This window comes from Sphingomonas sp. C3-2 (assembly GCF_033025475.1).
Lineage (GTDB): Bacteria > Pseudomonadota > Alphaproteobacteria > Sphingomonadales > Sphingomonadaceae > Sphingobium_A.
The window spans coordinates 287,519-345,189 of record NZ_CP130322.1; the positions used below are offsets into that span (position 1 = coordinate 287,519).

51 protein-coding genes and 2 tRNA genes (2 of these 53 running past the window's edge) are annotated in these 57,671 nt (G+C 62.0%); 24 read left to right on the forward strand and 29 right to left on the reverse strand.

Annotated elements, in window-relative coordinates; translation table 11 throughout:
- The 3 genes from QYC26_RS01310 to leuA all read left to right on the forward strand — a co-directional run.
- A protein-coding gene (locus QYC26_RS01310) for an adenosylmethionine--8-amino-7-oxononanoate transaminase (RefSeq protein WP_317513606.1) crosses the window boundary here: on the forward strand, positions 1–490 show its final stretch. It extends 758 nt beyond the left edge of the window; only the last 490 of its 1,248 coding nucleotides appear in the window; its start codon lies beyond the left edge, outside the window; its stop codon occupies positions 488–490.
- 52 nt (positions 491–542) lie between these two features.
- Entirely contained in the window at positions 543–1,175 is a 633-nt protein-coding gene (locus QYC26_RS01315) for a YceI family protein (RefSeq protein ID WP_317513607.1), read from the forward strand.
- A 259-nt stretch (positions 1,176–1,434) separates the two neighbouring features.
- A complete protein-coding gene (leuA, locus tag QYC26_RS01320; RefSeq protein ID WP_317513608.1) occupies positions 1,435–3,144 on the forward strand; it encodes a 2-isopropylmalate synthase in 1,710 nt (569 codons plus the stop codon).
- A 37-nt stretch (positions 3,145–3,181) separates the two neighbouring features.
- On the opposite strand, the gene QYC26_RS01325 is transcribed toward leuA, so the two are convergent.
- A complete protein-coding gene (locus tag QYC26_RS01325; RefSeq protein ID WP_317513609.1) occupies positions 3,182–3,460 on the reverse strand; it encodes an acylphosphatase in 279 nt (92 codons plus the stop codon).
- A gap of 375 nt (positions 3,461–3,835) precedes the next feature.
- Between QYC26_RS01325 and QYC26_RS01330 the strand changes: the two genes are divergently transcribed.
- Both QYC26_RS01330 and QYC26_RS01335 read left to right on the forward strand, forming a co-directional pair.
- Positions 3,836–4,495: a peroxiredoxin gene (locus QYC26_RS01330; protein WP_317513610.1), complete on the forward strand. Its 660-nt coding sequence runs from the start codon at positions 3,836–3,838 to the stop codon at positions 4,493–4,495.
- Positions 4,496–4,497: 2 nt separating this feature from the next.
- Positions 4,498–5,535 carry an MBL fold metallo-hydrolase gene (locus QYC26_RS01335; protein ID WP_317513611.1) on the forward strand — a complete coding sequence of 346 codons (1,038 nt, stop codon included), beginning with the start codon at positions 4,498–4,500 and terminating at the stop codon, positions 5,533–5,535.
- 49 nt (positions 5,536–5,584) lie between these two features.
- Here QYC26_RS01335 and QYC26_RS01340 read toward each other — a convergent pair whose 3' ends face one another.
- The 5 genes from QYC26_RS01340 to QYC26_RS01360 form a co-directional block, all read right to left on the reverse strand.
- Positions 5,585–6,646, reverse strand: coding sequence for an alkene reductase (locus tag QYC26_RS01340; RefSeq protein ID WP_317513612.1), 1,062 nt, complete (start codon positions 6,644–6,646; stop codon positions 5,585–5,587).
- A gap of 76 nt (positions 6,647–6,722) precedes the next feature.
- Positions 6,723–7,907, reverse strand: coding sequence for a DUF1214 domain-containing protein (locus QYC26_RS01345; RefSeq protein ID WP_317513613.1), 1,185 nt, complete (start codon positions 7,905–7,907; stop codon positions 6,723–6,725).
- A 56-nt stretch (positions 7,908–7,963) separates the two neighbouring features.
- Positions 7,964–8,737, reverse strand: a complete 774-nt coding sequence (locus tag QYC26_RS01350) for an SDR family NAD(P)-dependent oxidoreductase (RefSeq protein WP_317513614.1) — start codon at positions 8,735–8,737, stop codon at positions 7,964–7,966.
- On the reverse strand, positions 8,734–9,558 hold the full coding sequence (locus QYC26_RS01355) for an SDR family NAD(P)-dependent oxidoreductase (protein WP_317513615.1): 825 nt from the start codon (positions 9,556–9,558) through the stop codon (positions 8,734–8,736). Before QYC26_RS01355 ends, QYC26_RS01350 begins: the two co-directional genes overlap by 4 nt.
- Before the next feature lie 4 nt (positions 9,559–9,562).
- Entirely contained in the window at positions 9,563–10,822 is a 1,260-nt protein-coding gene (locus QYC26_RS01360; RefSeq protein ID WP_317513616.1) for a sulfotransferase, read from the reverse strand.
- 167 nt (positions 10,823–10,989) lie between these two features.
- Here QYC26_RS01360 and QYC26_RS01365 point away from each other — a divergent pair, with 167 nt between their 5' ends.
- The 3 genes from QYC26_RS01365 (at position 10,990) to QYC26_RS01375 (ending at position 15,545) form a co-directional block, all read left to right on the forward strand.
- The gene (locus tag QYC26_RS01365; RefSeq protein ID WP_317513617.1) at positions 10,990–12,012 is read left to right on the forward strand and encodes an AraC family transcriptional regulator; all 1,023 of its coding nucleotides are present in this window, start codon (positions 10,990–10,992) and stop codon (positions 12,010–12,012) included.
- Positions 12,013–12,211: 199 nt separating this feature from the next.
- A complete protein-coding gene (locus QYC26_RS01370; protein WP_317513618.1) occupies positions 12,212–14,590 on the forward strand; it encodes a TonB-dependent receptor in 2,379 nt (792 codons plus the stop codon).
- A 115-nt stretch (positions 14,591–14,705) separates the two neighbouring features.
- Complete coding sequence (locus QYC26_RS01375) at positions 14,706–15,545, forward strand: Coq4 family protein (protein ID WP_317513619.1); 840 nt, start codon at positions 14,706–14,708, stop codon at positions 15,543–15,545.
- A gap of 33 nt (positions 15,546–15,578) precedes the next feature.
- On the opposite strand, the gene QYC26_RS01380 is transcribed toward QYC26_RS01375, so the two are convergent.
- Positions 15,579–16,199 carry a TetR/AcrR family transcriptional regulator gene (locus QYC26_RS01380; RefSeq protein WP_317513620.1) on the reverse strand — a complete coding sequence of 207 codons (621 nt, stop codon included), beginning with the start codon at positions 16,197–16,199 and terminating at the stop codon, positions 15,579–15,581.
- 184 nt (positions 16,200–16,383) lie between these two features.
- Here QYC26_RS01380 and QYC26_RS01385 point away from each other — a divergent pair, with 184 nt between their 5' ends.
- The 3 genes from QYC26_RS01385 to QYC26_RS01395 are packed head-to-tail and all read left to right on the forward strand — an operon-like array spanning position 16,384 to position 18,559.
- Positions 16,384–18,069 (forward strand): N-acyl-D-amino-acid deacylase family protein, encoded by a 1,686-nt coding sequence (locus tag QYC26_RS01385; protein ID WP_317513621.1) that lies wholly within the window; start codon positions 16,384–16,386, stop codon positions 18,067–18,069.
- Positions 18,070–18,081: 12 nt separating this feature from the next.
- Positions 18,082–18,315: a hypothetical protein gene (locus tag QYC26_RS01390; RefSeq protein ID WP_317513622.1), complete on the forward strand. Its 234-nt coding sequence runs from the start codon at positions 18,082–18,084 to the stop codon at positions 18,313–18,315.
- 19 nt (positions 18,316–18,334) lie between these two features.
- Positions 18,335–18,559, forward strand: coding sequence for a hypothetical protein (locus QYC26_RS01395; protein ID WP_317513623.1), 225 nt, complete (start codon positions 18,335–18,337; stop codon positions 18,557–18,559).
- Positions 18,560–18,566: 7 nt separating this feature from the next.
- Here QYC26_RS01395 and mutL read toward each other — a convergent pair whose 3' ends face one another.
- A complete protein-coding gene (mutL, locus tag QYC26_RS01400) occupies positions 18,567–20,381 on the reverse strand; it encodes a DNA mismatch repair endonuclease MutL (protein ID WP_317513624.1) in 1,815 nt (604 codons plus the stop codon).
- Positions 20,382–20,531: 150 nt separating this feature from the next.
- Here mutL and QYC26_RS01405 point away from each other — a divergent pair, with 150 nt between their 5' ends.
- The 7 genes from QYC26_RS01405 to QYC26_RS01435 all read left to right on the forward strand — a co-directional run bounded on the left by QYC26_RS01405 (position 20,532) and on the right by QYC26_RS01435 (position 26,394).
- Positions 20,532–21,581, forward strand: coding sequence for a rod shape-determining protein (locus tag QYC26_RS01405; protein WP_317513625.1), 1,050 nt, complete (start codon positions 20,532–20,534; stop codon positions 21,579–21,581).
- Between the two features lie 16 nt (positions 21,582–21,597).
- On the forward strand, positions 21,598–22,479 hold the full coding sequence (gene mreC / locus QYC26_RS01410) for a rod shape-determining protein MreC (RefSeq protein ID WP_317513626.1): 882 nt from the start codon (positions 21,598–21,600) through the stop codon (positions 22,477–22,479).
- On the forward strand, positions 22,476–22,988 hold the full coding sequence (mreD, locus tag QYC26_RS01415; RefSeq protein ID WP_317513627.1) for a rod shape-determining protein MreD: 513 nt from the start codon (positions 22,476–22,478) through the stop codon (positions 22,986–22,988). The genes mreC and mreD overlap by 4 nt, the downstream gene beginning before the upstream one ends.
- 13 nt (positions 22,989–23,001) lie before the next feature.
- Positions 23,002–25,020, forward strand: coding sequence for a penicillin-binding protein 2 (mrdA, locus tag QYC26_RS01420; RefSeq protein WP_317513628.1), 2,019 nt, complete (start codon positions 23,002–23,004; stop codon positions 25,018–25,020).
- Complete coding sequence (gene rodA, locus QYC26_RS01425) at positions 25,017–26,129, forward strand: rod shape-determining protein RodA (protein ID WP_317513629.1); 1,113 nt, start codon at positions 25,017–25,019, stop codon at positions 26,127–26,129. Before mrdA ends, rodA begins: the two co-directional genes overlap by 4 nt.
- Before the next feature lie 90 nt (positions 26,130–26,219).
- Positions 26,220–26,295 (forward strand) — tRNA-Lys (locus tag QYC26_RS01430).
- Between the two features lie 23 nt (positions 26,296–26,318).
- Positions 26,319–26,394: transfer RNA gene (locus tag QYC26_RS01435), tRNA-Lys, on the forward strand.
- Between the two features lie 131 nt (positions 26,395–26,525).
- Here QYC26_RS01435 and mazG read toward each other — a convergent pair.
- The 15 genes from mazG to dapA all read right to left on the reverse strand — a co-directional run bounded on the left by mazG (position 26,526) and on the right by dapA (position 43,809).
- Positions 26,526–27,311 (reverse strand): nucleoside triphosphate pyrophosphohydrolase, encoded by a 786-nt coding sequence (gene mazG / locus QYC26_RS01440; RefSeq protein WP_317513630.1) that lies wholly within the window; start codon positions 27,309–27,311, stop codon positions 26,526–26,528.
- Positions 27,281–27,496: a DUF2093 domain-containing protein gene (locus tag QYC26_RS01445; RefSeq protein WP_317513631.1), complete on the reverse strand. Its 216-nt coding sequence runs from the start codon at positions 27,494–27,496 to the stop codon at positions 27,281–27,283. Before QYC26_RS01445 ends, mazG begins: the two co-directional genes overlap by 31 nt.
- Positions 27,493–28,794, reverse strand: coding sequence for a GTPase HflX (gene hflX, locus QYC26_RS01450; protein WP_317513632.1), 1,302 nt, complete (start codon positions 28,792–28,794; stop codon positions 27,493–27,495). The genes QYC26_RS01445 and hflX overlap by 4 nt, the downstream gene beginning before the upstream one ends.
- An 84-nt stretch (positions 28,795–28,878) precedes the next feature.
- Positions 28,879–29,376 carry an RNA chaperone Hfq gene (gene hfq / locus QYC26_RS01455; RefSeq protein ID WP_317513633.1) on the reverse strand — a complete coding sequence of 166 codons (498 nt, stop codon included), beginning with the start codon at positions 29,374–29,376 and terminating at the stop codon, positions 28,879–28,881.
- A gap of 111 nt (positions 29,377–29,487) precedes the next feature.
- Positions 29,488–30,876, reverse strand: a complete 1,389-nt coding sequence (locus tag QYC26_RS01460) for a sigma-54 dependent transcriptional regulator (protein ID WP_317513634.1) — start codon at positions 30,874–30,876, stop codon at positions 29,488–29,490.
- A 1-nt stretch (position 30,877) separates the two neighbouring features.
- Complete coding sequence (locus QYC26_RS01465; RefSeq protein WP_317513635.1) at positions 30,878–33,061, reverse strand: ATP-binding protein; 2,184 nt, start codon at positions 33,059–33,061, stop codon at positions 30,878–30,880.
- Between the two features lie 215 nt (positions 33,062–33,276).
- Complete coding sequence (ntrC, locus tag QYC26_RS01470) at positions 33,277–34,722, reverse strand: nitrogen regulation protein NR(I) (protein WP_317513636.1); 1,446 nt, start codon at positions 34,720–34,722, stop codon at positions 33,277–33,279.
- Complete coding sequence (locus tag QYC26_RS01475; RefSeq protein WP_317513637.1) at positions 34,719–35,852, reverse strand: two-component system sensor histidine kinase NtrB; 1,134 nt, start codon at positions 35,850–35,852, stop codon at positions 34,719–34,721. Before QYC26_RS01475 ends, ntrC begins: the two co-directional genes overlap by 4 nt.
- Complete coding sequence (gene dusB / locus QYC26_RS01480; RefSeq protein ID WP_317513638.1) at positions 35,828–36,826, reverse strand: tRNA dihydrouridine synthase DusB; 999 nt, start codon at positions 36,824–36,826, stop codon at positions 35,828–35,830. Before dusB ends, QYC26_RS01475 begins: the two co-directional genes overlap by 25 nt.
- 77 nt (positions 36,827–36,903) lie before the next feature.
- The gene (locus tag QYC26_RS01485; RefSeq protein WP_317513639.1) at positions 36,904–37,260 is read right to left on the reverse strand and encodes a response regulator; all 357 of its coding nucleotides are present in this window, start codon (positions 37,258–37,260) and stop codon (positions 36,904–36,906) included.
- 36 nt (positions 37,261–37,296) lie between these two features.
- A complete protein-coding gene (locus QYC26_RS01490; RefSeq protein ID WP_317514973.1) occupies positions 37,297–39,615 on the reverse strand; it encodes a response regulator in 2,319 nt (772 codons plus the stop codon).
- Positions 39,616–39,758: 143 nt separating this feature from the next.
- Positions 39,759–41,798 (reverse strand): M13 family metallopeptidase, encoded by a 2,040-nt coding sequence (locus tag QYC26_RS01495; protein WP_317513640.1) that lies wholly within the window; start codon positions 41,796–41,798, stop codon positions 39,759–39,761.
- A gap of 79 nt (positions 41,799–41,877) precedes the next feature.
- Positions 41,878–42,459 (reverse strand): DUF2062 domain-containing protein, encoded by a 582-nt coding sequence (locus tag QYC26_RS01500; RefSeq protein ID WP_317513641.1) that lies wholly within the window; start codon positions 42,457–42,459, stop codon positions 41,878–41,880.
- Positions 42,452–42,934 carry an SsrA-binding protein SmpB gene (smpB, locus tag QYC26_RS01505; RefSeq protein WP_317513642.1) on the reverse strand — a complete coding sequence of 161 codons (483 nt, stop codon included), beginning with the start codon at positions 42,932–42,934 and terminating at the stop codon, positions 42,452–42,454. The genes QYC26_RS01500 and smpB overlap by 8 nt, the downstream gene beginning before the upstream one ends.
- Positions 42,934–43,809: a 4-hydroxy-tetrahydrodipicolinate synthase gene (dapA, locus tag QYC26_RS01510; RefSeq protein WP_317513643.1), complete on the reverse strand. Its 876-nt coding sequence runs from the start codon at positions 43,807–43,809 to the stop codon at positions 42,934–42,936. The genes smpB and dapA overlap by 1 nt, the downstream gene beginning before the upstream one ends.
- Positions 43,810–43,907: 98 nt before the next feature.
- On the opposite strand from dapA, the gene QYC26_RS01515 reads away from it, so the two are divergent.
- Together QYC26_RS01515 and greB are read left to right on the forward strand one after the other, a co-directional pair.
- Positions 43,908–45,920 carry a lytic transglycosylase domain-containing protein gene (locus tag QYC26_RS01515; protein WP_411197615.1) on the forward strand — a complete coding sequence of 671 codons (2,013 nt, stop codon included), beginning with the start codon at positions 43,908–43,910 and terminating at the stop codon, positions 45,918–45,920.
- Between the two features lie 34 nt (positions 45,921–45,954).
- Positions 45,955–46,440 carry a transcription elongation factor GreB gene (gene greB, locus QYC26_RS01520; RefSeq protein ID WP_317513645.1) on the forward strand — a complete coding sequence of 162 codons (486 nt, stop codon included), beginning with the start codon at positions 45,955–45,957 and terminating at the stop codon, positions 46,438–46,440.
- Between the two features lie 36 nt (positions 46,441–46,476).
- Here greB and QYC26_RS01525 read toward each other — a convergent pair whose 3' ends face one another.
- Both QYC26_RS01525 and aspS read right to left on the reverse strand, forming a co-directional pair.
- Positions 46,477–47,253, reverse strand: coding sequence for a polyphosphate kinase (locus tag QYC26_RS01525; RefSeq protein ID WP_317513646.1), 777 nt, complete (start codon positions 47,251–47,253; stop codon positions 46,477–46,479).
- A gap of 81 nt (positions 47,254–47,334) precedes the next feature.
- Positions 47,335–49,116, reverse strand: coding sequence for an aspartate--tRNA ligase (aspS, locus tag QYC26_RS01530; protein WP_317513647.1), 1,782 nt, complete (start codon positions 49,114–49,116; stop codon positions 47,335–47,337).
- A 105-nt stretch (positions 49,117–49,221) separates the two neighbouring features.
- Here aspS and rnd point away from each other — a divergent pair, with 105 nt between their 5' ends.
- Together rnd and QYC26_RS01540 are read left to right on the forward strand one after the other, a co-directional pair.
- Positions 49,222–50,403 carry a ribonuclease D gene (gene rnd, locus QYC26_RS01535; protein ID WP_317513648.1) on the forward strand — a complete coding sequence of 394 codons (1,182 nt, stop codon included), beginning with the start codon at positions 49,222–49,224 and terminating at the stop codon, positions 50,401–50,403.
- Positions 50,400–50,696: an I78 family peptidase inhibitor gene (locus QYC26_RS01540; protein ID WP_317513649.1), complete on the forward strand. Its 297-nt coding sequence runs from the start codon at positions 50,400–50,402 to the stop codon at positions 50,694–50,696. Before rnd ends, QYC26_RS01540 begins: the two co-directional genes overlap by 4 nt.
- Before the next feature lie 4 nt (positions 50,697–50,700).
- Here QYC26_RS01540 and QYC26_RS01545 read toward each other — a convergent pair whose 3' ends face one another.
- From QYC26_RS01545 to QYC26_RS01560, 4 genes are read right to left on the reverse strand one after another with little or no spacing between them, the layout of a single operon-like run.
- A complete protein-coding gene (locus QYC26_RS01545; RefSeq protein ID WP_317513650.1) occupies positions 50,701–52,212 on the reverse strand; it encodes a Ppx/GppA family phosphatase in 1,512 nt (503 codons plus the stop codon).
- Between the two features lie 36 nt (positions 52,213–52,248).
- Positions 52,249–54,414: an RNA degradosome polyphosphate kinase gene (locus QYC26_RS01550; RefSeq protein WP_317513651.1), complete on the reverse strand. Its 2,166-nt coding sequence runs from the start codon at positions 54,412–54,414 to the stop codon at positions 52,249–52,251.
- 9 nt (positions 54,415–54,423) lie between these two features.
- Complete coding sequence (locus QYC26_RS01555; protein WP_317513652.1) at positions 54,424–55,041, reverse strand: chromosomal replication initiator DnaA; 618 nt, start codon at positions 55,039–55,041, stop codon at positions 54,424–54,426.
- 6 nt (positions 55,042–55,047) lie between these two features.
- On the reverse strand, positions 55,048–56,334 hold the full coding sequence (locus QYC26_RS01560; protein WP_317513653.1) for a heavy-metal-associated domain-containing protein: 1,287 nt from the start codon (positions 56,332–56,334) through the stop codon (positions 55,048–55,050).
- A gap of 59 nt (positions 56,335–56,393) precedes the next feature.
- Between QYC26_RS01560 and purM the strand changes: the two genes are divergently transcribed.
- Entirely contained in the window at positions 56,394–57,500 is a 1,107-nt protein-coding gene (gene purM / locus QYC26_RS01565) for a phosphoribosylformylglycinamidine cyclo-ligase (RefSeq protein ID WP_317513654.1), read from the forward strand.
- Positions 57,493–57,671: the start of a phosphoribosylglycinamide formyltransferase gene (purN, locus tag QYC26_RS01570; RefSeq protein WP_317513655.1), read on the forward strand. The gene runs 760 nt beyond the window's last position; only the first 179 of its 939 coding nucleotides appear in the window; its start codon is at positions 57,493–57,495; the stop codon falls past the right edge of the window. Before purM ends, purN begins: the two co-directional genes overlap by 8 nt.

Genomic DNA, 57,671 nt, shown 5'->3' on the forward strand with positions numbered 1-57,671 from the left:
CATCATGTGTCTGTCCAAGGGGCTGACCGGGGGCGCCATTCCGCTGGCGGTCACGCTCGCCTCCGAAGCGATCTTCGATGCGCATTACAGCACCGATCGCGCGCGCACTTTCTATCACAGCAGTTCCTACACCGCGAACCCGATCGCCTGCGCCGCCGCCAACGCCAATCTCGAAATCTGGCGCGACGAACCCGTGCTGGACCGCGTCGTCGCGCTCGGCGCCGCGCAACAGGCGCGGCTCGATACGCTCGCCGATCACCCACGCCTGCGCAATGTCCGCCGCATGGGCACCATCGCCGCGATGGACGTGCATGTACCCGATGGCGGCTATCTCTCAGGCCTCGCGCCGCGGCTCATGGCCTATTACCGCGAACACGGCGTGCTGCTCCGCCCGCTCGGCAACACCATCTATGTGATGCCGCCCTATTGCACCGACGATGCCGATCTTGATCGCATTTACGGTGCCATCCGGGGATCTCTTGATATTTGACAGCCGGGACAGTCGGTTCCACTTTCCCCGCTCCCCCAATCGGAGTCTCTCAATGCGCCGCAGCATCATCGCCATCGCCCTTGCCGCCACCGCGGCGGTCGCCCTTCCCGTCATCGCGCAGCAGAACGCGCCCATGACCGCGCCGGGCGCCAGGGATGCCTCGCGCATCACCGGCGGCACCTATAAGGTCGATCCCGGCCACACGCTCGTCCAGTGGACGGTCGATCATCTCGGCTTCACCCCCTATTTCGGCATTTTCGGCGACGTCACCGGCACGCTGGTGCTCGATCCGAAGAACCCCGCCGCCGCCAAGGTCGACGTGACGATCCCCGTCGCCAAGGTCACGACCGCCAGCACCGGGCTCACCAAGCATCTGCTGACCAAGGACTTCTTTGGCGATGCCCCCGCCGACGCGCGCTTCGTCTCGACCTCGGTCAGGGTCGATGACGATGGCGACGAAGCCAAGATCGCGGGCAACCTGACGCTCAACGGCGTCACCAAGCCGGTCACGCTCGACGCCGATTTCTACGGCGCCGGCAAGATGCCCGCGCAAATGGGTGGCAAGGAAAATGTCGGCTTCGAAGCCGAGGCAACCATCCGCCGCAGCGACTTCGGCATCAATTACGGGCTACCCATGGTGTCCGACACGGTAAAGCTCAAAATCGTCGCCGCGTTCGAGAAATAATCAGCCACCGATGCCCCCCTGTCGTGAAAGCGACAGGGGTTTTTGCTGGACATTCGACTCATTTCCCGGCATTGGGCTTGCCATGAACGCGCACCGCGCCCTTCTCCTTCTTCGACTTACGCGCCCTTAGGCGCGACGATCCCGTGCGGCCGTTATCCGGCCAGCCGAGGCACCGCCTAAGGGCCAGACGAAATCAGGGAACGAAATAGAGCCGCGGCAGTGCGATCTGCCCGCGCGAATCTGAAGCCGAGAGAAGACAATGCTGCGTGATCCTTCCGTAAAATACCGTGCCTTCCCCCAGATCGACATTGCCGATCGCCAATGGCCCAGCCGCACGATCACCAAGGCGCCGCGCTGGCTGTCGACCGACATGCGCGACGGCAACCAGGCGCTCATCGATCCGATGGACAGCGAAAAGAAGCAGCGCTTCTTCGACCTGCTGGTCAAGGTCGGCTGCAAGGAGATCGAGGTCGGCTTTCCCTCGGCGGGCGCAACCGAATTCGATTTCATCAGCGGGCTGGTCCAGTCGGGCCGCATCCCCGACGACGTCTTCGTCCAGGTGCTCACCCAGTCGCGCCAGGACCTGATCGAAAAGAGCTTCGAAAGCCTGAAGGGCGCGAAGCAGGCGATCGTCCACCTGTACAACGCCGTCTCGCCCGCATGGCGCAAGATCGTGTTCAACATGGACCGCGCCGAGGTGAAGGACATCGCGATCCGCGGTGCCAAGATCCTGCGCGACGAAGCCGCCAAGCAGCCGAACACCGACTGGCATTTCGAATATTCGCCCGAAACCTTCTCGACCGCCGAACTCGATTTCTCGGTAGAGGTGTGCGAGGCGGTGATGGATATCCTGCGCCCGACGCCGGAAAAGCCGCTGATCCTCAACCTGCCCGCCACGGTCGAGGCCGCGACGCCCAATATCTATGCAGACCAGATCGAATGGTTCTGCCGCAACATCCCCAACCGCGATTCGGTGGTTATCTCGCTGCACCCGCATAACGATCGCGGCACCGGCGTGGCGGCGGCCGAACTGGGCCTGATGGCGGGCGGCGACCGCGTCGAAGGCTGCCTGTTCGGCAATGGCGAACGCACCGGCAACTGCGATCTGGTGACCGTCGCACTCAACCTGTACACGCAGGGCGTCGATCCCGAACTGGACTTCTCGGATATCGACGACGTGATCCGCACGGTCGAATATTGCAACAACATCCCCGTCCATCCGCGCCATCCCTATGCCGGCGATCTGGTGTTCACCGCCTTTTCGGGTTCGCACCAGGACGCGATCAAGAAGGGCTTTGCCGCGCAGGAAGCGCGCAACGATGAATATTGGGAAGTCCCCTATCTGCCGATCGACCCCGCCGATCTGGGCCGCAGCTACGAAGCCGTGATCCGCGTCAATTCGCAATCGGGCAAGGGCGGCGTCGCCTGGGTGATCGAACAGGACAAGGGGCTGAAGCTGCCCAAGCGCATGCAGGCCGATTTCAGCCGCCATGTGCAGGCGCTGGCCGATGAAACCAGCCGCGAACTGAACTCGGCGGATATCTGGGAAACCTTCCGCAGCGTCTATGCGCTCGACGGCGAACATCCCTTCGGCCTCGTCGAATATCAGGAATCGCACGCCCCCGGCGCGTCGGGCGGCGCAAACCGCACCTTTATCGGCAAGGTCCGCCTCGACGGCGAAGTCCGCTCGATCAGCGGGCGCGGCAACGGCCTGATTTCGTCGGTGCTCGCCGCGCTGCGCGACGAATGCGGCATCGAACTCGAAGTCGCCGATTACAGCGAACACGCCATCGGTCACGGCACCGATGCGCAGGCTGCGGCCTATGTCGAATGCAAGACGCCCGATGGCCGCACGGTCTACGGTGTCGGCGTCGATGCCGATGTGGCAACCGCCTCGGTCCGCGCGGTGATGAGCGCCGCGAACGGCATCGGCCAGTCCGCCGTCGCCAAGGCTGTGAACGCCGCCTGATCCGCTTCATCCGCCCCGGCCACCGCGCCGGGGCGGATCAGCCCGTCGGCCGGGTCACGAACCCCGCTTCGGGCACCTCCGCCCGGTCCGAAATCGCGATTTCGTCGACCCGGGCCAGCGCCGGCCCGTTATGGCAGGCGTTCAGAAACGCCCGCACCTTCGCCGCGTCGCCGGAAATCACCGCCTCCACGCTGCCATCGGCGCGATTGCGCACCCAGCCGTCCAGCCCCATGTCGCGCGCCGCGTGCGCCGCCCAGGCGCGGTATCCCACGCCCTGTACCCGGCCGGTGATGATTAGGTGACGGGTTGCAATCATCTCCAGCCTTTCGCCGTTCAAGAGGCTGTCAGCATATCGCCTTTTGGTGCGCCGTGCGAAAATTGACGGAAAATTGCATTTCGCGTAAATATTTTGTTAAATTTATACGCTTGTAGAAGTTTATATTCCATATTACCTATTACTTGCAGCTCCTTCGGAGCCTGCGGAGCTAAACTCGACCCCGCTTCGGCGGGGTTTTTTACGTGTGCGCACAAGCGCGACACCCACGCGCACCGCATGTCGCCTTTGATGCGCCCTTCGCCCGCCATCGCGCCGGGCCGATACCCCCTCTGACCACCCCCGCCGCGCATCTGTTCAACCCGCCGCAACGCGGATAGCATCGGCCGCCGGGGATCAGGGAAAGGACGGACGGAGATGTCACTTCGCATCAATTCCGAGGCGCCGAATTTCACCGCCGAAACCACCGAGGGCCCGATCGATTTCCACGACTGGATCGGCAATGGCTGGGCAATCCTCTTTTCCCATCCCAAGGATTTTACGCCGGTCTGCACCACCGAACTCGGCTATATGGCCAGGCTCAAGCCCGAATTCGACAAGCGCAACACCAGGATCATCGGGCTCAGCGTCGATCCCGTCACCAACCATGCGAAATGGGCAGAGGATATCGCCGAGACGCAAGGCACGGCGCCCAATTTCCCGATGATCGGCGATACCGACCTCAAGGTTTCCAAGCTCTACAACATGCTGCCCGAGGAAATTGACGGCGGGTCCGATGGGCGCACCGCGGCGGATAATGCCACCGTCCGCACCGTCTTCATCATCGGGCCGGACAAGCGGATCAAGCTGATGATGAGCTATCCGATGACCACGGGCCGCAATTTCGACGAGATCCTCCGCGTGCTCGATTCGATCCAACTCACCGCCAAACACCGCGTCGCGACGCCGGTGAACTGGCAACGCGGGGAAGATGTGATCATCGCCGGCTCGGTTTCGGACGAAGAAGCAAAGGGCCTTTATCCGGACGGATGGAACGCCCCCCGCCCCTATCTGCGCATCGTGCCGCAGCCGCACTGACCATGTTGTTCGAAAGCTTCACCGCCGGCGGCTGCCGCTCATATCTGCTAGGCTGCGAAAGCTCGTGCGCCGCGGTGCTGATCGATCCGGAGCTTAGCCTGATCGATCATTATCGCGGCCATGTGCTCCAGCACGGGCTGACGGTGCGTTACGTCGTCGATACGCACACCCATGCCGATCATTTCTCCGCCAGCCGCCAGCTTGGCCAGATCTTCGGCGCGCATGTCGTGATGCACCGGCTGAGCGCGGCGCCCTATGCCGATATGCGGCTCGACGACGGCGACATGTTGATCGCGGGCAGCCTCAAGCTCACCGCCATGCATACGCCGGGGCACACGCGCGATTCGATGTGCCTCGTCATGGAAGACCGCGTCTTTACCGGCGATACGCTGCTGATCGGCGGCACCGGACGCACCGATCTTCCCACCGGCGATCCGCACCAATTGCACGAAAGCCTGTTCGACAAGCTCCTCCGGCTTTCCGGTGATCTGCGCGTCTATCCCGCGCACGATTATAAGGGGCGCGATCATTCGACCATCGCCGAGGAAATCGCCGCCAACCCGCGCCTCCAGATGGCCGAACGCGATGCCTTTGTGGCGATGATGCGCGATCTCGATCTCGCCGCCCCCACCCATCTTACCGAGGCGCTGCGCACCAATATGAGCGGCGGCAAGACGGTCGCCCAACTGCTCTCCGAAGCCGCCGCAAAGGTGCCCTTCATGTCTATGGCCGAACTCAGCACGCGGTTGGGCAGTAACAGCGGCGATCTCATCGTCATCGATCTGCGCGAAAAGGACGCCTATGATGCGGGCCATATCGCTACCGCCCGCCATCTGCCGCGCGGTCAGATGGAACTTCGTGTGAACACCGAGCTTCCCGATCCGACGATCCGCATCGTCACCTGCTGCGAACTCGGCAAGATTTCGACGCTCGCCGCCGCCACGTTGCGCGAGCTTGGCTATATGCGCGCCACCGCGCTCGATGGCGGCGTCGCTGCCTGGCGCCAGGCGGGCCATGCGATGGAAGCGACAAAGGGCTAATCAGGAGACGGCCGGCGTCACCCCTTCAAATGATGCCGGCCAGCCCGGTTCAGGCCAGTGCAGGATAATCGGTAAATCCCTCGGCCCCCGGCGTGTAGAGCGTGTTGAAATCGATCGCGTTCAGCGCTGCGCCGCTTTGCAGCCGCTCAACAAAATCGGGATTGGCGATGAAGCGTCGGCCAAAGGAAATGGCCGTCGCCCCGCCGGTTTCCACCAGCTCTTGCGCCACCTCGGCCGGCATCTCGTCGCGGTTCAGGATCAGATTTCCCGTCCAGCGTTCGCGCACCAATGCCAGGCTATCCAGCTGCGGATTGGGCACGTCGATCAGGTGCAGATAGGCCAGCCCCATCGGCGCCACGGCCTCGAGCAGCGCGCCGTAGGTTTCCACCGGATCGGCATCGTGAATATCGTTGAACGGATTGCCGGGGCAGATACGGAAACCCACCCGACCGGGGCCCGCCACCGCCGCCATTGCCGTGAGCGCCTCGACGACGAAGCGGATACGGTTCTGGGCGCTGCCGCCATAAGCGTCGATCCGCTGGTTCGAATTGGACGACAAGAACTGCGCGGGCAGATAGCCGCTGGTGCAGTGCAGTTCCACGCCGTCGCATCCGGCGGCCAGCGCATTGCGCGTCGCTTCGGCAAACTCAGCGATCACGCCCGGAATTTCCGCGATATCGAGCGCGCGGGGCTCATCAAGGTCAACCATCCCCTGCTCGGTGAAGATCTGCCCCGCCGCGCGGATGGCCGACGGCGCGACGCTCTCGGTGCCTTCCGCCTTGTTCAGCTGACTGGCGACACGGCCCACATGCATGATCTGCATCACGATCCGCCCGCCCGCGCCGTGCACGGCGTCGGTCACGCTCTTCCACGCTTCGATCTGGGCTGCGTCATGGATGCCGGGGGTGCGGCAATATCCCTTGCCGTTCGCACTGGGCTGCGTGCCCTCGGTGATGATCAGCCCGGCCGATGCACGCTGGCGATAATAGGCGACATGCAGGTCGGTCGGCACATCGCCTTCCCCCGCCCGGCTGCGCGTCATCGGCGCCATGACGACGCGATTGGACAGCGCGATATTCCCCAGCATGGCGGGGTCGAACAAATTTGGCACGTCTTGCTCCCATAACGGCCATGGGAACGGTTGCCCGTTCCCATGGTAAACTCTCAATCTTGGGCGGTTTGCCCGGTCACCATTTGAAGCGCTGAACAATCCCGCGACGGCGGCGGTCAAGCTGTTCGCGGCGCGCGGGCGCATCGATGCGCTTGATGTCCTGCGGCAGATGATCGAACAGCTCGGCCAGCTTCACCTGCTCGCACTGCGGCACCGGATAATGATCGGCGATCATCCAGCGATAGGTGATATACCCCTCGCTATGCCCCGACGGATCGAGCCAGTTGGGCACGCCCGGATCCTTGTGCGAGACGACAACGATCAGCTCGCCATCATCCTCGATCGCGGCATAATGGCAGTTGGTGTTCGACATGCGGTAGCGATAATCCATCGTCTCCCACCAGTAATTGCCGAACTCAACCGCCCAATATTGTGCCTCGGGCGGGCGGACGCGGATGATCAGCGCCTCGTCCTCGGGCAGCTTCCAATAGGAAATCAGTGGCTCGCCACCCGGCGTCGCGTCGATCTTGTTGTCATCGAGCTGGCGGTAGGACAGGAACTTGTTGGGCTGCACCTTCCACTTGTCGATCATGTCCGCCCAATAGGTGATCGACCATTTCAGCCAGTGCGACGCTGCGGCCAGCCCTTCCACCAGCGTTTCGGGCGCCAGCTGCGGCGGCGTGCCGTCGCCGGTCATCAGGTCGATGCGCGCTTCCATCGGCTTTTCGCCTTCCCAGTCCGCAAAGAACTGGCGGAAGGTGAGGCGGAAAGTGTCGGGCGTCGACCTGATCCAGTTTTTGCCGGGTTGCGGCTCGGGGCTCACCCAAAGCTCGAAATTGCCGTCTGCATCGACGTCGAGATCATCGGCGAACAACACCGAGGGAACCGCGCCGCCCCAGGGCGTCTCACCGCGCTCGACCACGGTGACGCTGAAATAACGGGCGGTGCCGCGATTGCCCGACACACGGTAGGTATCGGTGCCGTTGATCGGCGCGCCGACATAGAGCGCGTCGGTATTGTCGCCGCCCTGTTTCCGCATCGGATCGAAATAGTGCATCAGTTCGGGGTGGAGCGGATCCTTGTTCTCCATCTCGAAGGCCAGCGCGAGCGCGATGTTGCGCGACAGCGCCCGGATCCCGGCGGCGCGGTCCACCGGGTTGCTCGCGGCGGTTTCGCGGAATGCCGCTTCGCCGGCCTGCTTCAGCTCATCGCAAAATGTGTTCCAGGCATTGCGAAGCACGATGTCATGGTCAGCAGTCATGTTTCGTTTCCTTCAGAATATTATGGGGTGCCGCCACGGGGACGGCGCCCGGCATTTCAGTCGATCTTGGCGTCGATGCAGCCGACACGCGCCGAAAGCCCGCCGTCCACCGGCAGCACGGCGCCGTTGACGTAGCTGCTGTCTTCGGAGGCGAGGAAAAGTGCCGCCGCCGCGATCTCATCGGGCGATCCGCACCGCGCATAGCTTTCGATCTTCGCGCGTGTCTCACGGCCATCATCGGTCGCGTCGAACCATGCCAGCAGCGGCTTGGTCGCCGCATTGGGCAGGATCGCGTTGACGCGCACGCCCGCCTTGAAATTCTCGACCGCAGCGGTTTGCGTCAGGCTGATCACCCCCGCCTTGGCGGCGCCGTAAACGCCAAGCCCCGGCGCACCGCCAATGCCCGCCGATGACGAGATATTGATGATCGTCCCTGACTTCTGGGCGCGCATCGGGCGCAGCGCCGCCCGGATGCCGTAAAAAGTGGAGGTCAGGTTGCCCGCGATCACCCGGTGCCAGCTTTCATCGCTCAGTTCGGCGAGCCGCCCCGGCAACGTGAATCCGACATTGTTGACGAGCACATCGATCCGACCGAAGCGGTTGACCGGCTCAGCGATCAGCGCCTCGACCGCCTCGGCGGAGGTCACGTCGCATTGCCAGGCAATCGCGCGGTCGCCCAAGGCGGCTGCAACATTCTCAGCCTTGGCAAGATCGATGTCCGCCACGAAGACGGTTGCGCCCTCGGCCACGAAGCGGGCGGCGATCGCGGCGCCGATGCCGCCCTCGCCACCGCTGCCCGTGACGACGCAGATGCGGTCCGCCAGCCTCACGGCATGTACACGCCGCCGCTGACCGAAATCAGCTGGCCGGTGATATAGCCCGAGCAATCGGATGCCAGGAACATGGCAAGATTGGCGATATCTTCGGGGCGCCCCAGCCGCTTGATCGGCATCGAGCTCATGTTAAACAGCGTGCCGTCCTCCATCGACTGTTGCATCCCCTCGGGCGTGCCCATGTCGAGACGGTGCCAGAAGCTGCCCGACGCGATGTCCTCATTATTGTGCGGAACGATCCAGCCCGGCGCGATCGTGTTCACGCGGATGCCCTTGGGCCCCCATTCATAGGCCAGCGTCTTGGTCAGGCTGTTCACAAAGCCCTTCACCGCGCCGTAATGGACGATGCTCTGCGCCGCCTCGCCCAGCAGCGACGAGTTGGAGGAGATATTGATGACGCTGCCTGTCCCGCGCGACACCATGTCGGGCGCCACCGCCAGAGTCGCGTTCACCACGCCGTCAATATTGAGCGCGATTTCCCAGCGCCGGGTCTCGTCGTCCAGATCCTCGAACGCGTAGTTGCTCTTCACGCCGCCGGCATTGTTGACCAACACGTCGATCAACCCGAAGCGCTCATGCGCAATGGCCACCATCGCATCGACACTGGCACGATCGGTGACGTCGGTCGCCACCGGCAGCACGGTGCCGGCACAGCCCAGTTCCTTCGCACGCGCCGCCAGCTTTTCGCCGGTCGCCAGATCGCGCGATGCGGAGATCACGTTCGCCCCTTCACGGGCGAATTCGATCACCAGCCCATGGCCGATCCCGCCGCTGCCGCCGGTGACGACGACGGTTTTGCCCTTCAGACCCAGATCCATCTGCTTACCCCTCGCTAGTCACGTTAAAATATTCTTGATATCTTTGAAAAATTCGCCGCGTCTGATCGTCTTCGGCCACCGCATATTTGTGTGCGCCGAACTTGCCCTTGGGCTTGTGCGCCAAATAATTCTCGACCGCAGACCGTGCCTGTTCGGTGAACGGAAAGCCGATCCGCGCATACAGGGCCTCAAGTGCCTCGAGCGGAGAATCCACAAGCGCCGCATAATGCGAATGCGTGATCTGGTCCGCCGGGATCACCCCGCCTTCGAGCCAATCGATCATCTGTTCCAGCCGCGCGGCCGTGCCCTCGGGCGTCAGCAATTCCTCGAACGCCTGCGCGTCGAACGCCTTGTCGCTGCGCATGTGGTAGATCGTGCCGAGCAGATTGGTCACCGACCCTTGCGCCTTCACCGGATCACGGTGCGTCACGATTACGCGCGCGTCGGGAAACACCTCGAACAGCGTCGGCAGGAAACTCTGATGCTCGGGTGCCTTTAGCAACCAGTGATCGCGTGGGTTCTTCCACTGCAACAGCTTCAACAGGCGCCGGTAATAGGCATAGGCCGGCTTCTGGTCCGCCGCGAACAGCCAATTGACGTAACTCGGCACCTGAAACGATGCCGCCAGATGCTGCGACCGGAAGCTGAGCGGGAATGCCACGCCGCATTCGTTCGGGATCCAGGCCCCCATTTCATGCATCGCCTGATAGGCGGGGGCGACCCGCCCCATCTGCGTGATCAGTTCGTGCGCGCGCGGCACACGCGGATCGTTGCGATAGGTTGCGGCTTCGGGCGGCGGACAGGGCAGCACGAACTCCCAGTTCGCGGGCGCCAGGAACTGCTTGTCCTGCGCCAGCAGCTCGAACAGGATCGAGGTGCCCGATCGCGGCAGGCCCGTTACGAAAACGGGACGGTCAATCACTTCATCCTCGATCTCGGGATGCTGGCGATAGCATTCCTCGATCCGCAACCGGTTCTCGAGGAACAGCAGCATTTCCTGCCGCGTCCACAGCCGACCGAAGAAATGCAGTTCCGCCTCTTCGTTGATCGAGCGGATCAGGATTTCGAACGGCTCACGCCAGTCATCGTCGCCAAAGTCCGATAGCCCGGTATTGCGCTGCGCGGTGGCGATCAGTTCGGCGGCGTCGAGCGGCGCGACAATATTGTGTTTCCAGGCAGCGGTCTCTTCCAAAAATCGCGCCAGCCATTCCGGTCGCGGCGGCGGCGTCCAGGTGGAAACCGGAGCGGCAGTCCTCTCAGTCATCAAGCATCCCTACCTAAATTGGGCAGCCCATCTTTGCGGGCTATCCTCATGTGCCAGATGCACAAGGTCTAATCACCCGGTGCCACACATAGACATGGTTTCATGTTCAAATAGCCATGCTATCTTATCCATCGGTTCAAGCGAAGGCAGGCGGAAGGGAAAACAATATGCCGCGTATCACCGCCGTATCGCCGGAGGATGTTCTCAACCTGCTGCAGAAGGTCGCGCGCGTTGGCGGCGAGCCTGTCGAGATATTGCGCAAGGCGGGCATTCCCTACAGCCCGAACGACATCGAAACGGGCCGGTTTTCCCAGCTCTCCCGCAGCCAACTGATCGCCCTTTACCGCGAATCCATCGTCACGATCGGCTGGCATTCCAGCCGGCTCGATCGCAAGCCGCAGATGCACCCGGACGAATTCCGGCTGATGTGCCACTGCGTCATCACCAGCCGCACCTTTTGCCATGTGATCGAACGCCAGACGATGTTCTTCGGCACCCGGCATGACCGTATCTCCACCGTGTCGCTGGAGGTGAACGGCACCACCGCGACTGTATTGATCGATACTATGCGCCGCCGGAAGAACTTCAGTTCCTTCCTCTCCGATCTCGCCGGGATGTCGATGTTCTGTCGCCTCTATGGCTGGCTGCTCGGCATTGGCGAGTTCATCTTTCGCGTTGGCCTGGCCTATGACGGCCGCTACGCCGACGAGGCAGTGTCGGATTTTTTCGCAGGCGAACTCAGCTTCGATCATCCGGTCCACCGGATCACCTTCCCCGCCTATCTGCTCGACATGCCGATCGTGCGGACGCCCGACGAACTCGAGGGCCTGCTCGTCGATTTCCCGTTCGATTTCCTGTCCGCCACGCCCGATACGCTGGCGCTGCCCGATCGCGTTCGCTCGCTCTACATCATGTCGCTTTCGCGCGATCGTCGCCTGCCATCGCTCGACGAACTCGCACGCCTCACCGGCTACAGCACGAGCACGCTGCGCCGCCGCCTTGCTGACGAGGCGATCTCGATCCACGCGATCAAGGAAGAAACCCAAAAACAGATCGCGATCGAACTGCTCGGGAACAAGGCGCTCAATATCGATGCGATCGCGCTGCGTTCAGGCTTTCGGGATACCAACAGCTTTCGCAAGGCGTTCCGGCGCTGGACCGGGCAAAGTCCCTCGCAATTCCGGCAATAGCCCTCCCCAATATCGCCCGCCCCACTGCCCGAACGCAGGCCATGCGCCGTGCGCACCAATATTGTTGTCACAGCACAACATATACGATACGCACTGTATTCAATAAAAACGACCCATCTCAAGGACTCGCGCGCAACACGCGTCCGCGATGATCCGCGTGATGAGGATCGCGCAGAATAATCGATGGGAGAGGATAAGAATGGGTATGCGTAGCTATTGTGCGTCTGCGTCTGTTCTGGCCATGCTGGCCACCGCGAGCCCCGCATGGGCGCAAAATCAGGCTGCCGGATCGGGGGTCGGGCTCGAAGACATCATCGTCACCGCGCAGCGCAAGGAAGAAAGCCTGCAAAAGGTTCCGGTCGCCGTCACTGCGCTGTCGAGCGAACTGCTCGACAATGCCCGTATCACCAATGTCGAATCATTGAGCGGCTTCGCACCCAACGTCCAGTTGACGACGCAGGGCGTACAGTCGATCCCCATCATCCAGATCCGCGGCCTGCTTTCGGGCACGTCGGACAACGGCGTCGATCCGAAGATCGGCATCTATCTCGACGGCGTCTATATCGGCCGCTCGGTGGGTTCGGTATTCGATCTCGCCGATCTCGAACGCGTCGAAATCCTGCGCGGTCCGCAGGGCACGCTGTTCGGCCGCAACTCGACGGGGGGTGCGATCAGCCTTGTCAGCGCCGCCCCAACGGGCGAATTCGGCATCAAGCAGCAGGTGTCCTACGGCAATTTCGATGCCTTCCGCGCACGGACGATCCTGAACCTTCCCGCAATGGGTCCGCTCAGCCTCAAGCTCTCCTATCTGCACGACGAGATGGGTGGCTATTCGAAGAACCTGCTCGCCGGCAAAACGCTCGATTTCAGCCTGCGTCAGCCGGATTTTGGCACACTCACCTACGCGCGTGAGCTTGGCGCCAAGAATGTCGACGCGGTCCAGGTCGCCGCGCGGCTCGACATCGCGCCCGAATTTAAGGTCGATTATCATTTCGACTATACCGATTCAAAGACCACAGCGGGGCCGATGCAATTCCTCGGCACGACGCCCGATGCAGTGGGTCAGCTTGCCGGCGCCATCATCGCCTTCCAGCCGATGACCGGCGGGATCACCAATGCAGGCCGATCGCTGCTTCCCGAGGTCGCCGCAGCCACCAGCGTCCAGCCGCTCACCGTCGAGGGGCACAATCTCACCTTCCAATGGGATGTTGCGGACGAACTGACGGTGAAGAGCATCACCGCCTATCGCAAAATGAAGCAGAAACCGAATATCCACGATCTCGGGGCAACCGGCGGCCTTCGCTTCAGCGTCGCGCAACTCGGCGCACTTCTGACCGGGGATGTTACGGGCGTGCTCGATCCGGCCAATCAGCCCGGTCCCAATGACAGCCTGTTCACCCTGCTCACCGCGCGCTCGACCAGTCAGAAACAGTTTACGCAGGAACTTCAGTTCATTTTCGACTGGGACAGCGTCGATCTCACCTCGGGTCTGTTCTATTTCCACGAAAACTCACCGGCGACCAACGTGCTTGGCATTTTCCAGCCGGTGATGAACGGCGTCGTCTTGCCTACCCCGCTCGACGATGCGTTCGGCAGCGGCGTCACCCGCACCCGCGCGATCAACGATTCCATGGCGGCCTATGGCCAGGCCACCTGGCATGCGACCGATCAGCTCGACCTCACCTTGGGTGCGCGCTACACGATCGACGATCGCGAAACGATGCTGATCAGCGCGGCAGGCGCCGGGGGCAGCGGGCTCATTCCGGGGCGCGTCTACAAGACGAGCTACAGCAAGTTCAACTATACCGGCATCGTCACCTGGCGCCCCAATCAGGATGTCACCACCTATGCCAAGATCGCCAGCGGCTATGTCGCGGGCGGCATTTTGGGTGCCATTCCTTATGAGCCGGAAAACCTGACCTCATATGAAGTCGGCCTCAAGTCTCAGTGGTTCGACAATCGCCTGCGCGCCAATATTGCGGCCTTTTATTCGGATTATAAGGATCTGCAGACCGCATCCTTTGTCGGCGGCGTGCAGCGTTTCGACAATGCCGGCAAGGCACGGATCTGGGGGATTGAAGGCGAATTCCAGGCCGCACCGTTCGATGGTTTCACGCTCGATGCAAGCGTCGGCTATACCAACTTCAAATATAAGGAATATCTGGTCTACGACGAAGTGAACGACCAGTTCAATGATGTGGCCGATATCGCGCGTGTCACCTACACGCCGAAATGGAACGCCCGTCTCGCCGGCAATTATGAATTTGCCGAATTGCCGGGCGGCGGCAACGTCTTTGTAAGCGCCGAGGCGCGCTATCGGTCGAGCACGCCGCTCACCGAATTTCCGTCTGGCTCGCCCGCCCTCGATGCACTCGCCACGGCCAAGGCGTTCACGCTGGTCGATGCGCGCGCGGGCATCGCGGCGCTGCCGCTGGCAAATACCGCGATCGACATTTCGGTCTGGGGCAAGAACCTCTTCAACGAACGCTTCGCCACCTTCGGCCCTGTGGCGATCAACCAGGTCATCGCACCCGATCGTGGACGCACATATGGCATCGACTTTGCGTTCAAGTTCTGAACGCTTTCCGGCACGAAAAGGGGCGTGACGGAACCTTGGGGGGCCCTTTGCGGCTCCCCCTTTTCCCCTTCCGCCCCGCCGTACGCCGGGTTTTATATAAGGAGAGGATCAACGGATGGCACAGGATCTCGGGCTCGAGCTTGCCGCGCAGGAAGCAGCCTATCTGAAGGGCGGCAATGAACCGATCGCCGGCAGCCTCCTCATCAGCACGTCGAAATATCTGAACAATCCGCTGTTTCGCGACCTGTTTGCCCAGATGGGCCTCAAGCGCGACGGGCATGATCTGCCGGGCGCCTATCTCGTCCCCGAAATCAACCGCGCCTTTGCCGAGGTGACAGATGGTGCCGCACTTTACGGCGGCATCGCCGACGCCCGCGCGCGCCTTCCCGAATTTCGCGCTTGGCTCGATGCGCGCTTCGTCTCGAACCTTCAGGCCGATGCGGTGAAGGACCATGCCCCCGGCACGCTCGGCGCGCGCGTCCACGCCTTCATCGCCGACAGCGGCATGGATATCGACTTCATGTTCACGGGCGAGCCCAAGGACGATTATGAATATATCAACAAGCGCCGCATTCAGGTGCACGATATCGAGCATATGGTTACCGGGCTCGATCCCAGCCCCGTCGGCGAAAGCGCGCTGATCATGGCGAACACCATGGCGGTCATCAATTATTTCGGCGTCGAACTCGCAGCCGAACTCAACCGCCACGGGCTGTTCCTCGTCACCACCGGGCTAATGCGCGCGGCCTGCCACTACCCAGCACTAACCCCGGCCTATCTTGAAGGTCTCGCGCGCGGCCATGCGCTTGGCCAAAAGCAGAAAAAGCCGCTCTTCATGCTGAAATGGGAAGATTATTTCGACTGGACGATTGCCGATATCCGCGAGGAATTCGGCTTCCAGGACGGTCCGCCCGACGGCCATTGGGACTGGACCTACGCCGCCGCCAAGGGCTGATAATAGGCGGGGGCCGCGGCGAAATGCCCGGCCCTATGCCATGGGCGCGGCACCATGAACGATCAGTTCGGCGATCCGGTCGATCGCCGGCCTGCGATCGGCCCGCGAACTGAACAATGTCCCGTACATGATCGATCCCACCGCGATATCGAACACCGCATCGCTATCGACATCCGCGCGCACCAGCCCCAGCCGTTTGCCCTTTTCGATCGTCGTCTTCAGCGCATCGCGTGCCTCGAGCTCACGCCAGGCGTCCAGCTCGACGAGCAATCCCGGGTTTTTCTGCCAGGATACGATCATCCCGATGGCTGCCGCCGCCACATCCTTGCGGCTGTAACGGTCGTGGATCATGCCGAGCAACGCGCGAATTTCGGCCATCAGCCCTTCGGCCTCGATCACATCGGGAAAGCGGTCATCGCCGCCATTGGCGATCTCGTTGACGAGATGCGCCTTGCTCGGCCAGCGCCGATAGATGGTGACGCGCGAAATCCCCGTCATCTGCGCCACCGCCTCGAAGGTCAGCGCGTCGAAACCGCTGGTCGCCAGAATTTCGCGCGCCGCCTTCAGGATCGCGGCGTCATTCTCCGGATTACGCGGACGGCCACGCCCGCGCACTGCGGTCGCCGCGCCCTGCCCCTCCCCCTTGCTCTTCACTGCCGTCTCCGAAATGCGCTTGGCTCCGCGCATCCTTACGCATCAACCCACATCCGCTCAACACGACATTTTCGATGCACAGTGTTTCGTAAATTATTGCAATATACGTTACACTATGTATTGAATATATAGAACAAGCGGACGGCGCACCTGCGCCGCTTGCACCAGCGAGAGGAAAAGCATCATGGGGTTGGATCTCCTCATTCGGAATGCACGGATATGTGACGGGTCTGGCGGGCCTTCGTTCACCGGCGATGTCGGCGTGCGCGATGGACGCATCGTCGCGGTTGGCGACGTACCGGGCGAAGCCACCGAAACGGTGGACGCCAACGGACTGGTGCTCGCTCCCGGCTTTATCGATCCGCACACGCATTACGACGCACAGCTTGTCTGGGATGGGCTTGCCCAGCCCGCGCTTGAACACGGTGTCACCACGATCGTCCCCGGCAACTGTTCGCTGAGCCTCGCTCCGCTCCGCGCCGAACATCGCGAGTTGCTGGGCGCCACGTTCCGTAAGATCGAGGAAATGCCTCAGAATGCCTTCGACGCCGGGCTCACCTGGGCGTGGGAAAGCTTTGCCGAATATCTCGCCGCCATTCGGGCCCAACTCGGCATCAACGTGGCACCGCTCGTCGGCCACAGCCTGATCCGGCTTTGGGTGATGGGCGAGCAAGCGCGCGAACGCCCGGCCACCGATGCGGAAATCGCGACGATGCAGACCGCGCTGCGTGAATGTCTCGACGCCGGCGCGATCGGGATGAGCGGATCCTGGGTCGATATCGATCATGAAAACCGCCCGGTCCCGGCCCGCATGGCCGAACCGCGCGAGCTTGATGCGCTGTGTGCCGTGCTCGGCGAACGACGCGCGATCCTCCAGATCGTCCCCGAATTCTGGGATGCCAATATCCTGTGCGCGCGCATCGATATCCTCGGCGATCTTTCACGCAAGCATGACCTGACGATTACCTTCTCGCCGCTGTTCGACAGCAATTCGGCGCCGGATCTCATCGACATCGCGCTCGAACGCATCCGCCTCCAGACCGCTTACGGCGCACGCGTCATTCCGCAGATGCAGACGAGGCCGATCGATCTGTCATTCGATCTCACCGCGCCGATGTCGACCTTTGCGACGCTGCCAACCTGGTGGGCGACCACATTGCTGCCGCACGCCGAAAAGCTCGAAAAGCTGCGCGATCCCGAATATCGCGAGCAACTGAAGAAAGAGATTGAGAGCTTCATGATGCCGATCGGCCTCGCGCTCGATTTCGCCGATGCCTTCATCAAGCGGCCGGGCAAGGCCAGCGAAGCGCTGCTGGGGCGCCGCCTCGGCGATATCGCCGCCGAGCGTGGCTGCCATCTGGCGGAAGCGATCATCGACATCGCGCTTGCCGACGATCTGCAGACCTCGTTCGGGCTTGAGGCGCTGGGTCATAATCGGACGGGCAAGATCGCCCATTTTCTCGCCGATCCGCTGATCAGCATCGGTGCGGGCGATGGCGGCGCGCACGTCACCAACTTCTCCACGTACGGCGATACCGGCTTCCTGTTCAGCCATTATGTTCGTGGTCATAAATCCATGTCGGTCGAGACCGCCGTCCACAAGCTGACCCATGATGTCGCGCGGATCTGGGGGATCACCGATCGCGGGCTGATCAAGCCCGGCTATGCCGCCGATATCGTGCTGTTCGATCCAGAAACCATTGATCGCGGCCCCGAAATCGCGGTGCACGATCTGCCCGCCCCCGGCTTCCGCTATATCCGCCGCGCAGAGGGCGTGCGCGAAGTGTTCGTCAACGGCTACCGCGCCTATCATGCCGCCACGGGCTATACCGATGCCCGCACCGGCCATGTCGTGCCGCAGGCGGCCTGAGGGAGAGAGACAATGCTCAAGTCCGAAATCCGCGTCCCCCCCGCCCGCGCCTTCATCCAGCCCGCGCACGGCGACAATTGGGAAAGCATCGCCGCGCGCGTTCTCCCCGAAACCCCGGTGCAGGATGCCGTTCAGCAACTGGTGAGCTGGAACCTGTTTCTTGCTTTCCGCCCGGGCGGCGGCGTGATCACACCGTCCGACATCGTCTTCATCGAAGCGCCCCGGGCGGCATCTGCCGCCGCCTGAGATGCCAGACGCTTCGTCCATGATCGCGACGATCGAAGCCATCGGCCTCACCGCCACCCATGACGGTGAGGCCGCGCTTGTCGTGACGCTTCGCTTTCCGGGTGGCGGGCGCTCGCAGCTTCAAGTGCCCGGCGAACAGGCCGCCGAAATCATGCGCCGCGCCAATGTCCGCGTGGCGGGCGACCTGGTCGGGCAGCCCTGGCATGTCCTCCAGATCGGCCCCATCGGTTTCGCTTCGCCCTGAGTTGGCGTTACTTGCGACCGAACAGCTTCTCGATGTCGGCGTGCGCAAGCTTAATCCATGTTGGGCGGCCATGGTTGCACTGCCCCGAATGCGGCGTAACCTCCATCTCGCGTAGCAGCGCGTTCATCTCGGCGACGGAGAGCACGCGTCCCGCGCGGACCGACCCATGGCAGGCCATGGTCGCCGCGACATGGTCGATCCGCTCCTTGAGCGACAAGGCTTCGTCATACGCCGCTAGTTCATCGGCGAGGTCCGCCACCAGCCCCTTGACGTCACTCTGCCCGAGCAGCGCGGGCGTCGCGCGCACGAGCATCGCCGCCGGACCGAAGCGCTCCAGTTCGAGCCCGAACGCGGCGAGATCCGCCAATCGTGCCTCAAGCCGATCGCAGGCGACCTCTTCCAGTTCGACCACCTCGGGCAGAAGCAGCGCCTGAGACGCAACGCCTCCGCCCTCGACCGCGCGCCGCATCCGTTCGAGCACCAGACGTTCATGCGCCGCATGCTGATCGACGATCACCAGACCATCCTCGGCCTCGGCAACGATATAGGTTTTGGACACCTGACCGCGTGCCACGCCCAACGGATAGCTTACCGTTTCTGGCGGCGGCGCATAGGCCGGCTCGGCGCGCCCCATCACTGGCGGTGGCGTGAAACCCGGCCGTCGGTCCCAGACCGATGCCTGGCGGGGCACCGCCGGAGACGCGAAAGCCGCAGCAAAGCTGTCAGCCGCAGTCGCGCCAATCCCGCCAAATGCCTCGGAGGCAATTGCCGACGCCGCCGCCAGCGGTTCGCTCTGCCAGTTGGCAAGCCCTGCCTCATTCGGGCGCTGGACGCTTTTATGCCCGGCCGCATCAAGCGCACGGCGAAGCCCGCTCACGATCATCCCCCGGATCAGCGCGGGGTCGCGAAAGCGAACCTCGGTCTTTGCCGGATGGACGTTCACATCGACCTGATCGGGCGGCAGATCGAGGAAGAGCGCCACGACCGGGTGGCGGTCGCGCGCGAGGAAGTCGGCATAGGCGCCACGTACCGCGCCGACGAGCAGCCTGTCCTTCACCGGCCTGCCATTGACGAACAGATATTGGTGATCGGCAACGCCGCGATTGAACGTCGGGATGCCGGCCACGCCGCCCAACCGCACCTGCTCGCGCTCGAAATCGAGCGCAACGCTGTTCTCTGCGAGCGCGCGGTCAGTGAGCGCCGCCACGCGGGTCGGCCTGTCATCGCCCGGCTGGACGTTGAGCACGCGCCGCCCCTCATGCTCCATCGAAAAGCCGATATCGGGGCGCGCCATCGCCAGCCGGCGGACCACGTCCACACAGGCGGCGTGCTCGGTGCGGGCCGATCGCAGGAACTTGCGCCGCGCGGGCACCTTCTCGAACAACCGCTCCACCCGGATCCGTGTGCCCGGCGGCAAGGCCGCCGGGCCTTCGGAGTCCAATCGGCCATTATCGACGATCCGTTGCCACCCGTCCTGCCCCCGGACGCGGCTTTCGAGAACGAAGCGCGAGACACTGGCGATCGACGGTAACGCCTCGCCGCGAAAACCGAGTGTGGTTACCAATTCGATAGCATCGTCGGGCAGTTTCGAGGTGGCGTGCCGTTCGAGCGCGACCGCCATTTCGTCGCGGTCCATGCCGCATCCGTCGTCGACGACTTCGATCAGATCGATCCCGCCGCCCGCGATGCGCACGGCGATTCGTGTCGATCCCGCATCGATAGCGTTTTCGACCAGTTCTTTTAGCGCGCTGGCTGGTCTTTCAACCACTTCACCGGCGGCAATACGGTTGACAAGATGCTCGGGGAGACGGCGTATTGACATGAGGCTTTCTCTAGCCCAAGCGACGGCATCCCGCGACCCGGCGTTTAGTAAAAATTGGTGCTTGCAGACATCTGAAAGCGCCGTAGCGGAACCTATTTACTGGCGCGGCTCCGGCTGTTAGCCAAAAGACCAGTCTGGACGGGCACACGCATGTCGTTTTTCTCTCGTTTGAACTTTTTCAAAATGATGTCGCATGACATGGCGATCGACCTGGGGACCGCGAACACCGTGGTCTATCTGCGTGGCCGTGGCGTCGTGCTGAACGAACCTTCGGTGGTGGCCATCGAAACGCTGAACGGCGTGAAAAAGGTGAAGGCCGTCGGCGAAGACGCCAAGCTGATGATGGGCAAGACTCCGGGAAGCATCGAAGCCATCCGTCCGCTCCGCGACGGCGTGATCGCCGACATCGACGTCGCCGAACAGATGATCAAGCACTTCATCCTGAAGGTGCATGGCCAGCGCCGCTTCCCGCGCTTCCCCGAAATCGTGATCTGCGTCCCCTCGGGCTCCACCTCCGTTGAACGCCGCGCGATCCGCGATGCGGCATCGAATGCGGGCGCGAGCCAGGTCTGGCTGATCGAGGAACCGATGGCGGCCGCCATCGGTGCCGAAATGCCCGTCACCGAACCCGTCGGCTCGATGGTCGTCGACATTGGCGGTGGCACCACCGAAGTTGCGGTACTTTCGCTTCGCGGCCTGGCCTATACCACTTCGGTACGCGTCGGCGGTGACAAGATGGACGAAGCGATCGTCTCCTATGTCCGCCGCAACCACAACCTGCTGATCGGCGAAGCAACCGCCGAGCGCATCAAGCAGGAAGTGGGCGTCGCCAAGATGCCGCTCGACGGCGTTGGCAAGACGATCCATATCAAGGGCCGCGATCTTGTGAATGGCGTTCCCAAGGAAATCACGATCAATCAGGGCCAGATCGCCGAAGCGCTTTCCGAACCCGTCGGCACCATCGTCGAGGGCGTGCGCATCGCGCTTGAAAACACCGCGCCCGAACTCGCGGCCGATATCGTCGATCAGGGCATCGTACTGACCGGCGGCGGCGCGCTGCTGCAGGGGATCGACGAAGTGCTGCGCGACGAAACCGGCCTGCCCGTCACCGTTGCCGACGATCCACTCACCTGCGTTGCGCTCGGCACCGGTCGCGCCCTGGAAGACCCCGTCTTCCGCGGCGTTCTCCTGACGGCCTGATCGGAAGGGGCTGCTCATGGCGCCGCCGCAAAACCGGCGCCCAGGATTTTCCCGCAAGGCGCAATATGGCCTGTTTGCAGGCTATGTGGTTGCCGTGGCCGGCGCATTGCTCGGCCTCTTGCTGGTCGTCACCTCCTGGGTGGACCCGGCCGGGCATAACGCGATCCGGGCGCTGCTCAGTGATGTCACTGCCCCCGTGTCCCACGGGATGCGGGCGGTGGTCAACAGCGCCTCAGACGGCGGCGGCTCGGTCTCGGAATATTTCCAGGCAGCCAGCAAGAACGCTGCGCTTCGGGCCGAGCTCGAGGTGGCCCGACGCAAGCTGATCGAAGCGCGTGCCACCGAGCAGGAAAACCAACGCCTCAAGCGGCTTCTGAATGCCGTCGAACAGGGCTCGGTGCCCGTCGCCGTCGCTCCGCTGATCAGTTCTTCCGCCAGCAGTTCGCGGCGTTTCGCTGTGCTGGCAACGGGCGCGTCAAGCGGCGTGCGCAACGGCATGCCCGTGCGCGGTCCAGACGGGCTGATCGGCCGCGTGATCGAAACCGGTATCACTTCGGCGCGTATCGTTTTGGCGAGCGACACGGGGATGGTTATCCCGGTCATCCGGGTCAATGACGGGCTCCCCGCCATTGCGACGGGCACTGGCGACGGCGCGGTTGAAGTCCGCGCGCTGACGGCGGGTTCGAACATATTCAAGGTAGGCGACGTCTTCGTCACGTCGGGCACTGGTGGCGTTTTTCCGCCGCGCATCCCGGTCGCGATCGCTATCCGCGCGCGCGGCGACGCCGCGCTTGCACGTCCGCTCGCCAATCCGGACCGCGCCGATCACGCGATGGTATTGCCGGTCTACCAACCTGTCGTGGCAACCGCCCCCGTTCAGGATTCCCCTTCGGAATGAGCAACGCCATCCGCACGGACCGCGAAGAGGAGATCGCACGCCTGCGCGGACAGGTGCTCCCCATCATTTCGACGATGATTGGGTCAGCCGCCGTTCTCCTGCCCTTCATCGCCGACTGGCCCTTTCTGCCGCCGTTCGGGCTCATGCTTTTCCTCAGCTGGCGCCTGCTGCGCCCCGAACTATGGCCCGCCTGGATGGGCATCCCCCTTGGTCTCGTCGATGATTTTTTCAGCGGCGATCCGATGGGGAGCGCCATCTTCCTGTGGACCGCCATCCTCATCGCCCTCGACATAGTTGATCGTCGCCTCGTCTGGCGCGATTATCTGCAGGATTGGCTGATCGCCGCAGCGGCCATCCTCTTCGCGCTCGGCGGCGGGCTTCTCGCCTCGAACATGACTGGCGGTAACGGAAAACTTGTGCAGATCGCGCCTCAGATAATCCTTTCCATCCTTCTCTATCCCGCCGTTGCGCGCTTCTGCGCCATGCTCGATCGCTGGCGCCTGTCCTGATGGGTCTGGCGCAATGAAGGAAAAGCGCAAAATCGTCCTCACCGAAGGGCAGCAATCGCTGGTCTTTACGCGGCGCTCGGTCTTTCTGGGCGCAGCGCAGGCGGGCGTGGGGGTCATCCTTGCCAGCCGGTTAGGTTGGTTGTCGGTCGCGCAGAACGAGCGTTACTCGCTCATGTCCGAAAGCAACCGCGTCAACCTGCAGCTCATTCCTCCACGGCGCGGCTGGATCGTCGACCGTTTCGGGCGGTCGATCGCGATGAACCGTACCGATTTTCGTGTCGACCTCATTCCTGATCGCATCCTCGACGCGGACCATGCCGTCACCGCGCTTGGCGATCTGCTGGGACTTGAGGATGACGCACGCGCGCGCATTCTGGAGGACCTGGAAAAGGCTGCCGGCTATCAGCCCGTTCCCGTCGCCGAACGGCTGACGTACGAGCAATATGCCGCGATCAGCGTCCAGCTTGCGGACATTCCCGGCATCAGCCCGGCGCGCGGCTATTCACGCTTCTATCCGGATGGTGCCGCGGTTGGGCATTTGGTCGGCTATGTCGGCCCGGCCTCGTCCAAGGATTACGAAAAGTCGCGCGATCCGCTGCTCGTCACGCCTGGGTTCAAGGTCGGCAAGGACGGCATCGAAAAAATGCTCGACCTCGATATGCGCGGCAAGCCCGGCGCCAAGCGCACCGAGGTTACCGCGCGCGGCAAGCTCGTCCGCGAACTGACGACACGGCCGGACACGCCGGGCAATCAGGTAAAGCTCACCATCGACGCCGGGCTCCAGGCATACGCCGCACGGCGCCTTGGCACACAATCCGGCTCCTGCGTCGTGATCGATTGCCATAATGGCGATATTCTCGCCATGGCATCGATGCCTTGTTACGATCCCAACAGCTTTTCCGATGGCATCAGCCATGACGAATGGAACATGTTGTCCGAGGACGAGCGCGTTCCGCTGATGAACAAATCTCTTCAGGGGCTTTATCCGCCAGGATCGACCTTCAAGCCAATGACAGCGCTGGCGCTGCTCAGCGCTGGCGTGGACCCCGAAGAAACCGTTTTTTGCAACGGCGGTTATCAGCTCGGCAACCGGCGCTTCGGTTGCCTCGGACGCCATGGCGCGATGAACCTGCACCGCGCCATCGCAAAGAGCTGCAACACCTATTTCTACGCCATGGGACGGCGCGCCTCGATCGAACGGATCGCAGAGGCGGCGCGCAAAATGGGACTGGGCGCCGATCACCCCCTACCCGTTCCGTCGCAACGCTATGGCACCGTCCCCGATCCCGAGTGGAAAAAGCGGCGCTTCAAGCAGGAATGGAGCGTGTCGGACACGCTCAACACCTCGATCGGTCAGGGTTACCTGCTCGTCAGCCCATTGCAGCTTGCGCTGATGTCCGCGCGCATTGCATCCGGGCGTGCGCTCGCCCCACATCTTCAGGCCCACCCGCCACAACAGGCGCCCTTTATCGAAGGCATTCCGCAGGAGCATTTCGCGCTCGTTCGCTCTGGGATGGACGAAGTCGTCAACGGTGCCGGCACGGCCGGGCGCAGCCGCCTGCCTCTCGCCGATGTGCGCATGGGCGGCAAGACCGGCACGGCACAGGTGCGCCGCATCGCCGGCGGCGCACGCGGCGGCTATAACGTGCCATGGAAATATCGCGACCACGGCCTTTTCGTATGCTTCGCGCCGGTGGAAAATCCGCGTTACGCCGCAGCCGTCGTCATCGAACACGGCATGTCGGGTTCAGGCGCCGCCGCCCCCGTCGCAAGCGACACGCTTCTCTATCTGTTCGATCCGGCCAAGGCGATGGAAAAGCTCAACGCCTTTGAAAAGCAGTGGGGCGGTGACATCGGTACGCGCATGGCCACAGAAGCCACACGCTACAAGGCCGCAAAAAGGGCAGCGGCCGATCCCGAAGCTGCGGCCGAACAGGCGGCGGCAGCAGCCGCCAATACTTCCGGTGCCTCCGCGAATACCACCAGCAATACCGCGCATGGAACGGCGCATAACGCCCAGGATCCCGAATGACCGGCCCCTCCTTCGTTCCCGCCCCGCTCGCACGCCTTCCCTGGAAAATGCTGCTGCTCGTGGTTGGCATCACCACCTTCGGTCTGGTCGTGCTTTATTCGGCGGCGGGCGGACATCTTCGCCCATGGGCAATGTCGCAAGGCCTGCGCTTCTGCGTCTTCTTCGTCATGGCAATCGTCCTGTCGCGCGTGCCCGAGGGGTTCTGGAAAACGGCTGCCATCCCAATCTACGTCATCGTTCTGGTCCTGCTTATTCTCGTCGAACTGCTCGGTTTTGTCGGCGGTGGCAGCCAGCGTTGGCTCGATCTGGGCTTTATCCGCATCCAACCATCGGAAATGATGAAGCTCGCCATCGTCCTGACCGTGGCACGATTCTACGATCTGCTGCCTGCCAGCCATATCCGCAGTTGGACAGCGATCTGGCCGCCCGCCGTTGCCATTGGCCTGCCCGCTATCCTCGTTCTGCTCCAGCCCGATCTCGGCACCGCGCTCATGATCATCGCGGGCGGCCTGACGGTCATGTTCCTGGCGGGCCTTCCGCTATACCTTTTTGTCGGTGGCGGGCTCGCCCTCGCGGCCGCAGTGCCAATCGTCTTCTCGATGCTGCACGAATATCAGCAGAAGCGCGTCTTCACCTTTCTTGACCCCGAAAGCGATCCGCTGGGCGCGGGCTATCATATCAGCCAGTCCAAGATCGCGATCGGATCGGGCGGAATCTTTGGTAAAGGCTTCCTGAACGGTAGCCAAAGCCATCTCGATTATCTGCCCGAAGGCCATACCGACTTCGTATTCGCCACCATGGTGGAAGAATGGGGGCTGATTGGCGGCCTAGCAGTGATCATCGGCTTCATCATGCTCGTCCGCTGGGGCGTGCGTGTGGGTCAACGCGCCGATTCGCGCTTCTCGCGGCTGACAGCAGCAGGTCTCGCCACCACGATCTTCTTTTATGTGGCGATCAACCTTGCAATGGTCATGGGCATGGCACCGGTGGTTGGGATCCCTCTCCCGCTCTTTAGTTTCGGGGGTTCGGCGATGATGACCGTGATGATCTGCATAGGCATCATGATGTCGATCGACCGAGCGTCGAAAGGAAAATCGTCGCTGAATTGAATTTAGGGTTTGCAAGTTGGAAATCCCCCGGTAAAGGGCTCCCATCTTGATCGCGCCGCCGACCAAAACGGCCGATTATCTGGAAAAAGTGGACGCATAGCTCAGTTGGTAGAGCAGCTGACTCTTAATCAGCGGGTCCTAGGTTCGAGCCCTAGTGCGTCCACCACTTCCCAGAAAGATGCCCAGAGTGGACGCATAGCTCAGTTGGTAGAGCAGCTGACTCTTAATCAGCGGGTCCTAGGTTCGAGCCCTAGTGCGTCCACCACTCTCTTCTCCAAGCACCTAAAGCTACGGCGACGAGCGTCGCCATTTTGAGCAACATTGCTTGACTGAGTGACTAGGCATAGAGCCCGAACGGGATTGGCTACGGCCATTTGGCCACCAACAACCTGAACCCTATAGCCGCGCCTTGGCAGCGCGCCAGAGCGCTTCCTTCTCGTCCATGGACAGCGCATCGAAACCCTCGCCGACCATATCCTCCATCGCCCGAAAACGCGTCTCGAATTTGCGGCTGGCGCGCCTCAGGGCCGCTTCGGGATCGATGCTCAGATGCCGCGCCCAGTTGACGCAGGAAAAGAGCAGATCGCCCATTTCTTCCTCCATCGCGTCGATGTCAGGCGCGCTTTCCACCTCGGCCAGTTCTTCATCGATCTTGGCACGGGGGCCGGCCGCGTCATCCCAGTCAAACCCGGCGCGCGATGCGCGTTTCTGGAGCTTTTCGGCACGCATCAGCGCAGGGAGCCCAAGCGCCACGCCCGCAAGCGCGCTCTTATCCTCTTTCTCCGCGCGTTCCTGCGCCTTGATGGCTTCCCATCCCGGGCGTCCGCCAGTCAGGCTCTGCCCTGCAGTGTCGAAAATATGCGGGTGGCGGCGCGTCATCTTGTTGCAGATCGCCTGAACCACGTCCCCCAGCGCGAAATGCCCGGCCTCTTCGGCCATGCGCGCGTGAAAGACGACCTGAAGCAGCAAGTCTCCAAGCTCGTCCTTCAGATCGGCCATGTCGCCGCGCGCGATCGCATCGGCAACCTCATGCGCTTCCTCGATCGTGTAGGGTGCAATCGACGCAAAATCTTGTGCGACATCCCAGCTACACCCCGTGTCGGGATCGCGCAGTCGTGCCATGATGGCAACGAGCGGCTCGACGACAGAGGTCATTTTTTCGGGGGGTGGCGCTTCAGCCATGCCTGCACTGCCTCTTCCGCGCCGATATAGGCCTCTTGCGCCTCGACGCTCCAATATACCAGCGCCTCAAGCGCGATGGGCTGCCCGGTTACTGCGCAGGAGACGAACTCGCCCGGTTCAACAATGTCATATTCGGGCGTGTCATAATGAATGACCGCGCGGCGCGGCGTCGGAATGCTTGTCATATACGGGCCTCGAAACGTCCCCAGTCCATATCGGACATGCGAACTTCAAATCGGATGAAGGCCCCCTCCTCCACCCGCTCAACAATATCGCCGTGCGCGTGCAGCCATGCAATGGCCGCACCGTCGCTGGGCGACAGACGGATTGTGCGGACCTGGTTCCGACGCGTCAGATGCGCGGCCACCATGGCGCGCAAGGCCTCGACGCCCTCGCCGCTGATCGCCGATAGCACGGCAACATCATCGCGGCGAGCCGCTTCACCGACGATCTCGGTACGCAGCTCGTCGGAAACCAGATCGATCTTGTTCCACGCCTCCAGCACGGGAACGCTGCCTTCAGCGGAAATATCGATCCCTATTTCGCGGAGCACCTCCTCGACATCCGTCTTCTGCATCTCGCTATCGGGATGCGCTATGTCACGGACGTGCAGGATCAGATCGGCCGCTGTCACCTCTTCCAACGTCGCACGAAACGCCGCGACCAACTGGGTCGGCAGATCGGAGACGAAGCCCACCGTATCGGACAGGATGACCTTTTCGACACCGGGCAGGCTGATCTGGCGCATCGTCGGATCGAGTGTCGCGAACAGCAGATCTTCCGCCATGACGTCGGCACCGGTCAACCGGTTGAACAGCGTCGACTTGCCGGCATTAGTGTAACCGACCAAGCCAACGACCGGCCAGGGCGCACGCTTGCGCCGATCACGGTGCAGACCGCGCGTACGGCTCACCTCAGCCAGTTCGCGGCGCAGCTTTGCCATCCGGTCGCGGATCATGCGCCGGTCGGCCTCGATCTGGGTTTCGCCAGGGCCGCCGAGAAAGCCGAAGCCGCCGCGCTGACGCTCAAGGTGGGTCCAACTGCGGACGAGCCGCCCGGCCTGATAGTCGAGATGCGCGAGTTCAACCTGGAGTCGTCCCTCGGCAGTCGCCGCGCGTTCGCCAAAAATTTCGAGGATAAGCCCGGTCCGATCGATCACCTTGGCCTTCAGGCGATCTTCGAGATTGCGCTGCTGTACCGGGGTCACTGCGGAATCGACGATCACCAGTTCCGCTTCGTCCTGCTGAACCGCCGTCGCAAGCTGCTCCACCTGCCCGCTACCAAAAAGCGTGGCGGGCTTGGGCTGACGCACACGAAAGGGCAATTTTTCAACCACCTCGATGCCAATCGCTTCGGCCAAGCCGGCAGCTTCTTCCAGCCGCGCATCGACATCGCGCCGGGAACGGCCAGTATCGGGCAGCGCAACGATCGCGCGCGCGCCTCTTGCCAGGCCATCATCGTCACTGCGCTGAAAAACGCTCATCCGGTACGCAATTCCACTTCTTCATAAATGCGAAAGCCGGGAGCGAACGGTTTCGCACCGCCCGCCCCCGGCTTTACCATATGATCAATCCTGATCTTCGGTTTCTTCGGCGAGATTCAGCGGATTGGCCGGCTGAACGGTCGAGATCGCGTGCTTGTAGACAAGCTGCGACAGACCATCGCGCTGGAGCAGCATGCAGAACAGATCGAATGCAACGATCTCTCCCTGCAGCATCACGCCGTTCACGAGGAACATCGTCACAGGATCTTCCGACTTGTGCACCGCGCTCAGGAACACTTCCTGCAGCGAACGGGATTTGCCACGCCCAGCATCGAATGCCGCTTCGATCGGCGAAAGGTCGATTGGGGTCGACGGCATGACCGTGGAGATCGCATGCTTGTATACGAGCTGCGACTGGCCGTCGCGGCGGAGAAGCACGGAGAAATTGTCGAACCAGGTGATGATGCCCTGGAGCTTGACGCCCTTGACCAGAAACATGGTGACCGGGGTCTTGTTCTTGCGGAGCGTGTTGAGAAAGATATCCTGCAAGTTATTGGTTTTATTATTGCTCTTATCTGGCATTTCATACCATCCTTTTCTTGGCGGATCGTGGCCCGCAGGCATTTGCTTGATGCAAAGCTGATTAGCGCTGAATGTCTATCTGTTCCGAGAAGATTAGTCCACCGAAGACAGTCATTCGTCCCCCTCAGCCTTGACGTCTGCCATGCCCAGCAATTTCAGCTTCCGGTGAAGCGCCGACCGCTCCATGCCGATAAACGACGCGGTCCGCGAAATGTTGCCAGAGAAACGCCGGATCTGAATACGGAGATATTCGCGCTCGAATGTCTCGCGCGCTTCGCGCAGCGGTGCGCCCATGATTGCCGACGTTGCCGTACCCACACCGCCCTCGCTGTGCCCACCCAGCACCTCGGGAGGCAACATGTCGAGATCGATCCTGCCGATCCGGTCCCCGGGTGCCAGAATAATCGTCCGCTCAACCACATTGCGCAGCTGGCGCACATTGCCCGGCCAGTCATAGGCTTGGAGCGCGGCAACCGCATCCATTGAGACATCAGGCGCCCGGACGCGTCGTTCACTGGCATAGCGCGCGACAAAATGCTCAACGAGCGGCGGAATATCCTCGCGCCGCTCAGAGAGCGACGGAATATGCACAGGCACCACGTTCAGGCGGTAATACAGATCTTCGCGAAAACGCCCAGCCAAGATCTCATCGGGCAGATCGCGCGAGGTTGCGGAAACGACGCGCACCTCCACCTTCACCATCCGCTGCCCGCCGACACGCGTAAAGCTTTGATCGGTCAACACCCGCAGGATCTTGGCTTGGGTCGTCAGCGGCATGTCCGCGATCTCATCGAGGAACAATGTGCCGCCATGCGCCTGTTCGAGCAGCCCGGGGCGGACAAGTTCGCCCCCCTCTTCCACGCCGAACAATTCCTCCTCGACACGTTCGGGGCTCATCATCGCAGCGCCGACTACAACAATCGGCCCGCTCGCCCGGTTGCTCCACATGTGCAGCAGCCGGGCGGCAACCTCCTTGCCCACGCCGGCAGGCCCAGTGATGAGCACGCGGCTTCCTGTCGCCGCCACGCGCTTCAGCGTTGCGCGAACGGTGTTGATCGCGGCGGAATTGCCGGTCAACTCCTCTTCGCGGCCGACCTGCGCGCGCAGCGAGGCATTTTCCTGACGCAGACGCTCAGTCTCGGTCGCACGAGAGACGAGGTGCAGCAACCGTGCGGCCTCGAACGGCTTTTCAATGAAATCCACCGCGCCACGGCGAATGGCGGCAACGGCCGTATCCAGATTGCCATGACCCGACATCACCAGAACCGGCAGAGACGGGTCACGGCGCTTGATCTCGTCAAGCAATTCCAGGCCGTCCAGTTTCGATCCCTGCAGCCATACGTCGAGAAGGACGAGTGAAGGTCTGCGATCAGCAATCGCCTCGAGCGCAGCGTCGCTGTGCCCCGCGCTACGGGCGCTGTAGCCCTCATCCTCGAGAACGCCCGATACGAGATCGCGGATATCCTGTTCGTCGTCGACTATCAGAATTTCAAGCGCCATCTCAGCTGCTCCTTTTATGCGTCAATTTGGTAAGCGGGGCGTCATCACTCGATGCGACAAGCCCTGCATTCTCATCGGAAATCACGCGCGAAAGGATTTCCGTATCAAAGGTCATTTCAATCACGGTGCCGCCACCTGGATTGTCGGCGAAGCTCATCTTCCCGAAATGCTCCTCGACGATCTTCTTCACGATCGCGAGACCAAGCCCGGTTCCTCGGCTGCGCGTGGTGACATAGGGCTCGACAAGCCGGTCCCGCTCCTGCGGCAGACCGATGCCGTTATCGGCAATGCAGATGGTCAACTGACGTCCCTCATTCTGCGTAGCGATCGATAAGACGATCTTCCCATCGGAAAATTCAGGATCATTTTCCTTTTTTTGTTCAATTGCTTCGACAGCATTTTTTACAATGTTTGTTAGCGCTTGCCCGATTTGACGGCGATCACAGACCATGTGCATCTGATCCGCGTCCTGTTCGAGCGAGAAGCGCGTGTCGGGATGCGCCACCTCATGCAGGAACAGGGCCTGACGCGCGATGTCGGTAATCGATTCAGAGCGAAAAACAGGCTTGGGCATGCGCGCGAACGAGGAAAATTCGTCGACCATCCTCCGCAGATCGGACACCTGGCGGATGATCGTCTCGGTCAGGCGCGCGAACGTGGACGGATCATCCTCCACCTGCTTCCCATAGCGCCGCTGAAGCCGCTCCGCCGCAAGCTGGATCGGCGTCAACGGGTTCTTGATTTCATGCGCGATCCGGCGGGCGACATCGGCCCAGGCCGCGCGTCGCTGATCGAGCACTTGCTGCGTGATATCGTCGAAAGTCAGCACATGCCCCGCTTCATCGCGGACAACCTTCACCGCCAACGTCCGCGGATCGCCACCCGCATTGATCTGAACGATCTCGTTCCGATCCTCGTCCGCAGCAAGCGCATCGAGTTCGGGCGCCAGTTCCTCAAGCGCCTGGCCGGTTGCTCCCGCAACACTCGATTTCAGCAGTGCCGCCGCCGAGCTGTTGATCAGACGCACCTTGTGTGCATGATCGATCGAAATCACGCCTGCCGTCACACTGGAAAGCACGGCTTCGATGAACGCGCGCCGGCTGTCTAGCGCGCTTGTCTGTTCATCAATGGTATGCGCCATGCGATTGAAGGCATTGGCAAGCCTGCCAATTTCATCCTCACTCACCGGTTGCGGCACGCGGGCAGAAAGATCACCTTCGGCAATACGCTGTGCGGCGTCGACAAGATCGCCTACCGGACGCACCAGCCTGTCGGCCACCGCAAGCGCGATCCATACCGCCGCGCCCACGATCAACAGCGAGATGGCAAGTAGGGCGATATTGAACTGTAACTGGAGCGCACGAGACCGTTCGAGCAAGCGACGATAATCGGTAGAAACCGTCTGGGCTCGCTCGGATTGGGCCAGCATTTTTGGATCGACGACGCGCGCGGCCCAGAGATAGGCCTCTTCCTTCACGCCAAGGCGCGTAACTGCCTCGATCCGATCCCCCGAATCCGTGACAATGCTGCTTTCGCCCTTGCGCAGGCGCACCAGCAATTCGGGTTTGATGCGTAGCGTATCGCCACGGTCATAAGGATCGACCATGGCAAGCGTCTGCTCGCCCACGCCCTTGGTGACGACGATGATCGCCGCTTCGGAAAGCTCGCGCTGATAAACCTGCCCGGCAAATCCCTGTTGAAACAAGGGCGTATCGATCGGCGCTTCGTCAAGATAATTGACGATATCCGAACCCATCGCGACGGTATTGTTCAACACGCGCGTTCGGTATTCGTCATTATATTCCTGCGCGACGATGGCTGCGTTTTCGAGCATCCCGCGCGCGCGATCCGAAAACCAGAATTCGACGCCATATTGGAACAAGAGCGACGCGAAAATCACGACCAGCAACATCGGCACCGCTGCGATCAGCGAGAAGGTCGCCACCAGACGGACGTGCAACCGCCCACCACCGCCCACCACCGATCGCTGCGCGCGCTTCTTTGCAACACGCCGCCCGATCAGGACCAGCAGCGCGATGCCCGGAACCAGATTGCCGACCAGCAAAAGCGCAACCAGCGGCGGTGAGAGCAAGCGCTGCGTCGTCGGTGCGCCGGAAACAATGAAATAGCTTGCCAGGGCAACGCCCAACGCCAGGATGAATGTGCCAAATTCAATCCATGGCATGATGTTGGCGCGGCGGGAGGCGACCCTCAGAACCCGCTGCCACCGTGAAGCCTTCACGGCAATATCGTTATAGCCCACATTCACCGTTGCTGACTTACAACATTCCCGTTGCAAGACAAACACAGTTTGGCGCAGCGCACGCTCAAATCACCACATTTTCACTCGCCTACGAACGCCTGCCGGTCTCAACGCAAGTCACGGACACAAAGGGGGTTTCAGCCCCCTTTGCGCGATTTGCCGGGATCAATCCGATGATCGGTCATTTTCTTGCGCAAAGTGTTGCGATTTATCCCCAACAGCTCCGCTGCGCGTAGCTGATTGCCGTGCACGGCGGCGAGTGCGAGACGAATCAAAGGTGCCTCCACCTCCGCCAGAATGCGGTCGTAAAGCCCATCGGGCGGCAAGCCCTCACCAAAGCTCGCAAAATATTGCGAAAGATGCGCCTCGACTGCCCCCTCAAGCCCATGGCCACCAGCAACAACCGGCGTCAGCACAGGCTCCGCTACGCCCTGCGCAAGCGCCAGATCGATCTGACGCCCCGAGATCACCTCCTCCCGGCTGAGCGCGGCCAGGCGACGCATCAAATTCTCCAGTTCGCGCACATTGCCCGGCCAGCCATGTGCCGTCAGCCGCGCCAGCGCGTCGGAGCCCAATTGTTTGCGGGAAAGCCCCTCTTGCGCGGCCTTGCGCAAAAAATGGTCCGCCAGTTCACCGATATCGCCCGGCCGCTCGCGCAAGGCGGGCAGCGTAACGGGAACGACATTCAGCCGGTAGAATAAATCCTCGCGAAAGCTGTTCGCTGCGATCATTGCGGGTAGGTCTTTATGCGTCGCCGCAATGATGCGCACGTCCGCCTTGATCGAACGCGCTCCACCTACGGTCGTGAACTCTCCTTGCTGCAGCACGCGCAACAGTCTCGTCTGCGCCTCCATCGGCATGTCCCCGATTTCATCGAGAAAAAGCGTGCCCCCCTGCGCCTGCTCGAATTTGCCGGCGCTTCGCACCTGCGCGCCCGTAAAGGCGCCGCGTTCATGGCCGAACAACTCCGATTCGATCAGTTCGCGCGGAATGGCCGCCATGTTGATCGCGATGAACGGCTTGCTACGGCGGGGGCCCAGATCATGGATCGCCTTGGCAACCAATTCCTTGCCCGTGCCCGACTCGCCGAACACGAGAACGGTCAGTTCGTTGGAAACCACGCGCGCGATGGTGCGGTAGACATCCTGCATCGCCTGCGATCGACCGATCAGCGGCAATTCTTCCTTGAGCGTCTCTGGCTTTGCCCGGGGCGCAGAACGGCTTCGCAGACCATCGGCAACGGCCGTGCACAGTTCATCCAGATCGAACGGCTTGGGCAGATATTCGAATGCCCCCTGCTCGGTCGCGCGAACCGCGGTCGACAGCGTGTTTTGGGCGGAGAGGACGATAACGGGCAATTCCGGGTGCCGCGCGATCACCGAGGATATCTGATCCAAACCATTGCCATCGGGCAGGATCACATCGGTGATCAGAATTTCAGGCGCGAAACGTTCGAGCTGCCGGTCCATTTCCGCAATGCTCGCGGCAAAGGCGACATCATGCCCTTCCCCCTTCAGCGCCTCCGCCAATACCGTCCGGATCGCGGCATCATCATCAACGACAAGAACTCGCCCCCCGTTCATTCAATCTCCTTTCCGGCACGCTGAAGCAGGAGGCGGAACACCGTCCGCTCCGGATCGCCTTCGCGCGAAAACTGGATAATCCCCCCCATGTCTCGCACCAGCTTGTCGACAAGCGCCAGACCGAGCCCCCCGCCCGAATGCTTGGAACTGACAAAGGGTTCGAACAAATGATCGACAATCTCGGGCGGCGGCCCCAGCCCATTGTCGATCACGCAAATCTCGATCGGTAACGCCGTCCGCTCCTGCCCATCACGCGCAGCAAGCGACACGCCGTGTCGATAGGCCGTGGTGAGGCTGATGATTGGATGCTCTACACCAGAAACAGCCTCGGACGCGTTCTTCAGCAGGTTGATGATGACCTGCGTGAGCGCCCCCTGATGCACCTGCGCCATGGGAAGCGACGGATCATATTCTGTGCGCACGGTGATATCCTGCGCAAAGCCATGAACGGCAAGCTGACGCGCATGATCGAGCGTGGGATATATATTCTCAGGCGACAGATCGAGTGGACGCGGATCGGTGAAGCTTTCCATCCGGTCGATCAGGCCGGCTATCCGTTCCACCTCGGTGCGGATGAGACGCGTCATGCCGCGCGCTTCGGTATCCACCTTGCGCTCCAGCAACTGCGCGGCGCCACTGATGCCCGATAACGGGTTCTTGATTTCATGCGCTAGCATTGCCGCCGCCCCCATGGCCGCGCGCGCACCGCTCCCCTGTTCACGGCGATGCCCCATCGGATGCGCAGCAGCACCGGCATGGATCGACAATATGTGCCAACCCGGGCGATCAGGAACCGGGGAAAAGACAATATCGGCCGGAATCTTCAAACCACGATCATTTGAAATCGTTATATCAAAAGCGCTTACCTGAATTTCCTGTCGCGCCTTTTCAATAACGGAGGTTTGCCCGGGAAAATTCAGATGCGCTTCCAGCGGCTTGCCGATGATGGCGGTTCGGCTGGCATTGAGAAGCATTTCGGCAGCCGCATTGGCGTCCGCGACAATGGCCTCCGGATCGACAAGCAAGGTCGGAACGGGGAGTGCTGCAAAAAGCTCTGATGCGGTGGGCGCGTCTCCGCGGACCACCGCTTTGCGGGTCAGTCGGATCAGGCGGCTGCCCGGGAGAGCCATGGAGAATAAAACTGCTCGAGCATTTCAAGCACCACGCTCGCCTTGGGCTCCTGGTTCACCGCATTGCGGAACTCGGCCGATCCGGTCAGCCCCTTGGTGTACCAACCGATATGCTTGCGCGCCATGTTGACGCCGGTGAACTCGCCATAATGCTCAAGCATCATATGATAATGCCGAACGATCAGGTGATATTGTTCTTCGATGCTGGGATCGGCAAGACGTTCGCCCGTCCGGAACCAGTGCATCACCTGGCCCAGCAACCAGGGCTTGCCATAGGCACCCCGGCCGATCATCACGCCATCTGCGCCCGACAGCTCAAGCGCCTTTTCGGCGTCCTCGATCGAGCAGATATCGCCATTGGCGATCACGGGCAGCTTTACAGCGTCCTTCACCTTGCGGATGAAGCCCCAGTCCGCCGATCCCTTGTACATCTGGTTGCGGGTGCGGCCATGAACGGTGATCAGTTGGACGCCCAGATCCTCAGCGATCCGCGCCAGTTCTGGCGCGTTCAGGTTGTCATGGCACCAGCCCATGCGCATCTTCAGCGTCACGGGCACCGAAACCGCCTTGACGGTTTCCTTGATGATGGCGCCGGCGAGATCGAGGTCGCGCATCAGCGCCGAACCGGCATCGCCGTTCACCACTTTCTTGACCGGACAGCCCATATTGATGTCGATAATCGCGGCGCCGCGATCCTCGTTCAGCTTGGCAGCTTCGGCCATTTCCACGGGCGAACAGCCGGCAAGCTGCATCGAGATCGGCTCTTCCACCGTGTCCCACGCCGCCTTTTGCAACGATTGGCGCGTTTCCCGGATCATCGCCTGACTTGCGATCATCTCGGTCACGTTGAGGCCCGAACCGTACTGACGCACGATCTTGCGGAACGGCAAATCCGTGACACCGGTCATCGGCGCCAGAACAACCGGCATTTCGATCCGCACGGGACCGACGCTAATGGGAGCGAGTTTCGTCATAATCTGCCTGAAAATCAGGCAGCCCCATAACCGCAATCACGCTTTCAGGCAAGGGAGCGCGAAAAACGCGCACCAGCTCAACTGGAAAGCGAATCGAGGGCAATGCGTACGCCGTCCATCGTGAACGGCTTTGCCAATATAGGCGCGTCGAGATGGCGTCCGGGTCGCGCTTCGGTCTGCCCTCCACTCGCCAGCAGATATCGTTTCCCGGCATCGGCCAGCTTGTCCGCGACAGGCCAGCACTGCTCGCCGCCCCGCAAATTCACGTCAAGGATAGCGGCGTCAAAGCTTTGCTGATCGCTCAGCGCAATCGCACCCGCCACGGTATCGGCTGTTCCCACACAGCTGTGCCCCAGCGTCTCGACAAAATCCTCAAGCATCATCGCGATGAGCGGCTCATCCTCGACGATAAGGATACGTAGCGGCGAATTCATGCATTCACCCATAGCAGGCCCTGTATTTCCGCAAAGTCATTTTGCACCCAGCGCCTGCCGCGCAGCCTCGGCCAATTGCTGGACCGAGAAGGGTTTGGGCAGGAAGGCAACCCGATCGAGATCGATCGACTTGCGCAACTGCTCCTCGGCATAGCCCGACATGAACAATATCGGCATATCCGGCCATGTCAGACGTGCCTGCTTCACCATCGTCGGCCCGTCCATGGTCGGCATCACTACGTCGGACACGAGCAGATCGATGCTTGCGCCGCCATGCAGCACCTCGAGCGCCTCTTCGCCATTGGCGGCAGTGAGGACGGTATATCCATGGCGAGTGAGTGCGCGCTCGGCGACGGCCCGAACCATATCCTCATCTTCGACCAGAAGGATGGTGCCGCTGCCCCAAAGCTCCCCCTGCTGCGTCTTGGGCGCCTCACGCGGCGCCACGGCCGGCGCGCTGTGATGCACGGGCATATAGATGGTGAAACTGGTCCCCTCACCCATCCGGGAATCGGCAAAGATGAAACCGCCCGATTGCTTGACGATGCCATAGACGGTCGACAGGCCAAGCCCGGTGCCTTTGCCCACTTCCTTCGTGGTGAAGAAGGGCTCGAAAATCTTGGGCAGCACGTCAGCTGGGATACCGGTGCCCGTATCCGAGATACGCAGCGCGGTGAAATCGACAACGGGCATGATGTCTATGCCAAGCGCCGGCACCTCCTCTGCGGGGAGCGCGAAAGTCTGGATCGCGACGCTGCCGCCATCGGGCATGGCATCGCGCGCATTCACCACGAGATTGACGATCACCTGCTCAAGCTGGCCGGGATCGGCGCGCACCGCGCCAAGATTGCGGCCATGCGACACATTTAGGTTCACCGTCTCGCCCAAAAGCCGCCTTAGAAGGTTGGACACCTCGGAGATGACGTCGGGAAGCTGCAGGTTCTGCGGGCGCAGCGTCTGCTGCCGCGAAAAAGCGAGCAATTGGCGGGTCAGACCGGCCGCGCGATTGGAATTGCTCCGGATCTGCTGGATATCGTCATAATCGCTATCGCCGGGCGCGTGTCGCATCAGCATCAGGTCGCAATGCCCGATCACCGCGGTCAGGATATTGTTGAAGTCATGCGCCACGCCGCCAGCCAGTTGCCCCACCGCCTGCATCTTGGTCGCCTGCTCCGCCTGGCGCTTCAGGCGTGCTTCCTCGCGGCTGTCCTTCAGGGACAGCAGCACTGCGGCGTCACCTAACCCACGCGCACCGGCAATCGTAAGGGCCACCGTCTCCTCGGGATTGTTGAGAAGCCGCACAGCAATGTCACCCGACAAGATCTGCTGGCCATTGCCGAATCGCCGGATCGTGTCGGCGACCGCAGCCTTGTCTTCGCGCACCACCAAGTCGCCGGGATAGATCGGCATTTCACCGTCATCCACGCCGGCCATGCGCGCAAAAATCTTGTTCATGAACAGGAAGCGACCATCCCGGTCGGTCAGCGCCAGCCCCAGCGGCAGCATCGAGAGCAGCGCCTGCAGATGTTGCGGCGTGCCGCCTTCGATCAGGCCACTACCACGCGCCTCATCATCGATGATGAAAAGCAACGTCGCGCCATCCACGCCGGTCGACCCAAGCGGCATCTGGAGCAGGCGAAGCGCCGTTGCGCTGGCGCCTTCCTGTCGAAAGCGGCGAACGCCTGCTGCATCGACGTTGAAGAGGCTGACAAAATCCAGCCCTTCGGCACGATTATCCCCTGAGGAACGCGCACGAAATGCCCGGTTGGCGACATGGATGCGCCCATCCGCACCGACAAGTGCGGTCATGATGCCGACCTCGCCCAGCCGGTCGCCGCCCTCACCCTCGATCAAGCGCTGCGCCTCAATCCGCAGGTCGAGCGACCGGTGACGACTGAAACGCCAGATCAGGTGATCTTCGAGACGGCCCGAGCGCATGACGCGAAGCGACAGGCGCAGGCCCTTGAATTCCAGCAGATCGACCACGCTCTGCCCGTCGCGCCAGGCGTCGCGCGCCGCATCGGCGAGTTGCTCCACACAGGTCTGCGACACTGGCAGGCCCGGCGGCGTGGGATAATCGCGAAACCACTCACCATAGAGGTCATTGGCGGAAACGAGTCGCCCGGTGCGATCGGTTATCGCGGTGGCGACGAGATCACTTTGAGCCACGTCGCGCATCAGCGACCAGTCGGCCGGAAGCGCGGAAGGAGCCGCCCGCAACACCCGATTGCGGTACAGCAGCAAGGTGGCGGCAAGCACCAGCATCGTCGCCGCAAAGGCGGCGGCAATGATCGGATTACCCACCGCCCAGAGTACGATGCCCGCAGACGCAAGGATCGACAGACCGATGAGCATCAGGATCAGCCAGTCGCGGGAACGCTGCCCCCTATCGCGCGGCGGCTCGAATGTGCGTGCAAGGCTTTGAAGCGGCGGCATGTTCATGGGCAGAACCCGTCATCGCCGCCGCTCCATCTTCCGTCAAGCGTTGCGGTGTACGCTTACCAGATACGCACCCGCTTTTCCGGGCTCAGGAAAAGCTTTACCGAGGCATCCGGCTTGTAGGCACCGTACCAGGGATCAAGGTTGCGGACGATCCATGCGCGCTGGATCGACGGCGCGTGCGGATCGGTGAGCAGGCGCTGACGCAGATTGGCTTCGCGGTAGCTGCGTCGCCATACCTGCGCCCAGCCGAGATAGAAGCGCTGATCGCCAGTGAACCCGTCGATCACGGGCGCCTCCTTGCCGCCGAGCGAAAGCTTATAGGCTTCATAGGCAGCCGTGAGGCCCGCGAGATCGGCAATATTCTCGCCAAGCGTCAGCTCGCCCTTCACATGCTCGCCGGGCAGCGGCTCGTACAGGTCATATTGGTCGACGAGCTGCTTGGTGAGCGCGCCGAACTTCTCGACATCTTCCTTGGTCCACCAATCGGTGAGCGTACCGCTGGCATCATATTTGCTGCCTTGATCGTCGAAATGATGGCTGATTTCATGGCCGATCACGGCGCCGATGCCACCATAGTTCACGGCCGGATCGGCATGCGGATCGAAGAAGGGCGGCTGCAAGATCGCGGCCGGGAAGACGATCTCGTTCATCGAGAAATTGGCATAGGCATTCACCTCCATCGGTGTCATGCCCCATTCCCAGCGATAGATGGGCTTGCCGAGCTTGCCGATGTTGAAATCATGCTCGAAATTGGCCGACCGGATCGCATTGCCCAGCAGGTCGTCACGCTTCACCTGCAGACCCGAGAAATCGCGCCACTGCGACGGATAGCCGATCTTGGGCGTGAACGCCGCCAGCTTTGCGCGCGCCTTTTCCTTGGTTTCGGGCGCCATCCAGCTGAGGCCCTGGATACGGCGATCCATCGCCGCGATCACATTCTTCACCAGCGCGTCGGCAGCCGCTTTGGTTTCCGCCGGGAAATAGCGGTCGACATAGATCTTGCTGACCTCGTCGCTCAGGCTCTGGGTGACGAAGGTGACGCCTCGCTTCCACCGCGGTTCGTTTTGCGGCGTACCCGACAGCGTCGTGCCGTAGAATGCGAAATTCTCGTCGACAAAGGCCTTGGGCAGATAATCTGAATAGCCGTCGAGCGAGCGAACCAGCATCGCATCCTTAAGCACCGCGATATCGGTCTCGCCAACCAGCTTGGCGATCCCCTGAACCGCAGTGGGCTGGGCGACGATCAGCGCATCGACATTGGCACCGACCTTCGCAAAGTACTTCGTAAAATCAAATCCCTGCGCATCCTTTACAAGATCCGCCAGCATCCGCTTGTTGTACGTCTTGGTCGCATCCCGGCTGTCGATCTTGCTCCAGTGCACCTTGGCAATCGCGGTTTCGAAAGCCAGCAGCGCCTGCGCGCGTGGCCCCGCATTCTTCTCACCGGCAAGCGTCAGCATCTTTTCGAGATGCGCCAGATAGGCCGCGCGCGTTTCCGCAAGCTTTTTGTCGTCGCTCAGATAATAGTCGCGGTCGGGCATGCCGAGGCCCGATTGAAACAGCGTCAGCGCATAGGTTTCGGGGTGCTTATCATCCTGGCCGACATAAACGCCGAACAGCGTGCTCAGACCATTGCGATCCGCTTCGCCCGAAAGCGCTGCAAAATCGGCCTTGGTGCGCACCGCCTTGATCTTGGCAATCCAGGGTTTGAGCGGGGCAAGCCCCTTTGCCTCGACCGCGCCTTCATCAAGGAAACTGGCATAGGCATTGCCGATCCTGTTCGACGTATCGCCCTTCACCTCTTCAAGGATGTCGCGGGTGCGCTCGCGCGACAGATCGTCGAGACGCGTGAACATACCATAATTGGAACGATCCTCAGGGATCGGCGTGCGCTTGGTCCATTCGCCATTGGCATATTCATAGAAATCATCGCCCGGCTTCACCGCGCGGTCCATGCCCGCCTCGTCGAAGCCGAAGGTGCCGAATTCGGCCTTTGCCGAGACAGCCTGCGCAGCGGGCGTGCCTTCGGCGGTTGCCGCAGCCGACGCGCCGGCCAGCGCCGTGGACGCCAGCAGGATGTAGAAAACGGATTTCATGTGCGAGTCCCTATGGTTGCATTTGCAACGGAGATAGACCCGCGAAGCGCCGGTGCAAAACGCTGTTTATCGAAAGCTGTCAGTCTTTCGTCGACATCTCGATCGGCCGATGGCCACGACGACGCCATTTGGAACCCACCCACAGCCGCCAGACGAAAATTGACAGAACATAGCCGATCAGGGCGGCAATCACTGAAATGATGAACAGCCCTGCCAAAAGGGCTGGAGCGGCATCAGAGAAAAACCAGGCTACCCATTGATTAACGCCGGCGCCCTCGCCCCACAGCAGCGAGAAAGTGGCGACGTCCGCATGAAGGCCGAATATCCGGTTGCCCACCACGATCGAACTGCCGAGCAGAAATGGGGTGGTCGCAGGATTGCTGAGAAAGGTCATCGCCGCGCCGATCGGAATATTCGCGCGGAACGGCAGCGCCAGCAGCGCCACGCCGATGATCTGAACGCCGGGGATCAACAGAAAAATGCCTACCAGCAGCCCCAGCGCCACGCCCCGGGGCACCGATCTGCGCGTGAAACGCCACAATTCGCTATGCGCAATCCGACTGCCAAAAGGGCGGAGCCACCGGCTCTGCATCAGCTCTTCACGGTTGGGACTGTTTCGCCGTATCCAACCCTGAATGCCATCGGGCTGGTGCTTAGCCATGCTGCCTCAGCAACCGGCCCTGCTCGCGCTTCCAGTCGCGCTCCTTCTCCGATTCGCGCTTGTCATGCGCCTTCTTGCCCTTGGCTAGCGCCAGTTCCACCTTCGCCCGGCCGCGGCCGTTGAAGAAGATCGACAGCGGCACCAGCGTCATCCCCAGCCGCGCAACCGCGCCGTGCAGCTTGGAGATTTCACGTTCCTTCAACAACAGTTTGCGCAGCCGCTTGGGTTCGTGGTTGTAGCGATTGCCATGGCTGAATTCGGGGATGTTGGAATTGACCAGCCACACCTCGCCGTCGACGATTTCGGCATAGCTTTCCGCAATTGAGCCTTCGCCGAAGCGAAGCGATTTCACCTCTGTACCGGTCAACTGGATGCCGGCTTCGTACACATCCTCGATATGGTAATCGAACCGCGCGCGCCGGTTTTCGGCAACGGTCTTAACCTTTTCGAATTCGGCGGGGCGCGGTCGTGCCATCAGATCAGTCCAGCAATCTCCAGAGCCTTGTCGACCGCCTCGCGGCTGGCCGCCGAAGGCAGCGTCATCGGCAAACGGACATCGGGAGAGAAATTCGCATGAAGCCGATTAATCGCATATTTTACCGGTCCGGGTGACGCATCGCTGAACAGCGCGGCGTGCAACGGGAACAGCTTGTCCTGAAGTTCAAGCGCAACGTCCCAATCGCCCGCGCGGCAGGCGGCCTGAAACTCCGCGCACAGGCGCGGCGCGACATTGGCGGTCACCGAAATGCAGCCCACGCCGCCCATCGCCATGAAACCGAGCGCCATGTCGTCGTTGCCGGAAAGCTGGCAGAAATCCGCGCCGCAGGCGAGGCGCTGCGCGGTTACGCGCGCGACATTCCCGCTCGCGTCCTTCAGCCCGACGACCGTGGGGAGTTCGGACAGCCGGCCAATGGTTTCCACATCCAGATCGGTGATCGTGCGCGAGGGCACGTTGTACAGCACGATCGGCAGGTCGCAACGTTCGGCGAGATAGGCGAAATGGGCATAAACCCCTTCGCGGTTGGGCTTGTTGTAATAGGGTGCGACAACCAGTGCGGCCGTTGCCCCGGCGGCCTTGGCCGCGCGCATATGCTCGAGCGCAACCTGGGTATCGTTCGATCCGCACCCGGCGATGACGGGAACGCGGCCAGCGGCATGTTCGATGCAGACTTCGATGACGCGGTTATGCTCTTCGATCGTCATCGTCGCGGATTCGCCAGTCGTTCCGCACGGGACAAGCCCCTTGCTTCCCTCGGAAATCTGCCAATCGATGAAATCTCTGAATGCCCCCTCATCGAACGCCCCGTCGCGAAACGGCGTCGCCAGAGCCGGAATCGACCCGGAAAACATGCCTTTACTCCTTCAATTCGATGGCATTCCGCGCCATAACACGAATTATGTCACGAACGGTCCCCTGTTCCGCGCCTGATAAGGACGCGACCGCCCGAATGTCCAGCTTGGTTGTGCGATTGTTTGCCGTCGGATTGATGTTTTCTTCGACGACGGCAATGGCACAGTCCCTCACCGCAGATCAGCGGGCCTATTATCGGGCCCAATTGAGCGGTGCGATCGGAGGCGTTTCACCGCCTTCGCGTACCGATCCGACCGGCGAGGGCCTGATCAGCTGGCGCCGCCTCCGCCAGAGCGACAATTACAGCTTTTCCGAATATGCCCGCTTCCTGATGGCCTATCCCGGCTGGCCGGGTGAAACAGCAATGCGCAAGACCGCCGAACGGCGGATCGACCCTATCGCCAGCTCTCCACAGGAAGTCATCCGTTATTTCGAGAAGATGCCCGCGCTCACGACCACGGGCGAAGCACGCAACGCCGTCGCGCTGGCCGCGCTTGGCCGCTCGGATGCTGCGCGCGCGGCGGCGCGCCGCGCATGGACGGGCGGATCGCTTTCACCCGACGATGAGGGACGCCTGCTCAGCCTGTTTTCAAGCGCCTTGACGCCCGCAGACCATGATCAGCGTATGGAAAAGCTGCTCTGGGACGGCGCAACGAACAGCGTCGTGCGCCAGTTGCCCCTTACCTCGCCTGCCAAGCGCAGCTTTTACGAGGCACGCGTGGCCATGCAGACGCGTGCGCCCGATGCGGCGGCCAAGGCGGCCATCGTCGATAGCCAGTATCGCAACGATCCCGGCTATATCGTCGAACGTGCCGGGTGGCTGCGCAACACATCGCAGGCGCAGGCTGCGCGCGCGCTTCTGGCCGCCCCCCGCAACCTCACCAAAACCCCGCTCGATGCGGAAGAATGGTTCGAAACGCTGCTCACCAATGCGCGCGGTGCTGCCAATGACCGGCAATGGTCACTCGCCTATCAGATCGCGTCACGCGTAGACGATGCCTATGCACCCGGAACCGATGTGCGCGACCGCTCGCTTGGCGAACGCGACGATTATACCAGCCTTGTCTGGCTGGCCGGCACGATCGCGTTTGAACAACTCGGTCGCCCGGCTGACGCGATCGAGATGTTCCGCCGTTATGCAACGGCCGCACGTTCACCGCAGACCCAGTCCAAGGGCTATTACTGGGCCGGGCGCGCCGCGCAGGCCGCAGGACGCAGCGCCGATGCCACCCGCTATTTCACCGAGGCCGGTGGTTTTGCCGATCAGTTCTATGGCCAGTTGGCACGCGAACGGCTCAACCTGCCCATCCCCGCGCCCGACGGCAAACTTCAGACCGCCCCCAGCACCGCCGATCGCAGCACGTTCTTCAATCGCGGCGCGGTGCGGGCAGCCCGTTTCCTTGGCCAGATCGACAATTGGCAGGATCAGACGCAATTCCTCCGCACCATCGCCAATGATGCAAAGTCCGATGTCGATCATCATTTCGCAATGGAACTCGCCACCGAACTGCGCCGTCCCGACCTCGCCGTCATGGTCGGCCGTAGCGCACGGCTGAACGGCCATAATGATTATGTCCGTGCCGGCTTCCCGGTAATCAGCGTTCCCAGCGGACATGAAGACAATTTCACCATGATCCACGCGATCACCCGCCAGGAAAGCCAGTTCGATCGGCAGGCAGTAAGCCATGCCGGTGCCCGTGGGCTGATGCAATTGATGCCCGGCACCGCGCGTGAAACCGCAGGCAAGCTGGGCATGAGTTACGACGTGACGGCACTGACGGCGGACCCGATGTACAATGTCCGCCTTGGCTCCACCTATTTCCGACGAATGCTCAGCTATTATGGCGGCAGCTATCCACTTGCGGTAGCCGCCTATAATGCAGGGCCGGGCAATGTGAACAAATGGCTTGCTGCCAATGGGGACCCCCGCACCGCCGGCGTCGATGTGGTTTCCTGGGTTGAAAAGATCCCGTTCTTCGAGACCAAAAACTATGTGCACCGTGTGCTGGAAAACGCCGTGGTCTACGATGCCATGAACCCGGATCGTGCCCGTTCCCGCGGCGCGCGGACGCCGATTTCCTGGTATCTCGGCAAGAATACGCCGGGTTGACAGTGAAGACCGCGCAACCCAGTCGGACACAGCCATGAAAGACCGCCCGAATTATATCACCCCTGCCGGTTTTGCCCGGCTGCGCGCCGAATATGAAGAACTGTTCGCCGTCGAACGCCCCAAGCTGGTCGAAACGATCAGTTGGGCGGCCGGCAATGGCGACCGGTCGGAAAATGGCGACTATATCTATGGCCGCAAACGCCTGCGTGAAATCGATCGGACGCTGAACCGGCTCTCACGCAAGATGAAGGCGGCGAAGGTGATCGATCCGGCCGCGCAAGCCGACCGGGGCAAGGTGTTTTTCGGCGCCACAGTCACCATCGCCGACGAGGACGATAACGAGCGCAGGCTGACGCTAGTGGGCGATGACGAGGCTGATGCCGGCAAGGGGTTGGTCGGCTGGAATGCCCCCCTCGCCCGTGCCCTGCGCGGCGCGGCGATCGGGGATCTTCGTCGCGTGGAGCTTCCCGCTGGACCGCGCGAATATGAGATCATGTCGATCAGCTATCCGGCTGGCTGATGCATCCGGGCGGGCCCCGCCTGCCCGCCTCAGCCCTCAGCGATAACCGATCTGCTTCGCGGCCACCTTCAGCAATTCCGCATCGATTTCCGGCGGTGTCATGTCGACACCCGCTTCCAGGCGATCCGCCACATAGGTGAGGATCGCGATCCGCGCGGCCTTTTTGTTGTTGGCGTCGAATATCTTCCACCGCGCCCAGCGCGTGTCTGTATGCTCGAACATGTCTTGTAGCGCGCCCAGATAATCCTCGCGCCGGGCACGATTGCGGAAGTCCTCAAGCCCCGTTTTCCAGCGCTTCCACGGATGATCCAGCCGCGCCTTCAGGCGATTGTCCTGCTCCTGCTGGCTGACATGCAGGAAAGCCTTGATGATCGTCGTTCCGCAATCGCGCTGCTGCGCCTCGAACTCGTTGATCTCGTCATAGGCGCGGCGCCATTCGGCCTCGCTCGCAAAGCCCTCGACACGCTCGACGAGCACGCGGCCATACCAGCTACGATCAAAAATATTGATGTCGGATGCGCCCGGCAGGCGGGTCCAGAAGCGCCAGAGGAAATGGCGCTCCTTTTCTTCGGTGGTCGGCGCCGAAATCGGCCAGACTTCGAAATAGCGGGGATCGAGCTCCGCCGTCATCCGGCTGATCGCACCGCCCTTCCCGGCCGCATCCCAGCCTTCAAAGACGATCAGCGCCCGCGCGCCGTGGCAGATATAGGCAGCCTGGATCCGGGACAGCCGCTCCTGAATTTTCTTCAGCGCGGCATCATAGTCGCCGTCGAACTTTTCCCCCTTCTCATAATCCGAAAAGTCGATCGACATGCCCTGCTCCCGAAAAACAGCGCGCCCGGGGCGCGTCCGGCCAGATCATGGCCATGACGCACGCCGGGCGCAATCGGGCAATCAGCCCTTGGGGGCGGGTTCGACCAGACGGATATGCAGCTCACGAAGCTGCTTCGGCGTGACCTCGCTGGGTGCGCCCATCATCAGGTCTTCCGCCTTCTGGTTCATCGGGAAGACGATGACTTCGCGAATATTCGGCTCATCGGCGAGCAACATGACCATGCGGTCGATGCCCGGTGCCGAGCCGCCGTGCGGCGGCGCGCCAAACTTAAACGCGTTGATCATGCCCGCGAAGTTCGTATCCACGTCTTCCTTGGTGTAGCCGGCGATTTCGAACGCCTTGTACATGATCTCGAGCTTGTGGTTCCGGATCGCGCCCGACGACAGTTCGACGCCGTTGCAGACGATGTCGTACTGATAGGCGAGGATGTCGAGCGGGTCCTTGGTTTCCAGCGCTTCCAGCTCGCCCTGCGGCATCGAGAAGGGGTTGTGGCTAAAATCGACCTTTTTGTTGTCCTCGTCATACTCGAACATCGGGAAGTCGACGATCCAGCAGAATTCGAACTTGCCGGCATCGATCAGTTCCAGCTGCTCACCGACGCGGGTACGCGCAAGGCCTGCCAGCTTCGCGGCATCGGCTTCCTTGCCGGCGGCGAAGAACACGCCGTCATCGGGGCCAAGGCCGAGCGCCTCGATCAGTTTTGCGGTTGCCTCGGGCCCGTGGTTCTTGGCGATCGGGCCGCCCGGCTCACCCGCCTTGATGTTGATGTAACCAAGGCCCGAAAAGCCTTCCGAACGCGACCAGTCGTTCATCTCATCGAAGAACTTGCGGCTGCGCTCGCCCGCCTTCGGTGCGGGGATGGCGCGGATTACGCCGCCGCCTTCGACGATGTTCGCGAAGATGCCGAAGCCCGATCTAACGAAGTGATCGGTGACGTCGACGATCTCGATCGGGTTGCGCAGATCGGGCTTGTCGTTGCCGTATTTGAGCATCGATTCGCGGTACGGAATGCGCGGGAACGGATAAGGCGTTACCGAGCGGCCATTGGCAAATTCCTCGAAAATGCCGTGCAGCACGGGTTCGATCGCGTTGAACACGTCGTCCTGCGTGACAAAGCTCATTTCGAAATCGAGCTGGTAGAATTCGCCCGGCGAACGATCAGCGCGCGCGTCTTCGTCGCGGAAGCAGGGTGCGATCTGGAAATAACGATCAAAACCGGCAACCATCAACAGCTGCTTGAACATCTGCGGCGCCTGCGGCAGCGCGTAGAACTTGCCCGGATGCACCCGGCTGGGCACCAGATAGTCGCGCGCGCCTTCGGGGCTCGACGCGGTCAGGATCGGCGTCTGGAATTCGGTGAAGCCCTGATCGATCATCCGGCGACGAACCGACGAAATGACCTTGGAACGCAGCACGATATTGTTGTGCAGGCGCTCGCGACGCAGGTCGAGATAGCGGTAACGCAGGCGAATATCCTCAGGGTATTCGGAATCGCCGAACACGGGGAGCGGCAGTTCGGCCGCCGCCGACTGCACCGTCACCTGGCGGGCGCGCAGTTCGATGTCGCCGGTGGGCAGGTTGGCGTTGGTCGTCTCGCCGGAGCGGGCGACGACGTCACCGGTAACCGTGATCACGGATTCGGCGCGGGCACCGTCGATCGCCTTGAACGCTTCCGAGTCGATATCGGTAACGATCTGGGTGATGCCGAAATGATCGCGCAGATCGACGAACAACAGGCCGCCATGATCGCGCTTCCGATGAATCCAGCCGGAGAGGCGAACGGTTTCTCCGACGTTCGAAGCGCGCAGTTCCGCGCAATTGTGCGTGCGATAGGCGTGCATGAGGCTCTTCTTTTCTGCTCTGCTTGGCAAGCAAGCTTATGATGGGGCGGTAACACAGGGGCAAAGCCACTTTGTCAAGCCGAGAGACACGTATATGGGGATCGGATGCATATCCATCCGTTGATTACCGACTCCAAGACGCTGGCCGAGCTTTGTGAACGACTATCCGAATCCCCCTATGTGGCGGTCGATACCGAGTTCATGCGGGAAAACAGCTATTGGCCCGACCTGTGCCTGATCCAGATCGCCGACGACAAGGAAGCCGCCGCGATCGATCCAAAGGCAGAAGGCCTGGATCTGAAACCGCTGCTCGACCTGCTGGTCGATAATGAGGATGTGTTGAAGGTCTTCCATGCCGGTGGGCAGGATATCGAGATCATTCACAACATGACGGGCAAGACGCCCCATCCGATGTTCGACACGCAGATCGCGGCCATGGCGCTGGGCCAGGGCGATCAGGTCGGCTATTCGAACCTCGTCGACAGCTGGCTCGGCATCGCCCTCGACAAGGGCGCGCGCTTTACCGATTGGAGCCGTCGCCCGCTCGACAAACGCCAGATCGAATATGCGATCGGGGACGTCACCCATCTGTCCAAGATCTTCCCCAAGATGCTTGAAAAGCTCCGCAAGACCGGTCGTGGCCAATGGCTCGATCAGGAAATGGAGCGCATCGCCGATCCGTCAAACTACGTAACCCTGCCCGATTCGGCATGGGAACGCGTCAAGATCCCCAGCCGCAAGGCCGAGGTGCTCGGCCGCCTCAAGGCGCTTGCCGCATGGCGCGAGCGCGAGGCGCAGAACAAGAATTTGCCGCGCGGCCGCATCGTGAAGGACGAGACGCTTGCCGATCTCGCCGCGCATCCCCCACGCCAGCAGGCCGATCTGTCGCGCGTGCGCGGGCTTTCGGCGAGTTGGGCCGGCAATGATATCGGTTCGCGCCTGATGACGGCGCTTGCCGCTGCAACGCCCCTGCCCGCCAGCGAAATGCCCACGCGCGATGATCGCAAACCCGGGCTCGGCCGCGAAGGTTCGCTCGTCGCCGATCTGCTCAAACTGCTGCTCAAGATCCGCGCACGCGAAGTCAGCGTCGCCCCGCGTCTGCTTGCGCGTTCCGACGAACTGGAACTGCTGGCCGCCGGCCAGCGTGATGGCCTAGCGATCCTGGAAGGATGGCGGTTCGATCAGTTTGGCAGCGACGCGCTGGCGCTTGTGGAAGGCCGCCTTGCCTTTGCTGTTCGCCACGGAAAACTCGTCATGACCCGCGCCGAAAACGAGGAAAATCAATGAAAACTCTAACTTTTGCAGCTGCTCCGCTGCTTCTCGCCGCCTGCGCCACCACCCCCGGCAGCGAACCCGCGAGCCCGTCAGCCCCTGCGCAGATGTGCAAGAACGAGGCGGTTCAGCAGTTCAAGGGACAGGCCGTTTCGGCAGAACTCGGCGCCGCCGCGCTCAAGGCCAGCGGCGCACAAACGCTGCGCTGGGGACCGCCGCGTTCGGCAATGACGATGGACTATCGCGCCGATCGCTTGACAATCTCCTATGACGACGATCTGAAGGTAACGATGATCGGCTGCGGCTGATCCGCTAGACCAGATCCATCCGGTGGGGTGCACCAAAGGCTGTGGCAAGCTGCTTCAGCCTGCGCTCCACCGCTTCACCATATAGATCCGCATCACCGGTCTCAAGCGTCAGCGTTACCGCTCCCCCCTGATTTTGGAGCTGGCTCGCGCGCAGCGGAGCCGCCACACCACCGCTCAGCCTCTGCCCCAACCGCATGGCGAGCCCCCAGCGCACTGCAATCTGGAGCGCCTCAACACCGGCAAGCGGCACCAACTGACGGAGCGGCATGCTGCCCGCGCCAAAGCTGGTGGCAAGCGCCTGTGCCATCATGGCGCGGCCAAAAGCGTCAACGCCCACCCAATTGCCATGCAGCGAAACTTCAAGTGCCCGGTCCGCGCGATATTCGGGATTGGCACGCCAGGCGATGTCCGCGAGCAGACACGCAGCGTGACGGATACGCACCCATGGCGCAGGATCTTGCGAAAATAGCGGTGCGATCCAGTGGTTGAGCAAATCGCCATGCTCGGGGAAGCGCCCTTCGCGCACGCCCTCCGCACGCGCAGCGGCGATCAGCGGATCTTCCAGCCGCTGCGCATCATCAAGCATGCCGAACAACAGCCCCTCGCGCAGCCCCGAGGCCGACACGACCAGTTCGCTACTGCCAAGATGCTCGACAAGATCGGCCAGCAAGGTGCCCGCGTCCCCCAGTGTCGGGATGCGGGAGGACGACACAATGGAAAGCGCCTGCAGCTTTTTCCGGTCGATCTGGTCAGCCATCAAGGCCAGCGGCCTGATCCTTTCGGTCGGCAGGCCATATTGATGGATGATCGGCAGCGGATATTTGCTGAGATGCATGTCATAGCGCGCCAAGGCGCGCCACGATCCACCAACCATGTAGAAGGGCAGGCCCCGCCCCTCCTTCACCCATTTTTCGCCGCGCAGCATCTTTTCAAGCGCAGCGCGCAGCGCCCCTTCGCCCTGTTCGCGAATGGCACCGATGCGCAGCACGCCAAGCGGCAGCGACACCCAACCGGCCGTCTTGCCCTTGCGGACCCGGATCAGTTCAAGGCTGCCACCGCCCAAATCACCGACGATCCCGTCCGCCTCGGGGATCGCGGATATCACCCCAAGGCCCGCAGCTTCGGCCTCCTGCTGCCCCGAAAGCAATTCGGCCGCAATGCCAAGTCGCTGAACGCGCGCCAACATCGCCGGGCCATCTTCCGCCTCGCGCACAGCGGCGGTTGCGACCGTACGGAGCGAGGCCACCCCCATCGCCTCGGCGAGCAAGCGGAAGCGTTTTAGCGCGCGCAATGTCTTCTGAACCGCCGCCTCGTCCAGCAACCCATCTTCCGAGAGACTGCGCCCGAGACCAGCCATCACCTTTTCGTTGAACAACACGGTCGGCGAGCGATCCGGACCATCAAACACCACGAGACGGATCGAGTTCGACCCGATGTCGATGATCGCGCGACGCCCGCCCGTCGCCGGACAGAGCCGGACGGCCTTCTCCTCAGCGGTCAGCAAGTCAGAATTCATGCCATATTCCTAAAAGACCGATGATGCAGCGCGACGTCAGCGCCGACGCCTGAGACGCAGCTTCGGCACCGAATCGCTGTTCCTGAGCGACGCACCGCGCCCGGAGAGCGACGGATTGGTCATGAAATAGCGGTGCAGGTTGAACGGCCGGTCGCCCGGTTCGATCCGGTGATATTCGCCGCTCGGTTCAAGCTCCCAGCTCTGCTCATTATCAAGCAGATTGGCCAGCATCACCTGGTCGAGCACCTGATCGTGCACCGTCTTGTTCTCGATCGGCAGCATATATTCGACACGCCGATCGAAATTGCGCGGCATCCAATCGGCCGAGGATATGTAGACCTTGGCGTGATCGTTCGGCAGTGTCTTGCCGTTGCCGAACGCCCAGATCCGGCTGTGCTCGAGGAAACGGCCCACGACCGACTTCACCCGGATATTGGTCGACATGCCAGGCACGCCCGGCCGCAAGCAGCAGATGCCACGGATGATCAGATCGATCTCCACGCCCGCATTGCTCGCTTCGTAGAGCTTTTCGATGATTTCAGGGTCGACGAGCGAGTTCATCTTCGCCCAGAGCGCGCCGGGTTTGCCAGCGTGCACATTGGCGATTTCCGCATCGATCAGTTCGCACAGCCGCTTGCGCAAATTCTTCGGCGACATCGCCATCAACTCAAGCTGTGTCGGATCGACATAGCCGGTGATGTAATTGAATATCTGCGCCGCATCGCGCCCGATACGCGGATCAGCGGTGAAAAAGCTGAGATCGGTATAAATGCGCGCGGTCACGGGATGATAATTGCCCGTGCCGAAATGGCAGTAGGTGCGATAGCTGCCGCTTTCGCGGCGCACGACCATCGAAATCTTGGCGTGGGTCTTCCAGTCGATGAAACCGTACACCACCTGAACGCCCGCGCGTTCGAGCGCGGATGCCCAGAGCAGGTTCTGCTCTTCATCGAATCGCGCCTTGAGTTCGACCACCGCGGTGACGGACTTTCCAGCCTCCGCCGCATCGATCAGCGCGCGGATAACGGCAGATTGCTTGCCAGCGCGGTAGAGCGTCTGCTTGATCGCCACCACATCGGGGTCTGCAGCGGCCTGTTTCAGGAAGGCCAGGACCACGTCAAAGGTTTCGTAAGGGTGATGGACGATGATGTCCTTCGCACGGATCGCTGCGAAACAGTCCCCACCATGCTCACGGATGCGCTCGGGAAAGCGCGGTGCATAGGGCACGAACTTCAGGTCGGGCCGATCCTCATCGACCAGCTGCTCAAGTTCGCCGACGCCTAGAAACCCTGCAGTTTCGGTGATCAGTGCGTCTTCGCCCCCCAGTTCCTCCTTGATCAGGTTCTCAACCTCGGGCGTCATGCCGCGTTCCAGCTTCAAGCGGATGACGCGGCCACGCCGCCGCCGCTTGATGGCGCTACGGAAATAGCGGACGAGGTCTTCTGCCTCTTCCTCTATTTCGATATCGCTGTCGCGAATGATCCGGAACGCGCCCGATCCGATGACCTCATAGCCGGGGAACAGCAGTTCGGAAAAACGGCGCAGGATCGTTTCAAGCGCGACATAGCAAGCCACATCGCCCGGAATGCGCACGAAACGCGAAACCGCGCCAGGCACCATCACCAGTTCGCGAATGGGTTCACCGTCAATCTTTCGCTTCAGATCGAAGATGACGCTCAGCCCCTTGTTCGGGATGAACGGAAAGGGGTGCGCAGGGTCCAGCGCCTGCGGCGTCAGGATCGGGAAAATCTGTTCGCGGAAATGGGTTTCCAGCCAGCTTGCGGTTTCGTCCGCGATATCCTCGACGCCCAGCACATGAATGCCGGCATCGCGCAGATCGTCGCGCATGGCGAGCCAGATGCGCTGCTGATCCGCCATCAGGCTGTCTGCTTCCTGCGCAATCGCCGCAAGCTGCTGCGAAACCGTAAGCCCGTCGGCCGAGCGTTGCTCGACATCCTGCAACTGCTGCCCCTTCAACCCCGCCACGCGGACCATGAAGAATTCGTCGAGGTTGTTTCCGGAAATCGACAGAAAGCGCAGCCGCTCAAGCAGCGGATGCGCGCAGTTGCTCGCCTCCTCTAGCACCCGGCGGTTGAATGCCAACCAGCTCAACTCGCGGTTGAAATATCGGCCGGCGCCATTGGCGGCGATATCGGCCTGAAGCTCTTCGAGAAACTCGGCGGAAACAGGATTGCTCGTCATGGGCAGACCTTAGCCCAGTGTTTGCTCGTCGAACATGCCCATTTCCGAAAGCGCGCGCTTTGCCAGCGGGATACCGATCTTCGTGCCGCGCCGTTCCAGCGCGAAATTGTCCACCAGATCGACAAAACGCAGCACCGCGACATAACTGCGCAACTGCGATGCGGCAAAGGCGCGGAATTCGGGCTTGGTCAGAATGCCTCGCCCCACCAGCAACCGTTCCATCAGCGAATCGATCAACTGGGTATCGGGCGTGCCGATCCGCACAACCGGCGTTGCAAGCAGCCGCGATCGCAGGTCGGGCAATTGCGGCGTCCATTCGGGCGGCTCGCGATCGGCGATCATCAGCAGCGGACGACGCCGTTCCTGCGCGGCATTCCATGCGTGGAAAATCCGTTCCTCGTCGCACGTCTCGGCATTGTCGATCAGCGCCCCACCCGATTTGAGCGTAAAGATCCGCCCCAACAGGCTGCGCCCCGATTTGCGCGGCCCCACAAGCAATGTCGCCCAGACCGGCCATGTGCCGACATGTTCCAGATGACGGATCGCCGCCGCGTTCGAATCGCTGACGATGAAATCAGCGTCGGTTTCGTCTGCCGGCCAATCGAGCGGCAAGGCGATCTGGCTCATCCGCGCTCAGCCGCCCGAGACGTTGGAGCCGGCGGGTGTGGTCGGGACCGCGGGCGTGGGCGCGGCGGGCGCAGCACTGCGCCGAATGCGCAGCACGCCCGCACCTTCCTGCACCTGCCAGCCGCGCGCAGCGAGCGCCGAACGCAACGCGGCCATATCACCCGCAAAATTGACGCGCATCACCGATATACCGCCCAGCGCCAGGCTGTTGGTGATCGCCGACCGAACACCGGGGACCCCGCGGAGCGCCGATTCGGCGCGGGTGACGGAGCCCACATCCGGCGTATCGAACTGAACATTGACACTGACCGTGCCCGCCATCGCCGCATCGGTGACAGCCGTCGGGGCCACTTCCTGTGCAGCCTCCTCAATGCCTTCAAGCTCTTCGGGTGCCACCGGCTCCTCGACGATCAGCGAATCGTCGGGGCGTAGACGCCCCGACGCCTGTGCCTGCGAATAGAGGATGTCCATGCGACGCACGCCTTCGTCCAGCATGCGCGGGAGCTGGGCGGAGCTGGCAACGCGCAGCGTGAATTGCGTCAGCACCTTGCTGTCGGGCCCATAGGCCGCCGTAAAGCGCCCGGTCACCGGACCACCCGGCCATTGGCGGATGATCTCGACCTTGGGCACCAGCAGGTCTGCCGCGCCGAACTGATCAAGGATGACGCGCCACCAGGCGCGATTGCGCCGCTCCGCCTGTGCCGCGTTGAGCAGCAACGGATCGGACCCGGTTCCGCTTGGACGCACATAATCGATCGAGCCCTGCCCCGCCCGGAAGCGTGCCCAGGCCTGCTGCCATTCGGTCCGATGCTCGAAGCTTTCCGGGCGACCGCCCGACCATTGCACCGGAATGACGAGCAATGGCAGCGAGCGCGCGACACCCCCGCTCACCCCAAGGATCTGCCCGGCCCGCGCCCGATCGAACAGAACGCCGAGCCGCGCGATATAACGATTGGGGCCGATCTGCTCTTCCTCGACAACAATGCCGCCGACGATCGAATCGAGCGTGCTGTCGGAAAGTGCCGGCGCCTTGCTGCCGTGATATTTCGTCCACAGCATCTGCCAGCCCTTGCGCTGCGCCTGACGCCAGCCGCCATAGCGCGCAGCCTCTGCGGTCTTCCCGTACGAATCGACGCTGACCCCCGTCACTTCAAGGCTTCCCGAAGTGTCGATCGGCGCTACACCGCGGTCGCTTCCTTCGATTTGCGCCATAACGGCAGCACCCAGCCCGCCAAGCGAAGCCAGCGCGATCAGGGCGGGAAACGGACGAAAAAGGCGTTTGGCGATGGTCACGGCGTTCTTTTGGCGAGTTGGGCGTGGAAATCCAAGCCCGATATGAGTAGGCGCGTCATATGAGCGCGAAAGACAGTCAAAACGAATCCTACAGCTACGCGAAAGCGGGCGTATCGATCGAAGCCGGCAATGCCCTTGTGCGTGCCATCGCCCCCCTTGCAAAGGCCACGCGCCGCCCCGGCGCGGATGCCGATCTTGGCGGCTTTGGCGGCTTTTTCGATCTGAAGGCGGCCGGTTACTCCGATCCGCTGCTGGTAGCCGCCAATGACGGCGTGGGCACCAAGCTCAAGCTTGCGATCGAGCATGACCATCATGACGGCGTTGGCATCGACCTTGTCGCCATGTGCGCCAACGATCTTATCGTGCAGGGCGCCGAGCCCCTGTTTTTCCTCGACTATTACGCCACCGGAAAGCTCGAATCGGGTGTCGCCGAACGCGTGATCGCTTCGATCGCGGAAGGTTGCCGTCAGGCCGGCTGCGCGCTGATCGGTGGCGAAACCGCTGAAATGCCCGGCATGTATGCCCCGGGCGACTATGACCTTGCAGGCTTCTGCGTCGGCGCGGTCGAACGCGAACAGGCGCTGACCGGCAACCGCGTCGCCGCTGGCCAGGTGATTCTTGGCCTTGCCTCGTCGGGCGTGCATTCGAACGGCTTCTCGCTCGTTCGCCGCCTCGCCGCCGACAAGGGTTGGAAGCTCGACCGCCCCGCCCTGTTCGATCAGGACGTAAAGCTGATCGACGCGCTGATGGCGCCGACCAAGATCTATGTGAAGTCGCTGCTCCCCGAAATCCGCAGCGGCCGCATCAAGGCGCTGGCGCACATCACCGGCGGCGGACTGCTCGAAAATATTCCGCGCGTCCTGCCCGAAGGCCTGCACGCGCATGTCGATGCCGGCCAGTGGCCTCAGCCGCGGCTGATGGCCTTCCTGCAGGCACAGGGCAATATCGAGCCCGAAGAAATGGCCCGCACCTTCAACTGCGGTATCGGCATGGCGTTGGTCGTCGATGAAGCCGATGTGGAAGCCGTCACCGCAGCACTGGAAGCTGCCGGAGAAACGGTAATGCGCATCGGCCATATCGAAGCCGGCCAAAAGGGCTGCACCGTTTCGGGCAACGCCGATTGCTGGAGCGCACGGGACGCCTGGTCGGCCACGCATAATGGCTGACAAGGTGAAGATCGGCGTCCTGATTTCGGGACGCGGATCGAACATGGCGGCGCTGGTTTACGCCGCCAAATACCCTGATTGCCCCTTCGAAGTGGTTCTGGTGGCGTCCAACGATCCGGACGCCGCCGGCTTGGCCTTTGCCGAGGCAGAAGGAATTGCGACCTTCAGCCG

Excerpts from the sequence above, each read along its gene's own strand:
- rnd (WP_317513648.1), top strand. The coding sequence starts at position 49,222 with ATGCATATCCATCCGTTGATTACCGACTCCAAGACGCTGGCCGAGCTT.
- QYC26_RS01370 (WP_317513618.1), top strand. The coding sequence starts at position 12,212 with ATGGGTATGCGTAGCTATTGTGCGTCTGCGTCTGTTCTGGCCATGCTG.
- QYC26_RS01485 (WP_317513639.1), bottom strand. The coding sequence starts at position 37,260 with ATGAATTCGCCGCTACGTATCCTTATCGTCGAGGATGAGCCGCTCATC.
- QYC26_RS01355 (WP_317513615.1), bottom strand. The coding sequence starts at position 9,558 with ATGGATCTGGGTCTGAAGGGCAAAACCGTCGTCGTCACCGGCGGCAGC.
- QYC26_RS01345 (WP_317513613.1), bottom strand. The coding sequence starts at position 7,907 with ATGACTGCTGACCATGACATCGTGCTTCGCAATGCCTGGAACACATTT.
- QYC26_RS01515 (WP_411197615.1), top strand. The coding sequence starts at position 43,908 with ATGTCCAGCTTGGTTGTGCGATTGTTTGCCGTCGGATTGATGTTTTCT.
- hfq (WP_317513633.1), bottom strand. The coding sequence starts at position 29,376 with ATGCCAGATAAGAGCAATAATAAAACCAATAACTTGCAGGATATCTTT.
- mrdA (WP_317513628.1), top strand. The coding sequence starts at position 23,002 with ATGAAGGAAAAGCGCAAAATCGTCCTCACCGAAGGGCAGCAATCGCTG.
- QYC26_RS01325 (WP_317513609.1), bottom strand. The coding sequence starts at position 3,460 with ATGATTGCAACCCGTCACCTAATCATCACCGGCCGGGTACAGGGCGTG.
- mreC (WP_317513626.1), top strand. The coding sequence starts at position 21,598 with ATGGCGCCGCCGCAAAACCGGCGCCCAGGATTTTCCCGCAAGGCGCAA.
- QYC26_RS01365 (WP_317513617.1), top strand. The coding sequence starts at position 10,990 with ATGCCGCGTATCACCGCCGTATCGCCGGAGGATGTTCTCAACCTGCTG.
- mreD (WP_317513627.1), top strand. The coding sequence starts at position 22,476 with ATGAGCAACGCCATCCGCACGGACCGCGAAGAGGAGATCGCACGCCTG.
- ntrC (WP_317513636.1), bottom strand. The coding sequence starts at position 34,722 with ATGAACGGGGGGCGAGTTCTTGTCGTTGATGATGATGCCGCGATCCGG.
- QYC26_RS01490 (WP_317514973.1), bottom strand. The coding sequence starts at position 39,615 with ATGCTCATCGGTCTGTCGATCCTTGCGTCTGCGGGCATCGTACTCTGG.
- hflX (WP_317513632.1), bottom strand. The coding sequence starts at position 28,794 with ATGAGCGTTTTTCAGCGCAGTGACGATGATGGCCTGGCAAGAGGCGCG.
- QYC26_RS01390 (WP_317513622.1), top strand. The coding sequence starts at position 18,082 with ATGCTCAAGTCCGAAATCCGCGTCCCCCCCGCCCGCGCCTTCATCCAG.
- dapA (WP_317513643.1), bottom strand. The coding sequence starts at position 43,809 with ATGTTTTCCGGGTCGATTCCGGCTCTGGCGACGCCGTTTCGCGACGGG.
- QYC26_RS01375 (WP_317513619.1), top strand. The coding sequence starts at position 14,706 with ATGGCACAGGATCTCGGGCTCGAGCTTGCCGCGCAGGAAGCAGCCTAT.
- QYC26_RS01385 (WP_317513621.1), top strand. The coding sequence starts at position 16,384 with ATGGGGTTGGATCTCCTCATTCGGAATGCACGGATATGTGACGGGTCT.
- greB (WP_317513645.1), top strand. The coding sequence starts at position 45,955 with ATGAAAGACCGCCCGAATTATATCACCCCTGCCGGTTTTGCCCGGCTG.
- QYC26_RS01460 (WP_317513634.1), bottom strand. The coding sequence starts at position 30,876 with ATGGCGCTTGAAATTCTGATAGTCGACGACGAACAGGATATCCGCGAT.
- dusB (WP_317513638.1), bottom strand. The coding sequence starts at position 36,826 with ATGACGAAACTCGCTCCCATTAGCGTCGGTCCCGTGCGGATCGAAATG.
- leuA (WP_317513608.1), top strand. The coding sequence starts at position 1,435 with ATGCTGCGTGATCCTTCCGTAAAATACCGTGCCTTCCCCCAGATCGAC.
- QYC26_RS01395 (WP_317513623.1), top strand. The coding sequence starts at position 18,335 with ATGATCGCGACGATCGAAGCCATCGGCCTCACCGCCACCCATGACGGT.
- QYC26_RS01405 (WP_317513625.1), top strand. The coding sequence starts at position 20,532 with ATGTCGTTTTTCTCTCGTTTGAACTTTTTCAAAATGATGTCGCATGAC.
- QYC26_RS01465 (WP_317513635.1), bottom strand. The coding sequence starts at position 33,061 with ATGCCATGGATTGAATTTGGCACATTCATCCTGGCGTTGGGCGTTGCC.
- aspS (WP_317513647.1), bottom strand. The coding sequence starts at position 49,116 with ATGCACGCCTATCGCACGCACAATTGCGCGGAACTGCGCGCTTCGAAC.
- QYC26_RS01360 (WP_317513616.1), bottom strand. The coding sequence starts at position 10,822 with ATGACTGAGAGGACTGCCGCTCCGGTTTCCACCTGGACGCCGCCGCCG.
- QYC26_RS01500 (WP_317513641.1), bottom strand. The coding sequence starts at position 42,459 with ATGGCTAAGCACCAGCCCGATGGCATTCAGGGTTGGATACGGCGAAAC.
- QYC26_RS01540 (WP_317513649.1), top strand. The coding sequence starts at position 50,400 with ATGAAAACTCTAACTTTTGCAGCTGCTCCGCTGCTTCTCGCCGCCTGC.
- QYC26_RS01315 (WP_317513607.1), top strand. The coding sequence starts at position 543 with ATGCGCCGCAGCATCATCGCCATCGCCCTTGCCGCCACCGCGGCGGTC.
- QYC26_RS01445 (WP_317513631.1), bottom strand. The coding sequence starts at position 27,496 with ATGACAAGCATTCCGACGCCGCGCCGCGCGGTCATTCATTATGACACG.
- rodA (WP_317513629.1), top strand. The coding sequence starts at position 25,017 with ATGACCGGCCCCTCCTTCGTTCCCGCCCCGCTCGCACGCCTTCCCTGG.
- mazG (WP_317513630.1), bottom strand. The coding sequence starts at position 27,311 with ATGGCTGAAGCGCCACCCCCCGAAAAAATGACCTCTGTCGTCGAGCCG.
- QYC26_RS01550 (WP_317513651.1), bottom strand. The coding sequence starts at position 54,414 with ATGACGAGCAATCCTGTTTCCGCCGAGTTTCTCGAAGAGCTTCAGGCC.
- QYC26_RS01330 (WP_317513610.1), top strand. The coding sequence starts at position 3,836 with ATGTCACTTCGCATCAATTCCGAGGCGCCGAATTTCACCGCCGAAACC.
- QYC26_RS01545 (WP_317513650.1), bottom strand. The coding sequence starts at position 52,212 with ATGAATTCTGACTTGCTGACCGCTGAGGAGAAGGCCGTCCGGCTCTGT.
- QYC26_RS01475 (WP_317513637.1), bottom strand. The coding sequence starts at position 35,852 with ATGGCTCTCCCGGGCAGCCGCCTGATCCGACTGACCCGCAAAGCGGTG.
- QYC26_RS01335 (WP_317513611.1), top strand. The coding sequence starts at position 4,498 with ATGTTGTTCGAAAGCTTCACCGCCGGCGGCTGCCGCTCATATCTGCTA.
- QYC26_RS01555 (WP_317513652.1), bottom strand. The coding sequence starts at position 55,041 with ATGAGCCAGATCGCCTTGCCGCTCGATTGGCCGGCAGACGAAACCGAC.
- smpB (WP_317513642.1), bottom strand. The coding sequence starts at position 42,934 with ATGGCACGACCGCGCCCCGCCGAATTCGAAAAGGTTAAGACCGTTGCC.
- mutL (WP_317513624.1), bottom strand. The coding sequence starts at position 20,381 with ATGTCAATACGCCGTCTCCCCGAGCATCTTGTCAACCGTATTGCCGCC.
- QYC26_RS01525 (WP_317513646.1), bottom strand. The coding sequence starts at position 47,253 with ATGTCGATCGACTTTTCGGATTATGAGAAGGGGGAAAAGTTCGACGGC.
- QYC26_RS01495 (WP_317513640.1), bottom strand. The coding sequence starts at position 41,798 with ATGAAATCCGTTTTCTACATCCTGCTGGCGTCCACGGCGCTGGCCGGC.
- purM (WP_317513654.1), top strand. The coding sequence starts at position 56,394 with ATGAGCGCGAAAGACAGTCAAAACGAATCCTACAGCTACGCGAAAGCG.